The following is a 57,671-nucleotide window of genomic DNA, read 5'->3' as shown; positions in this document are numbered from 1 at the left end:
GCCATCAAACGCGCCCACCGTTAGTGCATCCATCGTTAGTGCGCCAACAAGTTGGCCTTCGACATACAAGCTAAAGCCCATGCAATCGTGAACATCAATGCATTGGTCTTCAGTTAATAGTGTGCCGTCGAAAGGATCCGGCAGTGAACAATCGGCATCGAAACGCACCGGTTCACGGCTATGAATAATGGCATCTAAGCGAGGGTGCGCCTTGGGGAAATAGCGACGACCTAAGACCGAGCTGGATAAGCCTTTTACCGCGACAGGAGTTAGAAAACCATCCTCATCGAAGATAAACAGGCAGCTCGCATCACATGGGAATACTTGCGCGACCCCATCAATGAGATTTTGATATTGCTGCTCGTGAGAGCGATTTGAGCTGAGGTTTAGCGCGATATTAAGGAGTACGTGGTCAACAGTCGGAGTCATAACAAGCCCAAAGTTATCTGGAATGGGCTCATGCTAGCAACTTGATGTCATTTGAACATCGAAAGGTGTGGGAGATTGATGTTCCATTGACGACGATCAAGTTTGATACGAAAAGAAACGCGCAAGTTAACAAGCCAGTGATGTAAGCTTGCGCGGGTTAGGTGTTTGAATTAAAGCAGGCCAAAGGTTTGGTTCGTCCGAATTAACGAGGAACGACTCTGGCGTCATTACCAGAAACATTGATTTGGACCGCTTGGCCTGGTTGGAAAATCATGTTTGGATTTGCTTCTTGAACAATAGAGATAATCTTTCCGTCCTCTAAACGAATGGTCAGATTCACGCCATTTCTTTTCGCGGTTGCTTCAGCCGCTTTGCTGCCTGCATAGCCACCCAATAGACCACCACCAATGGCAGCGATATCCGAGCCAGAACCGCCCCCAACTTTTGAGCCTAAGATCCCGCCCACGGCAGCACCAGCGATGGTGCCAATGGCATTGGATTGGGTAGAGGCATCAATGGTTACGGGTTCTACTTTTTCTACTGTGCCGTAGTAAACCTGCTGAACTTTGCGAGTGTCGGATGAGCCGTATGCATCTCCGTACGGGTTAGGTGAGCTACAGCCGCCAAGCACGAGCGCACAAGTAATGGTGAGCAACATGCCTAAATTGATCTGTTTTTTCATATAGCCTCCGAATGGTTTCTTCATTCAAAGAGTATATACCCCAATTTAACCTGCGTTTTGGTGCTTTATAAAACAGTGGCTTAGCGGCCTGTCCCTTAAGGAAACGCGATTGTCTAAGCAGTATTAATGATCGTTAAGCGTATGAAACCCTGAATAAATACGTGTAAAAGTGGTAAACCAGCATGCCGCGCCAAAGATATACGCGATGACGGCAAAGTGTTGCGGTAGCAAACAAAATAAAACCAAACAGCCAATGGTTTCTGTACCTTCGGTTAAGCCGCTCATGTAGTAAAGCGATTTGTTTTTATATACCGGATTATCGATGCCTTGTTTTCCTGCCATGATGGCAAAAGCTAAAAAGCTACTACCAGTGCCGATGAAGGAAAAAATCAAAAATGCGCCTGCAACGGCATTGTGCTCTGGGTTGGCAAGCACAAAGCCAAAAGGAATCAACGAATAGAACAAAAAATCTAAGCTGATATCAAGAAAACCACCCGCATCGGTAATGCCTTGAATCCTTGCCAGTGCACCGTCTAACCCATCACAGATTCTGTTCAGCAAAATAAACAGCAACGCCAACAAGTACTGTTCGGCGATCAAAGCAGGCAGGGCAAAACAGCCAAGCACAAAACCAAATACTGTCGTCTGATTTGCGGTGATGCCACATTTATCGATATATGTCGCACTGAGTGCCAGCGGTTTGCGGATGAGCTTTATACTCAGGCTATCAAGCATGATTTGTCTCCCACGGCCAGTTTAGGCAGCGGCTGCCATCAGGAATATCGTCTTCATCGTGCGTTACCATCAAAGTAGGGATGTTCGCTTGCTGCAATTGTTCGACCACCCAATTGCGAAATTGTACACGCAGGTCTTTATCCAGCTTGCTATAGGGCTCATCAAGTAGCGCAACTTTCGGCTTTGCTAGCAGCATACGAGTCAATGAAATACGGGCGCGTTGCCCTCCCGAAATTTGGTCAGGAAAGGACTCTGCTAGTTTGGTCAATGAAATGTTCTTCAGCGCTTGCATAGCGTGAGCTTTACGCTCTTCACCTTTGATTGAGTTTGGTAGCGCGAAGGCAAGGTTCTCCCACACCGTTAAATGAGGGAAGAGCAAATCTTCTTGGAATAGAATACCGACCTGACGCTTATGGGCAGGGAGGGCATCCAACTTTTCGTTATCAAGCGTAATGGATCCAGAGTAGTTGAACTCGGCGGATAGGTGCCCGGCAATGGCATCCAACAAAGTGGATTTACCACAACCACTTGGTCCCATCAGAGTAACAATTTCACCTTTCTCTACAGTCATGTTGAACGCTGAAAAAAGCGTGTCGCCATTGGCTTTACGGATGGCGAGGTTTTCGAGACAAAGACTCATTCAGTAGTAAACCTTTTATAGACAAGCGGCGATACTTCATGTGTAAGCGGCTTAGTAGTATCGCAAAAGAGAAGAACAAGAACGGCAAGAGTGCTTGCCAAATGGCGTAAATCGCGGTGACACGTCGGTCAAAACCACTGGATAGCGCAACGGCTTCGGTTGTGATGGTGCTAATGCGCCCAGCCCCTAGCACCAATGTCGGCAGGTATTGCGCCAGACTTACGCTAATACCGATAGCCCATGCGAATGCAATCGCAGGCAGGAGGATTGGTAGTTTCACTTTTAACCAAGCTTGCATCGGTGATTTACCCAAGCTGAGAGCGACACGAGTTAACCCATTGTCGAAGCTGCGCCACGGACCGTCTAGCGAGAGGTAAATAAATGGGAACGCAAAGAATACATGCGCCCAGCATACCCAAAAGAAATACGCGTTACTGTTTAAGTACAGTGTTACCACTTGCATACCGAATAGCACGGATAGCTGAGGAATCAGCATCGGGATGGCGATGATGTAACCGGGCACCTGCCAGCGATAACGGAGATGATACTCATGTGCTATTAAAGCAAGAACTAGCGCGACAGTCGCGCTGATTAGGGCGATTGACATACTTTGTTCTAGAGTCCCTAGAATACTGTGCCATTCGTATTCCCAAAAACGCAGGCTGTAACGGCTTGGGAGCAAATCTGGAAAGCGCCAACGTTGGGCAAAGCTCCACAGCACCATGAGTGGAATCATTAGAAGTGCAAGTAGAGCAATCAGTGAAAATAGGGTTTTACCGGGTAAACGAAACCCGTTTCGACCAGAGTACTGCCAGCGTTTGAAGCCTTTGGTAATACACCATTCCATTAAGCGTGCAAATCCAATCAAAACGCTAGCGATCGCAAACAGTATTACTGCGCCAGCGGCAGCTCTTGGTAGGAGCGATAAATCTGGATCGTTAAACCATTGCCATACCAAAACCGCGAACGTCGGTGGGTTGGTAGGGCCAATAATCAGGGCGACATCGACAACGGACAAACTGTAAGCCAATACCGCCAGCATTGGGAAACGAAGTTTTGCTAACCATTGCGGAAATACGCATTTCCACCACGTTTGCGCGGAACTGTAGCCCATCGAGTGACTGACTTTTTCAACCTTATCGACTTTCAATTGCTGAAGGATCGGAATACTCATCAACAATAAAAACGGCACTTCTTTAATCGCAAGCATGATGACCAAACCGAGTGCATGTGGGTCTTTAATCAGCAATGCTAAGTCATTCACCGTTTGTGCATTCGGGTCGTAACCAAACAGTTGGTTGAGAACACGAACGCCCATACCAGTTGGGGCAAACAAGAACGCAAAGCCAATTGCAAACGCGACGTGCGGCATAGCGAGAAGTGGGGAAAGGCTAACTTCAATTTTTCGCCAAAACTTGCTGCCCCAAGACGCCTGTAGAATGGCAAACGTGATGAAGCAAGCCAAGTAGCTACTGAAAATGGCGGAGTAGAAAGTAAGCCCGATGGATGTCCAAACACCTTCCCAATCAAAGACGGCATTGAAGCCATCAAAAGAAAAGTGGTGTAGACCGATAGGAGGTACATAACCGAGCGCAGAGACCACCACTCCAAGTAGTCCCGGAATGGTAGGCAAAATACAAACTGCGATAATGACTAAATACAGCGCTCTTAACATGGATTCTTACTAATTCCCGTAGCGTTTCAACCATTCTTTTTCTAACGCCGCTTGCCAACTTGGATGTGGCTCAGCGATAGATTTGAATTGTTGAGTGTTTTTGGCTGAACCAGTTAGGTATTGGTTGCTTAGTACCGAAGGGTCGCCCCAGATGTTTAGGTTACCTTTGCGAGACTGTGCTTCAGGGCTCAATAAAAAGTTTATCGCAACTTGTGCACCAGCACTGGCATTTGCGTTCCAAGGAATCGCTAAAAAGTGGATATTTGAGAGTGCTCCTGCGTCCATTGCGTACGCTTTGGTGCTCTCTGCAAGATTACCGCTCGACTGCGCAGAGAAAACCGCGTTCGGGTTAAAGGTAATCGCCAGGTCAGTCTGACCATCATCTAGTAGCTGAAGGGTTTCTGCTGTACCGCCTGGAAACTGCTTACCACCGCGCCAAGCGACTTTATGGAACTCATCTAGATAAGACCACAGCGGTTGAGTGACTTGCTCAAACGTGTCATCGGTAACTGGTTGTTGCAGCTCAGGGGCGTTGTTAGACAGTTCAATGAGTAATGCTTTGATAAAGCTTGTGCCATGAAACTCTGGTGGTCGAGGGTAAGTCAGGCGATTCGGGAACGCTTTTGCATAGCTCAGCATTTCTGCGAATGATTTTGGAGGGTTATGGAGGGTTTGCTCGTCATGGATAAACACTAATTGTCCTACTCCCCAAGGTGCTTCTAGACCTTCTGTTGGCTCGGAGAAGTCCACATCAATTGGTAGAGATTTATCCACATATTGCCAGCTTGGCAAACCTTCGACAAAAGGACCAAATAGCAATTGGTTATCCTTCATTGATTTGAAGTTTTCGCCATTGATCCAAACCATATCAACACTGCCACCGCTGTTTTTGCCTGCCGCTTTTTCTGCGATAAGTCGAGTAGTGGTCTCAGAAATATCAGTTACTTTAACGTGGTTTAGCGTCACGTTATAACGTGATTTTAGCTCTCTACTCGCCCACTGTATGTAGCGATTAATTTCTTGGCTTCCGCCCCAAGCATGAAAGTAGACGGATTGCCCGTCGGCTTGTTGTTCGATTTTTTGCCATTCGCTATTCACTGATGAATCGGCAAAAGAAGGTGTCGCAAAAGTCGTGGCTAAAATGCCAATGCTGCTGAGTAGCTTTTTCATATCTATTCCGTGTTATGTCTTTTGGTGCTTGCTTTCGTTTCTATTGACGTTTTCGCAAGTCGTTCCGCTCTGTTACAAGGATAGTAATTCATCTCTCTCTATTATCAATGCCAATCCCAAACGGAATCACTCATTGATTCAAAGAATTACTCTCAATGTGAAGCAAAACGAAGAAAGGACAAATTTGGTGTCATTTTAGGAGCGGACCGTTTGTTTGAGGATATTCTTTCAAGTAATTGAAAATTATTGTCCCCAGAGATATGAATAGGTTGTTTTACAGAGCAAAATTGATGTTTAAAGCATGGAATTGAGGGCGAAAAGAGAAAGAAAGTTGGCCATTTAAATGACTTTGGCATGCATGACTAACGATTCATCGATATAAAAAAAGCAGCCGTTTGGCTGCTTTAAGATACTATCTGGTTTACTTAGTTGGGATTAGTTTACCCAGTCACGTAGTGTAAACGTCAATTCGTGATCGGCACTTTTCAGAACAAGACCATCTGTAGTTAGCGTGATATCGCTCCAGTTAGATAGTGTTTGTGTCATTGCGTTTTCGATCTTCATTTGATCTTCCATACACATCTTCATGGTCATGCCCATTTTTTCGATGCGTAGTTGGTTGTTTTTCAGCTCGGCTTGACCGAAGAAGTTGTTACAACCTGCGTTGCCGTTTGCGGTTAGATTTTCACCGATTTCTAGGCGAGCCGCTTTTTGGTGTTCGTCTAGAACGATATTTTTGCCATCAACTTGAACAAGTTCCCAGTTGTGGTGCTGCAAATCTTGAGCCGTTATTTCTTTCACATCATCACCGTTGCTAGCACAAGCAGTCATAAGAACAGGGAGAGAGATTGCTGTAACTAACGTTTTTAGGCTAAGCTTCATTTTATAGACTCCGTTTTTATAAACGCGGTAAGTATAAGTAATAAAACACTGTTTTTGTCAGCATAAGGTTATGGTTTCGTATGTTTTTGACATAACGAAGCATATAGCAAGTTTTGTTGCTGACTAATCTTCTCATTATTTAAACTAGGCCAATACGCCCTAATATGGAAAGAGCGGTTTTAGTATGGAGCAACTGGAGTTTTTTACTGTCCCAAGCCCTTGTGTTGGAGTATGTACCTCCGATGAAAAAGGGTATTGCAAGGGGTGTATGAGAAAGAGAGAGGAAAGGTTTAATTGGCTTAACTTAACCCCCGCTCAGCAGTTGCACGTTATTAAGTTGTGTCGTCAAAGGTACAGAAGAAAGATGTTGGCAGGGAAGACGAAGCCAGAACAGCTTCAAGATGAGTCATCGCCTCAACAAGACTTATTCTAGAACTCTTGTTCAGTCTGTGGGGTTACGCCTTCGCTTTCGGTTCTGATTAGGCTTTTACATATTCCCGGTCCGGCAAGGTGTCCTTTAAGAACCGGGAATCTCCTATCTATTTTCCCTATAAAGCGGTAATTGGCGTTATTTCATCGACCAACGGTCGCTAACCCAGCCTCCCGCTTGTTCGTCGAAGTGATTTCCTGAAAATCGATGATTGAATTCAACATCTAATTTACTTGTTGGGCGTTCATCCATGAGTTGATGAATGTATCTCGCCATAGGATCCGTACAAGCTTCACGCTCTCTACGGGTAACTACTTCTTTGATCATTTGGAGTCTGTAGCTATTGCTGGCTCGTTTCATTTTTGACCTCCAGAACTCGATGGCAGCAGTTTGAACACATTGACGTCCAGATCGCTGCTCATTAGTGTGCGCGTGGAGGCACATCACCATCGTTTGAAGTCCAAAGACAAATTGTTTGAGAGCAGTGTTTGTAACGCCATTCACATCTTTCTCAGAATCATTGACTGTGCGATTGAAAATGTTTCGCGAAATTTAGCCGATGAACCTGCATATTTAAAAGACCTTATCAAACATAGAAGCCCAACACAGGGGCGTCAATAACACAAATGAACAATTTTTGAACATATTGTGAAGGTGGAGAGTTTTCAGTAATTTATCGAAAATAAAAAACCGAAGCACAAAGCTTCGGTTTTAAGGAAAGCCCTGACGAAATTGCTTGTAAAAGCTCTTAGCGCCAGGGGTAAGGTGTTGAGTATTAGCTACCAGTTGCAGGACAGCCTTTTACTGGTTGGCCATTACTGAAGTATTTGATGTTCTCTAAGTTCTTGTCGTAGTTATCCGCAGAGATTTGTGGGTTGTTTACGAAGAACTCGCGCAAAACGTATGCATCAGTTAGCTGTGTAGATTGAACATCGATGATTGGATAGTTATCGCCACCAGCAGCACTGAAGCTGATTACAGAGAATGTGTACGTTTCGTTTAGATCGAAGCCTTTATTGTTAATATCGGTAATGGTTACTGAGCCAGCATCACAATTTACATCTAAAGTGATGTTATCTAGTTGAGCGTAAGCACCAGAGCCTGCAGATTTCGTCGCAACCACATCTAAGTATTCTTTAACTTCTTTACCTGTCATAGTTGCTTTAGTCACGAAGTTACCAAATGGCTGAACCGTTAGTACGTCACGGTAAGTGATATCACCATCTTGGATTGAATCACGCACGCCGCCAGAGTTCATCACACCAAAGTCAGCATTTACCGTTTTGTAAGTACGGTATGCCTCGCCGAGTAGGTGACCTAGGTTAGTTTGTTGAGAGCGAACTACGTTACGATCACCTTCTAACTTACCCGTCGTATTAGAAATCTTCTCATCTAATAACTCTTGACCTTGTTGTTGGTATGGCAGTAGTAACGCTTTTACCGTTGCATCTTGTTGAATTCGTTCACCGATAACTTCATCGTTTTCGTCTAGAAGGTTTACAGGAATCAGTGCGTAATTCGCTAAGTGAAGCTTGCCGTCGTAGTATTCGAAGTCTGCACGACCCACATATTTACCCCACTCATGCGCTTGCATAATCCAAGTGCCTTTTTGTTGGTCTGGGGCACAATCATCCCCAGGTTTGAAATCAGCATACTCATTGGTACCTGGTTCCATACATACAGGGTTTTGCGAGTGACCACCGATGATAGCGTTTAGCTGTCCTTCTTCAAGAGAGCGAACGAGTTTCACGTCACCTGGTGCTTCACTACCGTTTTTACCATCTTCGTAGTGACCCATGTGCGTCGTTGCAAATACTAGGTCTACCTTTTCGTTCTCTTCGATTTCCTTCAGTACCTTTTTGATTTCTACTTGAGGGTCTTCGAAGTGGATGTTTGATACGTTGTCTGGATTGACTAGCTTCGCAGTGTCTTGCGTTGTTAGACCAATAACAGCGATCTTAAGGCCGTTGATAGTAAATACTTTGTAAGGGGCGAAGTAACGCTCGTTTGTATCTTTTTTATAGATATTCGCAGCCAGCATAGGGAAGTCAGCTAGCTCGGCTTGCATATCGAGAATATCTAGTGAGTTATCAAATTCGTGGTTACCGACAGCCATTGCATCGTAACCAAGTAGGTTCATCCCTACGAAGTCTGGAACCGCATCTTGCATGTCTGATTCTGGTACACCGGTATTAATATCACCGCCAGATAGCAGAATGGTTTCACCGCCTTTTGCTTCGACTTCTGCGCGGATAGATTCGATTAAAGTGTGACGCGCAGCCATGCCGTATTCGCCGTCGCTGTTATGCCAAAAGCGACCATGGTTATCGTTAGTGTGGAGAACGGTGAACTTAGTACAAGAATCTGCAGTCTCGCAGGTTACTGGAGAATTGTCGCTGTCTGAGCCGCATCCTGCTAGCGCAGCGCCCACTGCCACTACCAAAAGAGATTTGGAAAACTTCATAAGGGATCCTTTCTTTGTGATTTTGTTATTGTTACGGCGTGAAATATACGGAATTAATGTGAAACTTTAGTGATCTATCTCTTATTTATACTTCTATCGGAGAAATGAATTAATAAGCCTGCAAACTACGTCTATAAATAAACAGAATTGGTATTTAGTATTTATTTTATATCGCTAGCTCTATTTTTTGTGAGGTAGTTAATTGAATGTGTGTTGTTTGTGTGAATCAATGCGCATTTTTACGAAGTATTACGCTGATTTTTGGTGATTATTTTGCCAAGTTTATGTTTTTCCTAATAGGTATGACACAAATCGTTATAAATTTTCGCTCTAATGATGAGGGGCTCGGTTTGTATGCATAATGAACAGTACAGAGCTTAAACTCATTTGATCATGGCTTTATTCTGCCAAACTCTATCAAAAATTGTATTTATCTCTTTACTATAATTGCGATCGTTTAGAAACCTTATGCTTTAGGCATCGTTTATTTATCCTCATCCGATACCTTATCGTGCTTATTCCGAATTTGACACTCGAGTGTTTAAACAAATAGATTCAACCTAATGAGTCAAAATGAAAAGTAAATAATGGATCGTTCTTCTTCGAATATTATGATGTGAACTATCATTTAATTAATGAAAATGAAATAGATTAATGTAAAGCGTTGCGACTGTAGCCGTTATCTTTGAGCTTTGGTTTAAAGGGTAGGGTTAAAAGAATTTGTAAGTGGTGAACGCTAATAAAGGATGCTTATGAGATACACAGTAAGGGACGCACTCAAAAAGGAAGCAGCCCAAATCGCCAAGATACACGTTGATTCTTGACAGGTGGCGTATAAAGGATTAATGCCAAAGAGCTACATAGAGCAGTTTACGATTGAGCGTCGAGAAAGGATGTGGGCACGAGTGATGACGGAGCAACTGGCCCAATTGATCGTAGTTGAGAGGCAAGGAGAAATTGTTGGCTTTTTAAGTTACGAGTTACCTAACCACACCAGCGAAGATAAAACGGCATTAGTGACATGTTGCTACGTTACGCCGCTACATTATGGGCAAGGAGCAGGAAGTGCACTGTTAGATGAGTTAGAGACACGTTTGCTCTCTACGTCAGTTATGCAGATCAGTTTGAAAGCACTGGATACTAATCAACAGGGGCTTAACTTTTACAAGAAGTGTGGTTTTGTGCGTACTGGAGAGGAAGAGTCGGAAGTGATTGAGAGTATGACGCTGACCGATCTCACTTTAGTGAAGTATATTGCCCGCTCATAAATCAAATGCTATATGCCAAATATAGTAAAACCCCGGAGGTGGTAAGACTCCGGGGTTTTGAAATTTTTTAGATGTCTCGGTTGGTAAGTCCGATTATCTTTTATGCAAAAGGTTTGGATTTAATCCGATTAATTCCTTGGTAGGGAATTAGATACGGATGAAGTCCATGTGTTCAACTTTTGGCTTGAACGCGTGACGTTGAACGTCTTGTGGCTTAACTTTAACTTCTTTGCCATCGATAACTAGAACGATGCCTTCGTAGAATTCAGGCTTGTCCATTTGGTTTACGATGTCGTCGTGGTTAAGAACGATAGCTACTGCTGCTTCTTCACCGCCGTATACAACTGCAGGGAATTTTCCAGCGTGACGTAGGCGGCGGCTCGCACCTTTACCTAGTTCAGTACGTACTACTGCTTCGAATTTCATAGTATTTACTCTCAAATTAGTAAAAATCAAATGTTCACAATCAACAATGCGACCTTGTTGTTCGTGGTAAAGCTTGAAACAGGAACTGTTCAAGCGAGCGCGGATACTATCATTCCACTTATAAATGGGCAACCCAAATCGTATCCAAATCAACAAAAAGGTATGATTTAGCGGGGTGGAAGGCTATCCCTTTTAACGCTTTGCTTGGATTTTGTTCACATCGACTTCATTTTCATCGGTTTACTGATCATGGTCCGAAAAACAAAGTTTATGTGTTATATGCTTTATGTTCGGCTGAGATGTAAGACTAAAGATGCTTTTAATCCACCTAAAGCGCTTGTATCCAATGTTAATTGACCTCGGTAACTGTGTGCCATTTCACTGACTATGTTTAGACCAAGACCTGAGCCAGGGGTTGTTTCATCCAATCTAACTCCTCTCTTGATTACTTGACTCAGTTTCTCTTTAGGGATGCCTGGCCCATCATCTTCAATAATGATGTGTATATTTTCCTTATCCTGAGAGGAGTGCACACGAATCATGCTGTTGGCCCACTTATAGCCATTTTCTAGCAAGTTACCTAGCATTTCATCGAGATCGGTCTGCTCTACTGCTACATTCAGCTCTGAATCAAGTTCATTAATTAAGGTAATGCTTCGGCTCGCATACACTTTATCAAACGCCATTGAGATAGCGTCCACACGATCTGCTGGGTTCGACTTCACTGATAATATGTTCATCGATCCGGCCATACGGGCACGACCCAAATGGTAATCGATATGGTCTTGTATTTGATTGATTGGAGCTCGGAGACGGGATTGTGCCTCAGGTTCTAACGTCTGAACTTCATTTTTTAGAACAGAAAGTGGCGTTTTAAGTGCATGAGATAGGTTACCTGCGTGATTGCGAGCTCTCTCTAGTAATTCTTGGTAATGGAACAGCAGAGCATTGAGGTCGAAGATTAGAGGAGAAATCTCTTTTGGGTAGGTTTCTTCTAGACTCTTTTTATTACCAGACTTCAGCTCGGCTAATTCTTTTTGTAGCTTTGTAAGCGGACTCAATGACCAAGCAATTTGCAGTAAAATGACCGTAAGCACGCCCGCGAATAATAAACCCAAAATAAGCCAAAGTTGGCCGATTAACGTCTGAAGGGTATTTTTAATGGGCTCTTCGTCAATACCAATAATAATGTGAATAGGACCATCGTAATCAGGAAGATACAGCGCTTTTTCTAGCGTAATTAGTTTTTCGCCTCTTGCTCCATACGCATCTTTATCCAAACCTTTGTATTCGATTTTTTTGTCCCACAAAGAACGAGAACGTTCGAGGCTTGCCTCTGTAGAGGCACTCCAATACAAACCACTGTAAGGTCGGTTAAATCGAGGGTCTGATAGCTGAGCTGTGAGTGAAAGATGCCCGGTGTTATCGACTTCTAACTGTGCGGCGACTTCATCCATAAAAATGCTGAGCTGTGAGCGAGTGTCATCAACCATATAGTTGTAGACCTGCGTCGGTATCGTCACACCAGCGGCGAGGATCATTGCCGTTAACCAAACGATCGCCGCTAAAACGAGGCGACTTTTGATACTCAGTCGTTTTATTGCGTTTAACGGTAGCCTGTTTCTATTCGGCATTTAATTGGTATCCCAACCCTCGGACAGTTTTGATGATCTTTGGTGCGATTTTTTTACGAATTCGGCCGATAAAAACTTCGATTGTGTTGGAGTCACGATCAAAGTCTTGTTTGTAAATGTGCTCGACGAGTTCGGTTCGAGAAATCACTTTTTCCGGGTTATGCATAAAGTAAGCGACCACTTTATACTCTAGCGCCGTCAAGCTTACCGCTTGACCTTGCCACATGACTTTAGAAGTGCGTGTATCCAAGCTCAAGTCGCCAATTTGCATCACAGGAGAGGCATTACCAGAGGCTCTTCGCAGCTGTGCACGAATACGAGCGATAAGCTCAACCATTTCAAATGGTTTAGTTAGGTAATCGTCTGCACCTGCGTTTAAGCCTTCAACTCGCTGCGTTAGGGTGTCGCGAGCGCTTAAAATCACGACAGGAGTATTAATGTTTTCATCTCGGATGCCTTTTAGGACGGTAAGACCATCCAGTTTTGGCAAGCCGAGGTCGAGAACAATGGCGTCCCATTCTTCCGAAGTCGCGCGATACAGAGCGTCTATGCCATCTTGGGACAATTCTGGTACCCAGCCGGTACTTTCTAATGTTTCGATGATTTGCTCGCCTAAACGAGGATCATCTTCAACAACAAGTATTTTCATATTGATGATTCTTATTATGTTTGGATTTTTATCGAAGTAAGTTACGCATCGTGTCTGGATTACGCATTAGACAAGTTTAGTTGTTTTGCGGCTTTAACGCTTTGTTAAAGCTGCGACCTTTGATCTCAAGCATTTCCAGCGTGGCGGCGTCGTACTCAACTTTCAGGACGCTATTGTTGTACAGAATTTTCAATTCATACACCCAAGCATCATCATCTTCTTCAAGCTCGACCTTGATGATGCGGCCGTATAAGTCGTTTTCTACTGCGGCGTAAAGTTCCGAAAATGGTCGTATATATCCTTGTTGAACCGCGCGGTAGACCTCATCTTGATCTTCATCGAATTCGATGCGTGTTCCTGGCTTTTCGACATCTTGCACGATGGCGTGGCCATTTTGTGATGTGTACTCGTTGTCATGCTTGGCAAAACTTGGTGCACACATGAATGTCGCAATAAGGCCGAAAAGTAACGCAGAATGTAGAGAAGTCGTTGCTTTATACATAGTCAAACCTTTTCTGGAGCGTTAGCCGCAGTATATCGGATATAGATGAACAGAGAGTGAATCAGCTAATTAAGTTTTGCCATGTGTTGTGGATGTTATTTCAACTCATCTTCAAAAATTTTATCTCGCAGCTTCCAAAAGCGACCAGATTTTCTAGCAATAACAAACTGAGGCAAACGGAAACGATGTTGATTAGCGACAACGCGTGTCGGTGAAGCCTCTTCAAAAGGACGATGCTTGTCTGCTAAGTGGGGGCGTACGAACTGATCTTTAAACGTTTGTTTTTGTTTTTTGGTACTCAATGTCCAAAACTCATGAACTAACGCATTGCCTTCGCCTTGGTATGGTTCACCAGAATACGTCACCTTTAGCTGAGATTTACCATCACTGGACTTAAATACAGATAGGTCCATTTCTGTGCATTCAAAGATTAATGCATCTTTGAGATTAAGGGCTTCTTTTAGCTTTTTATCTGGGTCTACGAGCGTCGCATCACACTCATGACAAATTCGTGCAGCGATATCGTTGTCCGCACCACATTCACCGCAGTATTTGGCACGAAAACGGTAGCCACAGTGTTCACGTTCGCCTGTGTCTTCATCTTCAAAGTAACCTTGGCAACGTCTGCCAAAATGTTCAACCAAGAAACCGTTACTATCCAACTTACCCCAGAAGTTGTTATTGAATCCGCAAGCCGGGCAAGGAATCGTGATAATTTCACTGTCAGAGTCTGGTTTGGGATCACCGACTTCAGGTTGGTATAAATCGTAGCTGTTGCCTGCGTAATCAAGCACTAAACATTCTGATTTTCCGTCTGATAAGCGTAATCCTCGTCCTACTATCTGTTGGTACAGACTGACTGACTCTGTTGGTCGCAAAATCGCGATTAAATCGACATGCGGCGCATCAAACCCGGTTGTCAGTACCGAAACATTGACTAAGTATTTTATTTGACGATTCTTGAACGCTTGGATGATCGCATCGCGCTCCGGCGTAGGTGTATCACCAATGACGATTTCAGTTTCGCCTTCTGGCAATAAACTGTGTATCTCCTGTGCGTGTCGAACAGTTGCAGCGAAGATCATGACACCTTGACGCTCTTTCGCATATTGCATGATTTGCTCAACAATTTGTGGAGTCGCACGTTTGGCTTTATCGATCACCATGTCCATTTCTGCTTCTTTGTAGCGTCCGGTGTTAGCGGGCTTCAGCTGAGAGAAGTCGTAAGACAAAACGGGGGCATCCATCATGCGGGCTGGAGTGAGGAAGTTTTCGTCGAGCAAGTAACGGATCGGCAGTTCGAAAATACAATCGCGGAAGAATCGAGGCTCTTCGGTTCGCACTTGACCTCGGGTGTGATACTGATAAATCCAGCCCATTCCTAAACGATAGGGCGTTGCAGTTAGTCCCAGCACCTTAATGCCAGGGTTCAGTTCTCGTAAGTGAGTAATAACTTTTTGGTAGCTGCTGTTTTTGTCATCTGGCACACGATGGCACTCATCAATAACGAGCAGAGAAAACTGGTTTTTGAACGAATCTAAGTTACGTACGACCGATTGAACCGAAGCAAACACGACTTGCTGGTCAGTTTCTTTTCGTCCCAATCCTGCTGAGAAGATAGAACCTTTTAAACCATAACCTTCATACTTCGCGTGGTTTTGCTCGACCAGTTCTTTTACGTGGGCGAGGACTAACACTCGTCCTTTCGCAAGGCGAGCAAGTTCTGCGATCACCAAGCTTTTTCCTGCACCGGTTGGCAGCACGATCACTGCTGGTGTCGAGTGTTTACGAAAGTAATGAATAACGGCTTTAACCGAGTCGGCTTGATAAGGACGAAGTGTGTACATGAAAATATGTGAAATTGCTCAACTATTCGAACGAGGAACGCTATAATACCTGACTTTTATACCCAAGTGACCTTTAAACCAAGATTTAGAGATCACTTGGGTATAATTCAATGAGGTATTCATGCGTTTAGATAAATATTTGTGTGACGCTCTGGGTGCAACACGCAAACAGGCAACAAAGATCATCAAAAGTGGAGACATCACCGTTGACGGTGAGGTTCAAAAAAGTGGTGCATTTAAAGTACCTAAAGGTGCGGAAGTGATGTGGGAAGACCGTGTTATTGGTGCTCCTGGTCCTCGTTACATTATGTTGTATAAGCCTGCTGACTTTGTTTGTTCACATGAAGATGGCTACAACCAAACTGCATTCGCATTGCTTGATGAGCCTAAAATTGAAAACCTTCACTTTGCGGGCCGATTAGATGTCGACACAACTGGTTTAGTGTTGATTACGGATGATGGTAAGTGGTCTCACCGTATTACCTCACCTAAGCATAAGTGTGAGAAAACGTACCGTGTTTGGCTCGTCGATGCTATTCAGCCAGATTACGCGGAAAAGCTCGAACAAGGCATCATTTTGCGCAATGAATCAGAAGCAACATTGCCTGCTCGTTTGGAAATCGTGAACGAGGCCGAGAATGAAGTATTGTTAACTATCGTGGAAGGTAAGTATCACCAAGTGAAACGTATGTTCGCGGCGTTAGGAAATAAAGTTGAGTACTTACATCGTGAGCGTATTGGTTCTATCGAACTTGATGAGGCACTAGAACCAGGTGATTATCGCTACCTCACGCAAGAAGAAATTGATTCTATTTGGAATTAATTGTCGGCATGGGAAATTCTTTAGTTCCTAATAGGAACTAGTCTTTTGGTAGGAATTGGCTCAAAATAAATTTTCCTACCAAAATTAGTGCCTAGACAATTCCGGTGTGCTTACTCATCTCAGTGATATGCCTTTGCATTTAGCTGAGGCATGCATACTCTTATTGCAAAGCCTTCGGCTACGGTGAATGGAATGATGGTGTCAACGCCATCATTTTTACTGCATTGTGTTTGTTTCCCATAAACACATTTCGCTTTCACATGCTTTTCTATGTCGAGTTCGTCAAGGTCACACCTTGGTACATATTTGTCCTTATGATTCTCGAACGTTGGATAGAACAGGTTTTTGGCTTCTACATTCAGCGATATGAGAACTGTCCGTTATTTTCACTTTGTTCTGCAAGTATTGACGGTAGGGCTCCAACAAGAGGTAAAAGAATGACAGAAAAAGCTCAAAGTGCTCCGCAATCCCAAATCAGTTTTCTATTGTTTCTGGTACTAGGAGCGATTGGTGCTTTGACGCCTTTGGCGATCGATATGTATTTGCCTGCGATGCCGACAATTGCGAAAGATTTGGGGGTCGCGCCTGGCGCGGTTCAGATTACGTTGACGGCTTATACGGCGGGTTTTGCGATCGGCCAGTTAATTCACGGGCCGCTTGCCGATAGCTTTGGTCGCAGACCTGTGTTGATTTTAGGCGTACTTTTCTTCGGCTTGGCTGCTGTTGTGAGTGCGACAACAAATGGCATTGATGCGCTGACCTATGTACGTACGGCACAAGGTTTTGCTGGCGCGGCAGCGGCGGTCATTATCCAAGCTGTCGTGCGTGACATGTTTGACCGTGAAGACTTTGCACGCGCAATGTCCTTCGTTACTCTGGTCATTACTATTGCGCCGTTGGTGGCACCGATGATCGGTGGCCATCTCGCGATTTGGTTTGGTTGGCGTTCCATTTTTTGGGTACTAGCTATTTTCGCTGTAGTTGTGATTTTTCTCGTACTTTGGAAAATCCCTGAAACGTTACAGCCTGAAAATCGTCAGCCTCTTCGTTTCCGCACGACGCTGAGAAACTACGCCAGATTATGCTCCAATCCTGAAGCGATCGGTTTGATGCTCTCAGGTGCGTTTTCATTTTCCGGAATGTTTGCATTTTTGACGGCGGGTTCTTTTGTTTATATTGATTTATATGGTGTTCGACCAGACCACTTTGGTTACCTATTTGGTTTGAACATTGTGGCGATGATCATCATGACCAGTATTAATGGTCGCTTGGTGAAGAAAGTTGGTTCCCATGCCATGCTTCGTTTTGGGTTGTTCGTGCAACTTTTGGCGGGGATTGGTTTATTCGTAAGTTGGTTAATGGACTTCGGATTATGGGGCATTGTACCTTTTGTTGTGCTGTTTATCGGTACATTGTCGACGATAGGTAGTAACGCGATGGCGCTGCTTTTAAGTGGTTACCCATCAATGGCGGGTACGGCGTCGTCTCTAGCGGGGACATTAAGATTCGGTATCGGTTCATTGGTTGGTGCGCTGGTGGCATCACTGCCCGGGAATGTTGCTTGGCCGATGATCATCGTAATGTTTGCTTGTTCTGTGCTTTCAGCACTGTTTTATTGGACTTTAGGAAGAAAGGCGTAATGTCGAATTACACCAAAGAAATTCAAAACTTGGTTAACTCAGCACTTGAAGAGTTAGATCAAGAGCATCGCTCAGGTAAGTTAGCCAATGCCCCTGTTGCGAATAACCATTATTTAGTGCGTTGGGTAACAAAGGCGCTAAAATCACAACGTTTCGGACGTACGGTAGGCGATGACTTAACGCGTTGGCAAAAAGCAGGTCGCTCAAAGGGGAACGATGCTGGTTTGTTGTTTATCTTTAAACGTATTTCTTCTTTTTATGCGCAATTCTTCCCTGAAGGTGAAGACTCCAAAGTGTTCAAAGATTCAGATATTGAGTCTTTTCTTGATTTGATGGAGCAAGCAGGCTGGGAAGTCTCAACATCTGAGCAACTGATTGGGTGCGGCAAAGTACAAATCTTCACTGAAGGTCAAAACTCTTTAGCGTTATGTGCAGACCAATGCGAAAGCTGTTTTGATGGCGAGTTGCTCGTAAAGCCAATGAGTTGGTTTGTGCGTGGCAATCATGCTGAGTTTGTTGAGAAAGCAGCGCAAGCGGGCTTTATGGTTCATAAGGTAACAGACTACAAATCGATGGTGAAATACCATGGCGAGTACCTTATTTTTCCAGCAAACGAAGGCAACCAGTTAGCCGAAATTCCACTCTCGTTCAAAGCTGACTAAAGTGACATTTTGAGTGTTTAGAAGCCCCTGTTATTGGGGCTTTTTGTTTTCTAAACGGTTTGCTTCTTTCGCGATGGCTTTGACCATGCCTTTAAATATGAAAAGATGGGCTGGCATCATTGCAAACCAATAAAGCAGCCCAAGAAACCCTTGCGGGTGCCACCAGGCGGTAATATCCAGCTCTCGTTCGTCACCGAGATCTTTGATGGTAATTTCTAAACGCCCAAGGCCTGGGCCTTTCATACCAAAAAACAGTGAAAGAAACTGATTATTATCGCAGCGAATCACTTTCCAAGAGTCAATAAAATCACCGACTTTAAGCTCTGGTCCAGGAGGAGAAACGCGAATCGGTTTTCCGCCACCAAAAAAGATATCGAGCCATTCACGTGTACGCCACAAGATGTTGGCAAAGTAATAGCCTTTTTCGCGACTCCCGATCTTTTGCGCCACTTTCCATAATGCCGCAGCGGAGGCATGAGTTTTAATGCTCGCTCCAGCTTGTTTTGGGTAATAGCCATATCCTGGTTGCCATCGACGAAGCGCTGCGGGTTCAAACCCCCAGACATTACTGCGTACAAATGTGCCTTCATCTTGAATGGTATCAGTTACCGCTTGCTCGTAGCTGATCAGCGTTTGAGGAAATCGTTCTTCAATCGCTTTGGAGTTTGCAATGTAGTCGTGCTCTAAGCCCGCAAGTAATGCTTTACCGATACTAGTTGGCACTGAGGTAACTAAACCTAGCCAGTACGATGCCATTTTCGGAGTAAGTAGCGGGGTCGACCACAGTCGATACGGCTTGTTCGTGATTCGGCAAATGACTTTGAACTGTTCGCGGTAGCTAAGTGTATCTGGCCCACCAACTTCATAAATTTGACTTTCTTCTGGAGAGGGGGCTTCTGCTAACTTCAACAAATAGTGGTTGAGATTGGGCAAGGCAATAGGGTTCGCTTTTGAGTCGACCCATTTAGGCGCGATCAAAATAGGTAAGTTGTAGACAAAGTCACGCATGATTTCGAAAGCGGCAGAGCCGGGACCGATGATAACGCCAGCACGCAATTCAGTTACTGGAACACCAGACTGTCGAATTATTTTTCCCGTGGCTTTACGAGCGGCTAAATGGCGAGAGTTTCCGGTTTGAGGTTGAATGGCACTCAAATATACAACATGCTCGACGGAGCTTTGTTCCAACGCATATTTGAAGTTCAAAGCAAGGTTTAGTTCGTACTCAACAAAGTCATCACCTTGAGCCATCCCGTGCACGAGAAAAAAGACTAAATCAAAATCGTTCACTACAGCCTTCGTGGTCTCTGCGTCAGCCAAGTCGAGATACCTTAACGTTAAATTAGGGTGAGGCTGAGTTCTTGACTCTAAATAATCAATATGTCGCGCCGCTGCTGTGACGGCGTAACCTTTATCTAAAAGTAACGGAAGAAGTTGAGAGCCAATGTAACCCGAGGCGCCCAGCACCAACACCTTTTTCATTATCTGTCCTTTTATCGTTGGTGGAATAAACACCACAGAGTATAATCATGAGACACTTTCCCCATTCTATCAATAAGTTGTCGTTGGAGCGCTTGTGACTTTTCTTTCTCAACTCTCAATACACGCAGATAAAGCATTCTTACGTCGTTTATTTGCAATCGCGTTACCAATTACACTGCAAAGCATGATGTTTTCTAGCAGAAGCCTCGTCGATGTTCTTATGCTTGGTCAACTTGGTGAAGCTGAAATTGCCGCTGTTGGAGTTGCTGCGCGCGCGACTTTCGTCACCACCATCATGTTAGTTGGGGTGACAACGGGCGGTGCGTTGTTAACCGCTCAATATTGGGGGGCTGGCGATAAAGTTGGGGTGCGTCGCAGCACCGCTTTAACATGGATGATCGCAATGATGTTTGCTGCGATTGCTGTTGCTTTGTTTGTTGTTTTTCCACAGCCCATCATGAGTTTGACTACCGATTCACAAGAAGTGATTGAATTAGGGGCCAGCTATCTCATTATTTCGTCGGTTAGCATGTTTGCTGTTGCATGTGTGGCCAGTATGTCGGTGGGCCTAAGGGCGATGCACCAACCAGGCCTAAGCACTTTTTTTAGTGGTATAGGCATTTTATCTAATGTTTTTCTTAACTGGGTTTTAATTTTTGGTCAATTAGGCTTTCCTGCTCTGGGTATTACGGGAGCAGCGATCGCAACGGTAATCAGTGGCGCGATCGAAGTAGGTTGCTTGTTTGGTTATCTATGGTTGAAAAAACACATAATCGCATTTGGTTGGGATGATATACGCGCAGGATTGGTCTTAGATAAAATTACGCGTTTCTTGAGCCTCTCTTTGCCAACCACATTTAACTTCTTGGCGTGGGCTGGTGGGCTGTTTGCTTATCACGCCATCATGGGGCAAGCAGGCGTACAAGGTTTGGCGGCACTTTCCGTAATGACACCTGTTGAGTCGATCGCATTGGCGATGATGATTGGCTTATCGAATGCGGCTGCAGTTCTAGTCGGGAACCAGCTCGGCGCTCGTAATTTTGAACCCGTTTATTATCAAGCATGGGCTACGGTCATTTTGAATGTGCTTATCGCATTTGTGGTCGCCATCTTGTTGATAGTGTCAAATCAATGGATCCTTAATGCGTTTAGTGCACTGACAACAGACACTCGCGAGCTAGCTGAACAGTTTATGGTGATTCTAGCGTTGGGTGTCGTGTTACGCTCGGTGCCGATGATGGCGATTGTTGGTGTATTACGCGCGGGCGGTGATGTTAAGTTTTGTTTGTATCAAGACATCTTGGCGCAGTGGGTGATCGGGATTCCACTCGCAGCATTTGCAGCGATTTATCTCAATTGGGACCCACAATGGGTTTACTTACTCTTTTTGACGGAAGAAGTTGTGAAGTGGGCGATTTGCTTGCCAAGAATGGTTAGCCGAAAATGGATGAAAAACCTGATTGGCCAGTAAGGAGGAACAGAGTTTATTTTGGCTGCAAAAATCTGCTCAAAACGTCAACAAAATTAGCAACAGAAAGTGAATCGAGTTGCATTTGTACTTCCATAGTGTGATCAAGCATTCAAAATACTTTCTACTAACAGGATTTTAGTGTAGATTCTGATCCCAATTTTTAAACACCATCCGAGCGGCATAATCAATGTTAAAACTGTCAGACCTATGTAAAGGCTATGTAGACGGGGGAGAGTTTCACCCTGTATTACAAGGGGCAGAATTAACATTGCAGCAAGGCGACCAAGTTGCTCTGATGGGAGAAAGTGGTTCGGGTAAAAGTACTCTGCTGAATTTAATCGCCGGATTAGATACTGCTGACTCTGGTGAAGTGCAGTTTCCAAATTTTGCTATGCATGAAGCACCGGAGCATTTAAGAACCCTTTATCGCCGCAACAATATTGGGAATATCTTCCAACAATTCAACCTGCTTCCTACACTTAATATTGCCGACAATATTCGTTTTTGTCGTCAGTTAAAAGGTCTGCCGGAAGATAAAGAGTTGTGGCGTCAAATTCTTTCTGCTTTGGACTTAATGCCATTGCTAGGACGTTATCCGGAAGAGGCGTCTGGTGGTCAGCAACAACGTGCGGCGATTGCTCGTGCACTCTATATGGAGCCAAAAATCCTGCTTGCTGATGAGCCAACTGGTAGCCTAGACGAGCGAAACGCAGAAGCCGTAATGCGCTTACTAACGAGTCTCGCTCGCCAACTGGAGTGTACTTTGCTGTTAGTGACGCACAGTGAAAAAGTGGCCGCCCATATGGAAGGAAAGATTCGACTTCAAGGAGGGCAGCTACATGTTATGGCCCGTAGTTAAGGCACTACTCGGTCATTACCGTCGTTACCCTCTACAAATTATTCTTGTCTGGCTGGGATTAACTTTAGGCGTGTCCCTCCTTGTTGGTGTTACTTCTATCAACCAGCATGCAAAACAAAGTTATGCTACTGGGGAAAAGCTTTTCTCCAATCCTTTGCCATACCGAATCCGAACGAAGCACTCTGCCAATAAAATTCCTCAAGGTTTCTATATTCAGTTACGTCGAGCTGGGTTCAACCAATGTGCACCGTTTGACGTGCTTCATCTAGATGCCAAGACCGATATGAGCCTGATGTTGGTGGGGATAGATCCTGTCGCGATGATCCCACTACAACAAGGAAAATCGCTAGGTGAGATGCCTGTTTTATCTCTAATGAAGCCTCCTTATCCTATTCTTGTTAGTCAAGATTTGGCCGCTTACATGAGTTGGCAGGATGGGGACTTCATTGAGATGAATGACGGAAGCCGTCTTGGGCCTATTCAAGTAGATAAGGACAAGATGCTTTCGGGTACTCGGCTGGTTACTGATATATCGTTGTTGCGTATGCTCAAGCGGAGCTCAGGTTTGTCTGCGATTTCTTGTGGTGAAATGCCAGAGGAAAAGCTAATAGCACTGAAAAACATGCTGCCAAACGGAATGACGCTCGTTAGGAATACGCGTACAGAGCTTGAGTCGCTAACTAACGCATTCCATATGAATCTCACCGCGATGGGAATGCTGTCGTTTTTGGTCGGGTTGTTTATTTTTTATCAAGCGATGTCTCTGTCTTTCATCCAGCGACAACGTTTGGTAGGTATTTTGAGACAGACTGGTGTTAACGGAACACAGTTAGCGCAAGCTTTATTACTAGAGTTGTCTTTGCTCGTCTTTATTGCGTGGGCGTGTGGTAACTTTTTTGGCTTGATCTTAGCAAATGAACTTATCCCAGCAGTGTCTTCGAGCCTGAGTGATTTGTATGATGCCAACGTAGGCTTAACCATAGGATGGTCATGGCAATCTAGCTTATACAGTCTAATCATGGCAGCGATGGGTGCGTTGATATCGTGTCTGTGGCCATTAATCCGTTTGTTGAAGTCACAACCAATCCGCCTTTCTTCTCGACTGTCGCTAATGCGATTTGCTGGAAGAGAGTTCTCTTGGCAGGCGCTTGCGGCATGTGCGTTTTGTGTCGCTGCAATAGCGGTATATCAGGCGCCGAAAACACAAGAAACCGGCTTTGCTATTATTGCGCTGATGTTGGTTAGTGTGGCGTTGTTTATGCCATTTATTATGTGGCATATGTTCCAAAGTTTTTCTTATACCATGCGATGGGTTCGTGTCCGTTGGTTTTTTGCTGATGCAGCAGCCAGCATGAGCTATCGCGGTGTGGCTACGATGGCGTTTATGTTAGCGCTGGCGGCAAACATTGGTGTAGAAACAATGGTCGGAAGCTTTCGAGATACAACCGATAAGTGGCTAAATCAGCGATTAGCCGCTGATGTGTACATCTATCCGACCAACAATTCAGCCGCTAGGATGAGCGCATGGCTCCAGAATCAACCTGAGGTGAACTCGGTTTGGTGGCGCTGGGAAAAAGATATGCCGACCGAGCATGGTGCTCTGCAAGTTGTGAGTACGGGCTCTTCTGAAGGTGAGCTAGACTCACTTACCGTCAAGTTAGGTGTCCCAAATTACTGGTATCAACTGCACGCTACCAAGAGCTTAATGGTCAGCGAGTCGATGGCCTTGAAGCTGGATATCCGCCCTGGCGATTTCATTAACTTGCAAGAACCGCTTGGTGGTGATTGGCAAGTCGTAGGCGTTTACTACGATTATGGAAACCCATATAACCAGGTGATGATGTCGCACCGGAATTGGCTGTATGCATTTGCAGGTACGGGTAATGTTGGTCTTGGCGTAGTATTAAAAGATAACGTCAATGGAGAAGGGCTGAAAAATCGCTTAGAGAATGTATTCCGTCTCCCGCAAGATCGTGTGTTTGATAACGGCAATATTTATAGCCAAGCAATGAGAGTGTTTGATCATACCTTTGCGATAGCGGGAACCTTGGGCAATATCACGCTGATTATTGCCGTGTTTGGTTTATTCTTTGCGACGTTGGCAGGAGAGCTTTCACGGCAGCGGCATTTTTCCTTATTAAGGTGCATGGGTGTGTCCGGAAAAGAACTTGTCGTATTAGGTGGTTTGCAGCTATTCGTCTTCGGAGCCATTTCTGCGATTATTGCAGTGCCGCTCGGCTTGGCGCTCGCACATTTGATCGTTGATATTATCATTAAGCAATCATTTGGCTGGTCTCTAGAGCTTCAAACGATTCCATGGGAGTATGCTCAAACCATTGCTTGGGCGATGCTTGCCATCATGGTTGCTGGCGCATTGCCAGTTATTAGAATGATCAAAAGTACACCGATGAAGTCATTAAGGGACGCGTTGTAATGAAAAAAATGGGCTCTAAAAAACGCTTGTTGGTTTCAACGCTCATTGTTGTTACGTTCGCTTTTCTGACTGGGGCTGCTTTTTACTCAACTTTTTGGTTAGAGGCGACAGCAACACGAGAAAGCGAACTTGATTCTATCTTAACGCGTGAAAATCAAACGATTTTCGAGCCTGTACTACCTAATGAGCATGTCTCTTTACCCTCAGACTTTCGCTTTCATCCCGAGTATCAGCATGAATGGTGGCACTACTTTGCGAAACTAAAAGATGAGCAAGGCAAGATCTACAATGTTCAATGGAGCTATTTCAGGGTTGCGACGGACGAGCGAGAAACCAGCGGTTGGCAGAACCCTCAATTGTACATTTCACATGTTGTCGTCAGTCATGGCTCGCATGTATGGAAAGAGCAACGGGTAGCTAGAGGTGGGATAGGCCAAGCTGGTATGATCAATCGTCCTTTCAGGTTATGGATTGATAATTGGACTTGGCGATCACTCGGTGCGACGCCTTTCCCGGGTAACTTGAATGTGAATACTGATACGTTTGGACTTGAGCTCAATACCATGACAAACGGCCCCTTTGTCGTGAATGGAGACAAAGGTTTCCAAGTTAAACATGCGTTGCAATCTGTTGCTTCTTTCAGCTTCAGTGCTCCATTTTTAAAAGTAAAAGGCAGCTTAAGCTTAAATGGTAAGCGATTCTTAGTGACGGGTTCTGCTTGGGCGCAAAAAGAGTGGGGCAGCGGCTTAATTGGTGAGGGGCAACAAGGCTGGGATTGGTTTGTTTTCAATTTAGATGATGGTCGAGCATTAACTGTTAGCCGTTATCGTCACCATGGGCAAACACCGCACGTGTTTGGCACGTTGTCGACACGCTCAGGTAAAGTCATCAACCTCTCAGACGATGATATCAGTATTAAACCAATGCAAGTGACCAGTTTATCCAATGGAAAAAGGTTACCTTTGCAATGGATTATCAATATTCCGAAGCATCAAATTAATTTGACTACCCGCATTATCAAGTCAGATATGTGGCTACCCTTTGTAATACCTTACTGGGAAGGGCCTACTTTAGCTTCCGGCTCCAATGAGGCTTGGGGCTTTATGCAGCTGACAGGCTATTGAGTTGTGAAGAAAACCACCCCCTACGGGTGGTTTTTTAGTGCGCGAAGCTTCCTAGCTTTTTCTCAAAAGTACGGGGTTATCATGATGGTACAAGCCGTGTTATGCTGATTTTCTCATCATCTTGATAAATATTTGGTGCGACAAGTACAAATACGATCTCCGATCAAAATTGAGTGTCATGTTGGAAAATACGATGTATAGTAAACTTAACATCGAAAAAACCGAAGTTTATACTCTGAAGAAGCGATTATTCTAAAGTTTTCGACAGCTATACACTCTTATCACTCTTTGTTAATCGTTTATTAAGATAATAAATATAAGGACGAAACCATGAACGATGTCATTCGTGACTTTTTCAAAATGGAATCAGCAGGTGGTATTCTTCTCGTAATTGCAGCGGCAATTGCGATGACTATTGCTAACTCACCGCTGGGCGAAACTTATCAATCTGTACTGCATACTTATGTATTCGGTATGTCAGTTTCTCACTGGATTAATGATGGCCTAATGGCTGTTTTCTTCTTACTTATTGGCCTTGAAGTGAAGCGAGAGCTACTTGAAGGAGCGCTAAAATCAAAAGAAACCGCAATTTTCCCTGCGATTGCAGCGGTTGGTGGTATGTTAGCCCCTGCTCTTATTTACGTTGCGTTTAATGCTAACGACCCAGAGGCGGTTTCTGGCTGGGCCATTCCAGCTGCGACGGATATTGCATTTGCTCTAGGTATCATGGCGCTACTAGGTAAGCGCGTACCAGTAAGCCTTAAAGTGTTTTTGTTAGCTCTCGCTATCATCGACGATTTAGGCGTGGTTGTTATTATTGCACTGTTTTACACAGGTGATCTTTCTAGCATGGCGCTGCTTGTTGGCTTCATCATGACTGGTGTCCTGTTCATGTTGAATGCGAAGGAAGTAACGAAACTGACGCCATACATGATAGTCGGCGCGATCTTATGGTTTGCGGTACTTAAATCTGGTGTTCACGCAACACTTGCAGGCGTAGTGATCGGCTTTGCTATTCCTCTTAAGGGTAAACAGGGCGAACATTCCCCACTTAAGCACATGGAGCATGCACTTCATCCATACGTGGCATTTGGTATCTTACCTCTATTCGCATTTGCAAATGCGGGGATTTCGCTAGAAGGCGTATCGATGTCAGGCCTAACTTCAATGCTGCCATTAGGTATTGCTTTGGGGCTACTGGTTGGTAAGCCTCTAGGTATCTTCACCTTTAGTTGGGCTGCTGTGAAAATGGGTGTAGCTAAGCTACCGGAAGGCATTAACTTCAAGCATATCTTTGCGGTATCTGTGTTGTGTGGTATCGGTTTTACAATGTCTATATTCATTTCCTCTTTAGCGTTTGGAAATGTAAGCCCTGAGTTTGATACCTATGCTCGACTAGGTATCTTAATGGGCTCGACGACAGCCGCGTTACTTGGCTACGCGTTACTGCACTTTTCTTTGCCTAAGAAAGCGCAAGCGTAAGATACACACTGTTTAGTAAAGCCTCCCATTCGGGAGGCTTTTTTATGTCTGCAGATTGGCACATCAACTACTTCAGGGTGGTTACTTTTGTGACCAACTAAGGTCTAGCTTATGGAGTCGGGGCAAATCATCGAAAGGGGCGTTTGGTAAATCTATAGGCGAAAAAAAGCCCAGCCGAAAATTTGACTGGGCGGATACAAACATAGGAGTTAATAAGAAAAAAGCAGCAACGTAACAATTAGATGGAAACAAGTTTGACGGCCAGTGAAACTTCAAATGCCCTAACTGTTACGTATATTCAGACCGAGCCTTTTCCAAACAGTTCCATTTTTTTTCAAAAAATTTCTACTTAATGCTTTCTAGCTTCTTACACACCCGAAAGTAATAGAAAAATCGAGATGGATTACCAACTTGGCGAAGTTACTAACTTCTGTGTTTCTCATTTTATCTCCCCTAGAACCGAAGATGTATTTCATACTCTCGTCGCTCACTCCAAGCCGCCAAGGCTATTGTTAGCATTTCAATTGCGATGGACTGAGAAGTTTGATCGTTTTCTTCTGACAAGCTTCACTGGAGTATTCGATTGAATTTCAAAAGATTAGATCACACCTTTTATTGTCTGGTCAGACCAATTGGTTAAAGTGTGATGTTAATCATTTGTTAATCTGAAGTTTCGGGAGTATATTTTCAAACAGTTGTTTAATACGAGTGATTAAAATGGCCCCGAGAACATCAACAAAAGAAAAAATACTCGATGTCGCAGAAGGACTCTTTGCTGAACATGGCTTTAATGATACTTCGCTAAGAACGATAACAGGTAAAGCTAACGTTAACTTAGCATCGGTAAACTATCACTTTGGCGATAAAAAAACGCTGGTTAGAGCGGTTTTAGATAGGTATTTAGAAGCACTAATGCCGAGCATTAAGACTTCATTAATTGAGTTAAACACGCACGATAGCTACAACATGGACGATGTCTTTGAGTCATTGCGATTACCTTTACGTACATTAAACGATGTACGCCCAAATGGTACTGCGCTATTTATGTTGTTAATTGGCCGCGGTTATACAGACGTTCAAGGTCATCTACGCTGGTTCATTACCACCAGATACGAAGAGGTACTGAACCTTTTCACTTTCTCGATAATGAAGGCGAACCCGGAACTATGTGAAGAACAGTTGTTTTGGCGATTGCACTTCACGTTAGGAACCTGTGTATTTACGATGGCTTCAAGCCAGGCTCTTTCGGAGCTGGCAGAAAGTAAGTTTGAAAAGGAAGTCGATGTGAAATCTGTCGTCGATTTACTGATTCCATATTTGTCAGCAGGAATGTCAGCAAAGCAGTTGGCATAAGACAAATAAGAAAGTTAAACCAATAATAAGATTATACCCCGAGCGGTTACGTGAACAAAAGGATCTGAACTATGAGCTCTCTACGAAGAAAATGGATTAGTGACCCGGCTTTTAAAGTGTTCAAAAAAGTATTGCCACCTCTGTCTAGCACCGAGAAAGAGGCGATGGAAGCGGGTAGTGTATGGTGGGATGCCGAACTATTCTCAGGCAAGCCAAACTTCACAACATTGCATCATTATCCAACGCCTACACTGACGGCAGAAGAGCAGTCATTTATGGATAATGAGCTTGAAACCCTGCTAGAAATGCTTGATGACCAGAAGATTGTCAAAGAAGACAGGGATTTACCGCCTGAAGTATGGGAGTACCTACGTAAAGAGCGATTTTTCTCTTTGATCATCTCGAAAGCATATGGTGGTCGTGAATTTTCCGCTTTGGCGAACTCAACCATTGTTTCTCGTATTGCGACTCGAAGTATCAGTACCGCGGTATCGGTAATGGTACCGAACTCTCTTGGCCCTGGTGAGCTGCTATCGCACTATGGTACGCAAGAGCAAAAAGATTACTGGTTGCCTCGTTTAGCTGATGGTACAGACATCCCTTGTTTCGCCCTAACTGGCCCTGAAGCGGGTTCTGATGCAGGTGGCATACCTGATCAAGGCGTGGTTTGTTACGGCACCCATGAAGGCAAAGAAGTGCTTGGCGTGCGAGTTAGTTGGAATAAACGCTACATCACGCTTGCGCCAGTTGCGACAGTGCTCGGGTTAGCATTTAAACTGCAGGATCCTGAAGGGCTACTTGGAGACAAGAAAGAGGTTGGCATTACATGTGCGTTGATTCCCGCTGACCATGAAGGTGTCGAGATAGGCGAGCGCCATGATCCTCTGGGGTCTGCGTTCATGAATGGCCCAACTCGTGGTGAAGATGTCTTCATCCCTATGGACTGGTTGATCGGTGGCGCTGATTACGCAGGTAAAGGTTGGCGTATGCTGGTTGAGTGTCTTTCTGCTGGTCGTGGTATCTCTCTTCCAGCGCTTGGCACAGCGATTGGTCACCTTACTACACGTACAACAGGTGCTTATGCTTACGTGCGTAAACAGTTTGGAATGTCGATCGGTAAGTTTGAAGGTGTTGCAGAAGCAATGGGGCGCATTGGTGGTCTTACTTACCTACTAGAAGCGACGCGTACGCTAACGACGACTTCTCTCGATATGAAAGAAAAACCTGGGATTGTAACCGCGATTGCCAAGTACCACATGACGGAAATCGCGCGTACCATTCTAAATGATTCGTTTGATATCCATGCGGGTCGTGCGATTCAAGATGGCCCAATGAACTATCTTGCTAAACATTACCTTGGTATCCCGGTTGCTATCACCGTTGAAGGCGCGAATATTCTGACTCGTAACCTGATGATTTTTGGTCAAGGTGCGACTCGATGTCACCCATATGTTCTAAAAGAAATGGAAGCAGCGGCGAATCCAGATTCTGAACAAGGTGCGAAAGAATTTGACAACTTACTCTTTAAACACATCAAGCACGCGCTCGGTAATACATTCGGTGCATTTGGTGCAGCACTAACTGGTTCTCGATTTGTTAACGCGCACATGAGTGGCCCAACGCAGCAATACTACAAAGACATTACTCGTCTCAGTCGTGCACTTGCAGTAAGTGCAGACTTTGCGATGTTAACCTTAGGTGGAGACTTGAAGCGTAAAGAAATGATCTCCGCACGTTTGGGTGATGGATTAAGCTATCTATACATGGCATCTGCTGCCTTGAAAAAGTATGAAGATGAAGGCCGTCAACAAGGCGATCTAGACTTCGTTCATTACGCTGTTCAACACTGTTTGTATAACGCTTCTAAGTCATTAAATGAGGCTTACACCAACTTCCCTGTGAAATACGTTGGCGGTGTGCTTAAGGGGCTATTGTTCCCGCTTGGTAATCATTTCAATAAGCCAAGTGATGAGCTGTGTGTGAATTTGGCTGAAGCGATGATGACGCCAGGCGCGCAACGTGATCGCCTCACGCATCTGTGCTACATCGGAAAATCAGAGGATGACAGCGTAGGCTTAATGGAGAATGCATTCCTTGCAATGTACGACATTAAACCTTTGGAGCGTAAACTTATGAAGGCTGCGAAGGATGGTAAAGTGGCTCGTAAAGGTCTGCTACATGATCGTTTGCAGCAAGCATTTGAAGCAGGCGTGTTAACTGAACAAGAAATTGATCAAATCATGGCTGCAGATAAATTGCGCTACAAGGCGATTCAAGTTGACCACTTTAGTCATGACTTTTCTGAAGTGCGAACTCATAGCCCAAAAAAGTCGCAGTTGAATCCGGCGGCATAATAGACAACTAATGTTAAGAAAAGCACCTCAATGAGGTGCTTTTTTGTATTCTTGGGGAGTGGATGGTGGGATAGTGCTCCAACCACTTGCCTTTTAAGAGCATTTTTACAGAAATTAGATGCGAAATCCCAACGAAACTTTTATCCTAACAAGGTTTTTTAAAGGAAGTTGAATATGATCATCAAACCTAGAATTCGTGGATTTATCTGTACTACAACGCACCCTGTTGGTTGTGAAGCTAACGTAAAAGAACAAATTGCGTACACCAAAGCGCAAGGTCCAATCAAAAACGCACCTAAGCGTGTTCTTGTTGTTGGTGCATCAAGTGGCTACGGTCTATCTTCTCGTATCGCTGCGGCATTTGGTGGCGGTGCATCAACTATCGGTGTTTTCTTCGAAAAAGAAGGTACTGAGAAGAAGCCAGGTACAGCAGGTTTTTACAATGCCGCTGCTTTTGAAAAGCTAGCGCGTGAAGAAGGTCTGTACGCAAAAAGCTTAAACGGCGACGCTTTCTCAAATGAAGCGAAACAGAAAACTATCGAGCTGATCAAAGAAGACTTAGGTCAAATCGATATGGTGGTTTACTCACTGGCATCTCCAGTACGTAAAATGCCAGAAACTGGTGAATTAGTTCGTTCATCTCTTAAACCTATCGGTGAAACTTACACATCAACGGCTGTTGATACCAACAAAGATGTGATCATCGAAGCTAGCGTTGAGCCTGCAACAGAAGAAGAAATCAAAGACACTGTCACTGTAATGGGCGGTGAAGATTGGGAACTTTGGATCAATGCGTTGTCTGATGCTGGTGTTCTTGCTGAAGGTTGTAAGACCGTCGCGTACAGCTACATTGGTACTGAGCTAACTTGGCCAATTTATTGGGATGGTGCACTAGGTAAAGCAAAAATGGACCTAGACCGTGCAGCGAAAGCGCTAAACGACAAGTTAGCAGCAACAGGTGGTAGTGCCAATGTTGCGGTACTTAAATCTGTTGTAACTCAGGCGAGTTCTGCAATTCCTGTTATGCCACTGTACATCGCAATGGTATTCAAGAAAATGCGCGAAGAAGGTGTACACGAAGGCTGTATGGAACAAATCTACCGTATGTTCAGCCAACGTCTATACAAAGAAGACGGTAGCGCGGCAGAAGTTGATGAGATGAACCGCCTACGTCTGGATGACTGGGAACTTCGTGACGACATTCAGCAGCACTGTCGTGAGCTATGGCCTCAAATTACGACTGAGAACCTAAAAGAGCTGACTGACTACGTTGAGTACAAAGAAGAGTTCTTGAAACTATTTGGTTTCGGCGTTGAAGGCGTAGATTACGAAGCGGATGTGAATCCAGCAGTTGAAGCAGACTTCATTCAAATCTAATCGAATCACAGACTAGATAACCAATAAACAAAAGGCGCTCATTGGGCGCCTTTTTGTATTTCATAGTCAAAGTGAGTATTAACTTAGTATTATCAGAATCGTACCAGCTAGCGTCATTAAAATATTCGCAATCGCATAGGTACCCGCATAACCAAGGGCAGGGATGGTGGACTTAGCGTAGTCGTTAACGACATCCATAGCTGGAGCGCAAGTACGGGCGCCAATAATGGCTCCGAAGAGCAGGGCACGGTTCATCTTGAGTACGTGTGCGCCAACTAAGTAAGCCAGAACTACAGGTACAACACTGACAATAAATGCCAAACCAATGACTTTTGGTCCTACTTGCGTTAGGTGCTCGAACATCTTTCCACCTGCACTTAGACCAATTCCCACCATAAAGAACATTAACCCTAGATCTTTGACCATATTCAGCGCCCCTTGTGGGACATAACCGAAAGTAGGGTGATTTGCTCGTAAGAAACCAAGCGTAATACCGGACAACAGAAGACCCACCGCATTACCCAAACTGAAAGACACCTGACCGAACGTCATTGTGATGAGGCCAAACAGAATACCCAAAATAAAGAAGCTACAAAAAGCGAGCAAATCGGCCATTTGACTGTGGATCGAGATGAAACCGATTTTTTCCGCCAGTCCATGTACTCGGCTTTTCTCGCCGCTCACTTGAAGGACGTCCCCTTTAGCGAGCACAATGTCTAAGTCCATAGGCATTTCAATCTGAGCGCGAACTACGCGGTTTAAGAAACAGCCAAACTCAGACAAATTCAAATCCGATAAACGCTTACCAGCGATAGCGTCACTTTTTACGACGATTTCTTCTTCAACGATGCGCAAATCAAGCAAGTTACGGTCGAATACTTCTTTACCATTACGGAAGCTAGGGTCTAAGCGAGCATGGCTGTCAGGGAAGCCAACCAGTGCAATTTCATCTCCCTCTTGCAAGATAGCATCACCATCTGGGTGGGCGAGAATACCATTGCGACGGATTCGTTCAATGTAACAGCCAGTTTGACGATAAATCCCCAGTTCTCGTAAGTTTTTACCATCAGTCCAGTCAATTAGCTCTGGGCCCACTCGGTAAGCTCGAATAATGGGTAAATACACTTTTCTCTGGCTTGAATTTCCAAGGCCACGTTCTTGTGCGATTTGCTGCGCGGAATCAGAAAGGTTTTGTTTTTGCAGTTTTGGCAACAATTTAGCAAACATGATCATGCTAATTAAGCCGACCAGATAAGCCATCGCGTAGCCTACGGATAGATTTTCTAATACCAGAGAAAATTCCATATTCCGCGGTATAGTCGCAAGGCCAGAGTTAAGAGCATCTTGTGCACCAACCAGTACTGGCGTTGCGGTCAATGCGCCTGCCATCATACCGGCGGATAAGCCAAAATCGAGGCCGAAATAGTGACTCAAGCCATACGTTAAGCTGACCGCAGACACGAGAACGGTCATGCTTAAAATAAAATAATGCTTACCATCTCTGAAGAATATACCAAAAAAGTTTGGTCCAGCTTCAATGCCAACGCAGTAGATAAACAGCATAAAGCCAATGGTTAAAGCTTCTGCATTAAATGAGAAACCAAGGTGGCCCATTACCAAAGAGGTAATAAGAACGCCAATAGAGTTGCCTAGTTGTAATTTGCCAAATCGAATTTTTCCGATGGCAAGGCCAATGGCTAATACGACGAAGATTAGAAGGATAGGGTTTTGCTCGAGAAGGTATACGACGTCTATGTTCACTGTGTGGCTCGGTAGAGTGTGTGCCAAAAAAGATTAAGAACTGTGAATTGTAACTAAATATAGCAAAAAGATAAGTGAATTTTTTTAGGTTTTACCATTAGTTGACTTAACGTAATAACCAGCTGAAAAATAATAAAAAAGCCGCATGAAGCGGCTTTTTTGAAAACAGTCTTTATTACTCGTCAAATAGACCTAGGTGCTCTTTCGCGTATGCTTCGAACTCGTCGCAGCCACCGATGTGCTCTTGGTCGATAAAGATCTGAGGAACGGTTTCAACTGGTTTACCAACAGTTTTCTCAAGATCTGCTTTAGAAATACCTTCAGCGTGAATATCAACGTAACGGTAGTTGAAGTCATCACGTTTTGCTTTTAGCGTTTCTGCGTGCTCTTTTGCACGAACACAGAAAGGACATGCAGGGCGACCAAAGATAACAACGAACATAATCTTATTTCTCCTAAATCTATTCTTTTTTGAAAGCGTACAAAACATAGCGGCTGAGTGCGCTTTCTTTTGTTGGAGTAACTATGCCCGATCCAGATACGGAAATAAAGCGGCAATTACCTCTTGGTTCTATAGGTGAAATCTATCGAATAAAAACTAAACGCGCGTTCTTATTTTACGGCTCTGAAGTATGTGAAGTGACGCATAAAAAACATACATTCTAAAGGGTTAATGATGGCAAGGTGGAATTGGTCAATTTTTTTTGTTTAAAAAAATAGCAATCTATTTTGGCTATACGCAAATAACTTCAACTCTTACATAAGTGTTAAATCAGAGGGCGAGAGGTTATTTGGGTATATTCTTTTGGGAGGGTGTGTATGTTTCAGTTTATGACTGCAACAAGGATTATATTTGGTGAAGGTGCACTTCAATCTTCATTGTCCGTTATTAACCAATTTGGCTACAGTGTTTTGCTGGTTACTGGGCAGGATACCCAACGAGCCGCCCCCATTATCCAATATCTTAAAGCTCAAAATATGCGTTACCAGCACGTAGCTATCGTTGGTGAACCATACATCACGATGGTAGAAGAGACCGCAGTGCTCGGTAGAAAATTCCAACCTGATATGGTGGTTGCGATAGGTGGTGGCAGCGTCATCGATATGGGCAAAGCCTTAGCTGCCATTATTCCCAATCAAGGCAATGTTTACGATTACGTAGAAGTGGTAGGAAGAAGCGTCCCTTTAAAAGCAAAGCCTCTTCATTTTATTGCAATTCCTACGACAGCAAGCACCGGTTCAGAAGTGACCAGAAATGCTGTGCTGAAATCTGGACAAGATAAAGTGAAAGTGAGTCTTCGAAGCCCTGATATGCTCGCAGACGTTGCCATTGTAGACCCGACACTTACTTACGGGACCGACCAATACACATCTGGACGTGGCGCAATGGATGCGTTCACTCATTTAATGGAAGCGTATGTGTGTGGTGAGCCAAACCCTCTTACTGATATGGTCTGCGAAGAGGGGCTACGCCGTTTAAGCCGTTCAGTGGTTGCCGCTTGTAAGCAAGATAATCATAAGGCGCGCTCTGATTTATCGTTCGCTGCATTGCTTGGTGGTATGGCGATTACTAATGCCAAATTAGGTGCCGCTCATGGGTTAGCATCGGCGTTAGGAGGCAAGTTAGACGCCCCCCATAGCATTATTACGGCTCGCCTAGCTCCACACGTGATGCAGGAGAACATTAACGCCGCTAAACTCGCGGGTAGGAATGATGTGATAAGTCGTTATCGCAAGCTGGCCCAATTAGTCACTGAGCGAGTAAACGCGAACGAACACGATGGAATTCTTTGGGTCAATATGGTGCTAGATAAGCTAGCGTTACCGCTACTGGCTCAATTTGGAGTATGCCAAACCTCTTTTGAGCAAGTGGCGAACGATGCGCTTAAATCAATGGCAATCAAAGGGAATCCTTTACCCCTGAATCAGGAACGTTTGATTTACATATTGCAGCAAGTCTGTGATTGTAGCGGAGAGTGCGCAGCTGAGAGTGCACAACATGTCAGTTCTGTTGAAGTACTGGAATCAAGAACGGACTTATCGAGTGTCAACGACTTAGGGTGATTGCTCCCTTAGCAGCATTAAAACAAAAGGGGAGCCTTGAGTTCCCCTAGATAAAGTATTGACTAAGCTTTAGTGCTTAGTACTGGCTTAGTTTGTCATAGCGACTGTCTTTCAACGCATCTTTTACGCGTTTTAGGTTCTCACGGAAACCTGTACCACGGCGAAGAGTGAAGCCAGTTGCTAGCACATCAATCACTGTCATTTGTACAACTCGGCTTGCCATTGGCATGTAAACGTCGGTATCTTCTGGAATATCGAGCGTGATGGCCAGCGAGCTTGCCTTTTCTAGAGGAGAATCCTTCGCTGTAATCGCAATAACCGTTGCGCCATTTTCACGAGCAAGGTTCGCTATTTCTACCTGACTCTTTGTTCGACCGGTATGAGAAATAAGAACCACAACATCATTATCACTGCAGTTGATACAACTCATGCGCTGCATAACAATATCTTCAAAACAAGTAATTGGAATATTAAAGCGAATAAACTTGTTTTGTGCGTCTCGGGCAACAGAAGATGATGCACCAAGGCCAAAGAATGAAATGCGCTTCGCTTGCGTTAGCAAATCGACCGCACGGTTCACTTGCATTGGATCTAGGCTATTTTTAGCGACATCTAAACACGCCATCGTCGATTCGAAAATCTTATGGGTGTACGCGTCTGGGCCATCGTCTTCTTCCACATTACGGTTAACGTAAGGGGTGCCGTTGGCTAGGCTCTGTGCCAAGTGAAGCTTAAAATCTGGAAAGCCCTTGGTGTCCAGACGACGACAGAAGCGGTTTACAGTGGGCTCACTAACGTCGGCCATTTTAGCCAGCGTTGCAATGCTTGAATGAATTGCAGTTTGTGGAGACGCCATAATTACTTCCGCAACTTTGCGCTCTGACTTACTGAAATTCTCCAGGTTTTTTTGAATTTTTTCTAATGTATTCATAGTGTTCACGAGGGTATAGAGAACAACTCGCTGGCTCTGCTAACGAAAGGAAACACGAAGATTCCGGAGTAGAGTGGGGCGTTAACGAAAACAACCAGCGCCATAGAATCAGTATAAACCTGATCTTCAATCAGTCTAAACCAATAACGGGTACTATTTAGTGAGAATTTGACAGGCCTCAAACAAAATGTTGTAAAAACTACAGAATTGGATGTGTAAACGAAGTTTTGTTGCGCTAGTCGTACGATAATGATGTTTGAGTTACATCAAAACGAAAAAAAATTTCAAATTGATGTAACTCGATCTGGCCGTTAAGACGATTGAATATCAACAACCAGCTGTTGAATTCTTTTCATCAAATTTGGTGCTTGCTTGGCGATTTCGCGTTGTTCATCAAGCACTGAGCTCAAAATTTCTTTTGTGGTCAGTGGATTTGCCAAAACCACTCGAAACACTATCGTATTCATGCGCTGCCATTGGTCTGGGTTCAGTCTTGTACGTGAAACGAACGATTTGCCCGTTTCGCGCTGACGCTTTTGAATAAACTGTGTTAACTCATTGATCAGCTCATTCAGTTGTTCTTTTTGTGAGCCTTCTGCTTGTGCTAATACTTCACGGATGAATGGCGGCAAATAACGGTATGTGAGCAGACAAAGCTCTGGTTCAGAAACTAACTCGAAATCATCTTGCTGTTTGATTAAATCCGCAAAGTATCGAGCTTTTTCAATGCTTTGGTCAATCAGAAGCTCGTAACCTGGGCGACTTATGATGTGCATTGCGGCGTAGACCAACATCGCCATGCCCGAACGTGAGCCTTCTAGTGTATGGCTGCCTAGGTCTTTTGAACCTTTGCGCAATATATATTGAGCGTGATGCTCTATGGATTTCATTGCGTCAGGGTCTTTGAACAGAACCATACCAGCGCCCATCGGGATGTAGAGCTGCTTGTGCGCATCAATAGTTACTGAGTCTGCCATTTCCACACCTTTAAGAAGGTGACGGTGATGGTTAGACATAAGTGTTGCGCCACCCCATGCGGCATCCACATGGAAGTGACAGCTGTGAGCTTGGCAGACTTCAGCGATTTCAGGCAATGGATCAACATTACCTGTCTCTGTTGTGCCAGCCACACCAATAACAGCAATAGGCTTGATGTTTTGTTTTTCGAGCTCAACAATTTTCGCTTTCAGGTCGTCGATAACAATGCGGTTGTTGGTATCGGTTTTAACCGCAACCAAACCCTCCTGGCCTAGCCCTAATACATCGGCTGCTTTCTTAAGGGAGTAGTGACCACGCTCAGACACTAGCACCGCTAAGCCATCATAGCCATAGTGCTTCATGGCTTTAAAAAGGCCTTCCTTTTCCACGCCTTTAAATGAGCCATTGGCTCTTAACGCTTTGTTACGTGCTACCCAAAGCGCAGTGATATTGGCAATGGTGCCGCCGGAACAAAATGCGCCTAATGAGTGGTTTGCACTGTGCATCCACTGATTGTAAAACGTATCATTCTGACCATATATCAAGCGATGCAGCATACCCAAAACTTGACGCTCAAGTGGCGTAAAGGCTTTGGAAGTCTCTATTTTTACCAGGTTTTGGTTTAAGGCGATCATGATCTTTGACAGTGGCATCAAGAAATAAGGCAGTGCCGATGTCATATGACCAATGAAGCTTGGTGAAGATGTGTGAACTGAGTGCGACACCAAAGTGTCGAGTAAGTGCTCTGTATGATCTGACACGAACTCTGGCTGCTCAGGAATCTGAGCAGAAGAAAAGTCTTTTTCGATTTCGCGTAAAGGCTTTTCTTCTGCCACGATGTGTTCACGAAGAAATTGATTTAGATTTCGCGAGAGGCTCTCGTCAATTTTAGTTAACGTTGAGTCCGGACCTTCTGGGACAGTGAAGATCTTTAGCAAGCTCTCAAAGCTAACATCAGCGGTTTTTTGTTCCTTAACCATAGCAAAGAATCTTTGTAGTTATTTTGGTAATGCGAGCGGCACAATCTAAACTAAAACGGGCGCAAAGTCCCGTTTTAATTGTTGAAACCCAAGTTGTAGAAATGAAAATTTTAGGTGAAGGTTACGATATTCACATTAAAAAATTCTAGATTGAGTACGTTAAAACATTCTAGTGTTTTCGAATGCTAATCAACGACTAATGCGAGCAATCTTAGTCACATTTCTGCTTTTCAATCTTTTCTATTGACTGATTGTACTTATTAAGTGCGGTATCAATTTGTTGGGGATGACTAAGCAGATCAGCGAATGCTGAACGAAGTTCGTAGTTTTTTGGGTGGTTAGTTGATTGACGGTCGCTAAATGTCTGTTTTGCAACTTCACCTAACTTATCGCTTCGGGTCGCTAACTGCTTAACGTCATGTTGCTCTAGTTTTAACCATGCTTCGATTGGCTGTTCCGTCGCAACGCGGCTAGGGTCGTTCTCTAGAAAGTAGTGAACCGCTTCGCGGTTTAATTCAAAGTGATGTTTACGTCCATCCAAGAACCATTGACTAACTTCTTTCAGATCTGGATATTGGGTAACCGTCAAATCAACAAGATCTTGATACCACTGTAGTGAGGCATCGACGTAGCCATCGTATTTGCTAGCAAGACATTGTTGATCTGCGGCAATCGTAAAAGTTGAGCTTGTAGCGAGGAGCGCTGCAACGACAAAGCGTTTCATTCTTCTTCCTTCTGGTTGTTATCCCTTTATTAACGCAATGCACATCAGTTGATGTTTATCCCTTCTTTCTATTTGGTCGTGACAAATCGTTGGGCTGAATGACGAAAAGAAAGAGGGGTCTTGCCAAAAAATATTGACCACTTTGACGTTAACTGGGTATTTAAATTTTTGCCGTATTGTAATGGATGTTAAAGCGAAAACCTGAGATCTAGCTAGCAAGTGATACAAAGAAAAGCATCATAACTGGTACCAATAAACTCAAAATAAAGCCGCTAACGATAGCAACAGGAACACAACGCACACCACCGGTGGTTTGAATAACGGGTAGGGTGAAGTCCATTGCTGTTGCACCGGCATAACCAATTGCGGTGCACGGATAGCTACGAATAAAGAGAGGAATGGCAACCAGTGCGACTAGCTCTCTCATCAATTCAATCAAGAACGACGCGCCACCAAATACCGGACCAAAAGCGTCACCCATTAAAATACCTGCGAGTGAATACCAGCCAAAACCTGAAGCCATTGCGAGTGCTTGATAAAGAGGAAGATCCAAAAACACCGCTGCAAGAACGCCACCAAGCATACACGTTGCGATGACCACGGCTGCAATGGCCATTCCTTGTTTATTTAATAGGATTTGACGCAGAGTAAGCCCACTATTGCGCAGCTGAATACCAATAAAAAATAGAAGTAGAAAGAGTATCCATTCGCTTGCTGTATCTACCCAACTCAAATCAATGGGTAACAGCAGGCCAACCACTAACCCTCCGCCAACGACCACGATAAGCTTAACTGACTCTAAAGCCATCGAAGATAACGGTAGCTTCTTTTGATTCTGATTGGTCTGGAGTGGAATAATTTTATCAATAATAGGCAGAGCCAACAGGTTGCAGGCACTTAGACACAAAAAAAACGTACTCGCATAGAGGAGAATACTTTGTAAGTTGCTGCTTAAATTATCGAGCGCCGCCAAACTAAGACCCATCAACGACAAAATGACGTAAATAAGGTAGGACGTTGACTGATTGATCTTCTCCAATAACGAAGATCGAGATATAGGAATTAGATACCCCACCACAAGCGGAGCGAAAATAAATAGCATCCCTGAAAACATAAAGCTCAATGATTCCTTTTTGAGATAACATCAACACGCATAAATCAAATTATCTATCGGTTGAAATTAAAGACATTTCACCACACACAGCTCAGCCTTGAGCGAATCGTTTTATCACGGATAAGGTATTATCAGAAAGCGATAAATTACAAACCGCTAGCATTGAGTACAGCTCGGATTTGATCATTGAAGTCAGTATCACTCATGTTACTAAGTTCATACAAGACTTCTGCACCAGTTAAGTTGAATTCAACTTCATGTTCGTCAATGCGTTCATCGTGATTGCGGAACATCAATAAATGATGCGCAATTCTAGCGATGTCGAGATAACTCACTTCTGGTCGCGTTAATTCGTATTTTTCGTTTGAGGATACTTCTCTGAAGTCGTTGTCAAACCCCCAACGCTCAAGTACCAGTTTACTTGTGGCAGAACAACGTGTTTGGAAGATCTGCAATGCAATATCTGGGTCTAAGTAATTGCCCCTATCTAAGTACAAGTGGTACTCATTAATTAGGCAAAATAACCCAATATCGGCTAATAGACCGACCAATAACGCCTTTTCTTGCTCTAGATGGCCATAAGTGCCTGGCTCGTGGCTACGAAACGATTGAACCAACATCACCATGACGGCACCGAGCTCACGCGATATCGCGGCACTCTTCACCAAGATAGCATTGCATTCTTTAGTGAGATTAACTGAGTGTTTAAGTTGCTCAATCGCTTGTGCGGTAACAATATCACGTACACGAAGTATTCCGAGACGAGATACCGCGGTAGTTAAGTCGTTGCAGGTGATATTTCTGCGATTGAAAATCACAGAGTTAGCGACTCGTAAAACGACCGCTGCTAATCCGGGATCTTCCAATAAACAGTTAGCAACATCGGCAATCGTGGTGTGTTCTTCGACACATAACTGCTGAATTTTAAGCACGACATCAGGAATAGGAGGTAACGAAATCTTACCCGTGGAGATGGACTGTTCTACCAGCTGAGCAAACTCGGATTCCAGTGCGTTTATAAGCTTATCTTTATTATTTGGCAGCCAAAAAAATGATAAATGTTCCATTGTGACGCTGTACTTGAGATCTTTCGTACAGTGTACCCTTACAGCGTATTCTTTATCAATTAAATGCGTATTATGTGCCCGTAATTGCCAGCGAGATCATAATGATGGCGCGTTTTAGGCATGCTATGCGTCAAAAAAATATCACCACACGAACAATAAGTGTGAAACTAATCACGTATGCAGAATTTATACTTTTTTATATGTGACCTATGTCCTAACTTATTTTTCAACGTTAAGTATGATTAAGCAAGTTGGTGAGCACAACTCACAAAAATATCGCCAACAAATCGACATTTATAATTCGCTATAAGCTGCTGTTTATCTGGTGACATCGCTAATCGGGGTAATTTATTCAGATTAAAGAGGTCAATGGACATGACAGACCAAGCTTTTTTTAAATATGTACGCACCTTCAGTGAGTACCAAAAACGTTCTATGTTCGGTGGTATTGGTTTATTCACCGATGATGCTATGTTTGCGCTTGTCAGCAATGATTGCTGCTACTTACGTGGTGGTAATGGGCTAGATGAAGTGTTTACTCAACTGAGCTGTGAGAAGTATAAGCACGTCAAAAAACAGACGACGGCAACCGTAAATTATTATGATGTAACCGATTTATTCGAATCCGGATATGTAGGGCTTGATGAACTGGTACAGAAATCAATTGAATACTCAATTAAGGAACGGAAATATCAAAAGTCCTCTGCCAGTAGACGCTTAAGAGACTTACCCAACATGCAACTAACCCTTGAACGTATGGTCAAGAAAGCCGGTGTTGATGACGTAGAAACCTTTTTAGAACTTGGACCTGTAAAAGTCTTCAACAAAGTTAAAACGGCTTACGGTAATGATGTTGATGTAAAGCTACTGTGGAAATTTGCTGGTGCAACTGATGGCGTACATTGGAAACTGATCCAAGAGCCGCGTAAAAAACAGTTATTGGCACTGTGTGACTAAGCGAAGCTGATCGCACAATGATTGACTCGTTTCGATGGAGTTAGCGGGTCGTAAAGGCAAGTGTGAAAAGCGGAAAAAGGACGTTGAAGTTTTTTACCACTTCATTGAGTTAGTCATTAAATTAGACAAAAAAACCGAGGCAGAGACCTCGGTTTTTGTTTTTGAATTTGCTCTTTTCTTACAGTACAAATCTTAAAACTTAAAACGCGTAGTGAACATTACCTGATCACCGTAAAAATCGTTGATACGTGCTTCAGCACCCAAAGAGAAAAGCTCTGTTGAGTGGAATCGAGCGTAGGCAGAGCCAGTCCAATCGTCATCGTTATCGATAGAAACGTAGCCGACTTTGCCGCCTACTTCTAATTGAGGGCCCAACCATTGGCGAACACCTAAGTTCAGCTCCATACCAACATCTGTGCTGCTCTCATTCGAAGGTTGCACAACGCGCATTAGCATTTCACCAGTAAGATCTGCCCAGTTGTTTAGCGGAGAATGGAAGCCAAAGCCTGCAGCTGAGTCAAAATCACTTTCAAACTCAGAGTCAATACGAGCAATAACATGCGCGTTCGGGTGAATTGATTTGCTGAATCCAGCACCAAATGTCACAGGACTTGCGCCAATACGTGCTTCGAAATAGTCGTAGCTAAAGTTGCTCATAGTTGCTGGCGCATTGCGATCGTTTGCAGCTAGGGCATGGCTTGATGCCACTAGTAAGGCAGCGGCTAATAGTGTTTTACGCATAACTAACGATAAACCTTGTTCATTATTTCCATGGATTCAAGCAACCACTTGAACCGTAATCTGATTTGTCCGACATCATAATAAAAAGGAAGGTCGACGACCAACAAAAATGTGTCGATGTTTTGTCAATTAACTTAATAGTTCCTTGGTTTAAGCAAAAACTACGCCATATACGTAGTGTCCGAGAATTTCACTCGGACAAGTAACGATGTTTTTCTAACCTCATTCGACTATGCGAGGTTAGGTGGTGCAATGAGCATCGTTGAGTTCAAGTTAGAACCAAACACTTTATTACTCGCCAAAGCTTGCTCTTCTTTCTGCCATGGCGTTGAGGATTGCCTCAGAATCAAGGATTTGAGTCCAGGATAGCAGGTTATCATCATTCTCAATCACAAACGCGGTAAGCTGAGACACGATTGCTTTTCTCAATGCTTCGCCTTTCCAAGGTTTGGCAATGTAATAATCGAGACTCGCGTTATTTACGGCTTCTACGGTGTCTTCCAAACCAGCTTGTCCTGTGAGTAAAACTTTGCGCGCTGCTTTTGTGTCACCATTTTGACTGAGTTCGATTAAGAAGCTGATCCCAGTTTGTTCCGGCATAATGTGGTCACATAAAATGAGCGCAAGCTGAACTTCTTCTTCCGCCATCTCCTCAATCACCTGCCGAGCTTCAGTCACCGATTCCGCTCCTTCGACGACAAAGTTCTCCTCGAAGGGAGCAAGATCTTGGAGCACGCTATCCAAGACTTCTCGTTCGTCATCGACACATAAAATTAGATACTTGGTCATGTTTCATCTCCTTTTTCGATGACTGGTAACCAGACGGTCATTCGTGTGAACTGGCCGATCTCTGATTCGACGTCAATCCACCCTCTGTGTGCTGTTACGATTTGCTGGCAGATGGACAGCCCGATGCCTAAGCCAAAGTTACCTTCTTTTTTTGTGGTGAAGTTCAGCTCGAAAATGGCGTCTCTTTGCGACTCAGGAATGCCACATCCATTATCTTCAAATGAGATAACGGCATAATGTGTATGCTCTTTTTCTACAAGGCGTGTTTGTATGTTTAACACACCTTTCTCAGGAAATGCGTCAATGGCGTTAGAGACCAAGTTCGTCCACACCTGTTGGAGTGCGATCGGTTGACAAAGGATGGAAGGCAAGTTTGCATAGTCGGTTGAAACTTGGTGCATTTTTAATTTGTTCTCGAAAATCACCAAGGTGTCTTCAATACCTTCATGAATATCAGCATAGTGCAGGGTTTCATCATCTGACCGAGCATATCCTTTCAGGCTTTTTACCATATCAGCAATTCGTGCTGCACAGACATTAATTGAGCGAAGTGTAGAACCTGCTTTGTGGTATTGCTCAAGTGTATTGAGGGCATGATAAGACGCTTGCTGCTTTCTCGTTAGTTGGGTAAGTAGCTCTTGATCGGACTCTAATCCAAGGCTCACCACTTTTTTTGCCAATGCTCGGTCTGGAAGAGTATGGCTAAGCGCTTTTACGCGTGATCTGAGCTCAGCGGTTGAAGCGGGTTTTGAGGTTTGCGCTTTGCTCAGTAATTCAATGCCTTTGCTTTGTATATCGGAACTGGGCGCATCGTTAAGTAATCGTTCTAGCGTATGCGTTAAATTCTCTACGCCCCTTAATATCGCGGCTACTGGATTGTTTAGTTCGTGTGCCACTCCCGCAACCAATTGGCCAAGCATCGCCATTTTTTCTCTTTCAATGAGCTGCTGGTGGGCTGATTCTAAAGATTCGAGCGTTTTTTGAAGTTGCAGTTTGGTGTTGATGCTTCTTTGCAATCGGCGGTTGAAGTGGCGTAAGAGCAAGTTTGTAAAAAGAGGCAGTAAGTTTGAGTCGCTTTGCATCACTTTATTGAATACGTTGCGATCGAGTTTGATAACTTCTGTTTTGGTTAGTGTCAGAGCTGTCGAGAAAGAACATTCCCCAGTAACAAACGACATGCCTCCGACAATATTCCCTTTGTTATGGCGTACAACCTCTCGCTGCATGCCTTGCTCATCGCGCTTGTACAGAGCCACTTCACCTTCGGTGATAAACCACAAAAAGCTATTTGGCTCGCCTTCCACGGTTAACAAGTGTTCAGGTGAGTATGTACGGCACGCTCTTGTTTCGTCATTATCTTTGAAAAATTGTTGGAGAGCGGAGATCACTTGCTCGGCTAACTCGGCATCAGACATCGAGTGGTAGTCGTGTAAGAATCCGGCTTGATAATGGCTCATCTGGTTATTGATGTGCGCTCGCAACAAGCTGTGATGATCCAATATCTGACTGTAACTTAGCAGGTCTTCTTTGCCATTTCGCAAGATAAATTGGGTCAGCTCTTTTTGCACTGTGTTAAATAAGACGTGATCTGGCAAAGGTTTAGTGAGGCAGTGGTCGAGCCTGCCCTCATTAACGGCAGTGAGAATTGCCTCTATATCAGACGAGCAGCTAATAAGAATTTTTCTTGCTTGCTCGGTATGTGGCATCCGGTCTAAACCAATAAGAAAATCCACGCCGTTAAAATGAGCGTGATGGCTCGCTATAACTAAAGCAACAGTCTGTTCTCTTTCTTCTAGATACTCTAAAGCGCTTTGAGCCTCTTCTATCGATTCGACAGAAAAAATATCAAACTTACTTGAGAAGGCAGACAGCTCCAATCGAAACTGTTCAGCACTGATTGGGTTGTTGTCGAGACACAACACAGCATAACGATTCACAGATGTTTTAGCTCCGGTTAAAACTTCGCCACGCAAACTTTAACAATAAAAGGACATGATGAGTGGGAGCCAAGTATGATTCCTGATTAATGGACTAGAATAAGCATCAATAGTCTGATTTGTCTCAATGTTTTCTCCACAGGTGGTTTGGGGTAGACTGACCGAAAATATCTAATAAGTGACGTTATGCAAAATCTTAAAAAAATCGGCGCCATTGGTGGTGCTATCTCATTAGCACTGTGTTGGCCATTGGCTGTCGGACAAATTGGTCAGTCCATCATTGAAGATGGTATTACCAATATGAATGATGAAATGATTAAAGGCGAAGTGGTCGAGTATCAGCGTGGCTATTTGTCTTCAGTCGTGCTGACTCGTTATTCAGTTGTTGATCCTGAGCTTAAAACGCAGTTAGAGCGTGATGGTATGCCAACGACGTTTGACGTAACCAGTGATGTTAGCCACGGTCTAACAAGCCTAACAGCAGATTCAAAATTGGTGGACAATGACTTTTTGCCTCTCACGATGCATAGCCAGACTCAACTAAATGGCAATACAGCATTTATCCTCGACCTAGACAGTTGGCATTATCGTAACGAAGCGCAAGGTGTTTCTGTTTCTACAAGCCCTGCAAAAGTAACAGGTGATGTGACGGTATTGGGTGATCTCAATTACCAAGTTTCCGTTCCTTCTGTTCAAGTGGATTTTGAAAACGGTGAAGAGCTTCATCTGAATGCATTGACAGGGCAAGGTAAAGGAAAGCAAGCAAAAGGCTACTGGTTAGGCGAGCAATCTTTCTCTCTAGAGAAGCTAGATGTGGTTGATGCGAACTTGACGCCTGTCTTTTTGATTGAAAATGCGAGCTACCGTGGTAACACTACGATGAGTGAGTCTGGTGATAAGCTGAACAGTCAATTAAACCTAGATGCTAAGAAACTACGTTTAACTGATGGGACGGATGTCGATAACTTTAAGTTGGATTTCTCAATTGCAGATGTGGATAGCCAGTCTTTTGATCAAATTATGTCTATCTATCAAGGCTCTCCTATGTTAGATGAGCAGGAAATTGCGAATTTATTGCCGCATGTCGATACGCTGTTTAGCAAAGGTTTTGATTTATCCGTGAACGAGCTTTCACTCGCATTCGGTGACGGCAAGTTCCACAACGAGTGGCAACTATCCATCCCTGAAGGTACTGAGCATATTACTCAAGATCCAATGAAGTTGGTGACGGCCACTACTGGTGAACTTAGCACTTACTTCTCTGATGAATTAGTAACGCATTACCCATTTATTCAAGAAGGGATTGATGAGCTCCTTATAATGGAGTTGATCGAAAAAGTAGAGGGCGGTTATCAATTAAAAGCAGAAATTGGTGAAGGCAAATTGAAGTTCGAAAATGGGCATGAGTTCCCATTGGTGGCTCTACTTATGCCTGCTTTGATGCAACAACAGTAATTCGTGTTGTTGCGAATTTGTTCCAATTCAACGCTTAGTCTTTAAAAAGAGGTCGTAAGACCTCTTTTCTTGTTTTTATCACTGCGAAAACGTGATATTAATTTCTTAATATTTACATAGCAGGAGCAATGAGCATCATGGAACAAAATACGGACAACGTATTTAACTTCAGTGCAGGGCCAGCAGGTCTGCCTAAAGCAGTTATGCAGCAAGCACAACAGGAACTAATCGATTGGCAAGGCCTTGGTACTTCGGTCATGGAAATCAGCCACCGAAGCAAAGAGTTCATCAAAGTTGCAGAAGAAGCCGAGCAGGATTTACGTGATCTTCTGAATATTCCGGACAACTATAAAGTACTGTTCTGCCAAGGTGGTGCTCGTGCTCAGTTTGCTGCTGTTCCTCTAAACTTACTTGGTGATGCCGATACGGCAACTTACATCGATGGTGGTTATTGGGCTGAAAGCGCGGTAGCTGAAGCGAAAAAATACTGCGAACCAGACGTGTTTGATGCAAAAACAGAAATCAACGGGAAAGTCGCGGTTCTACCTGCAAGTGAATGGAAAATTGCTCCAGAAGCGGCTTACGTTCACTTCTGTCCAAATGAGACCATTGATGGTATTGAGATTAACGATCTTCCTATCACCGACAAACCGATTGTTGCTGACATGTCTTCGACAATTCTTTCTCGTGAAATCGATGTGTCTAAATACGGTGTGATTTACGCGGGCGCTCAGAAAAATATTGGTCCTTCCGGCATTGCTATTGCTATCGTGCGCGATGATTTATTAGGTATGGCGAAGCAGGTTCTACCAAGTATCTTGGATTACACTGTTTTGGCAGAAAAAGAATCAATGTTCAACACGCCACCAACCTTTGCATGGTACCTGTCTGGTCTTGTTTTCAAATGGCTGAAGGCACAGGGCGGAGTAAAAGCGATTGAGCAAGTGAACCGCGCTAAAGCCGCGCTACTGTATGATTACATCGATCAGTCTGATTTCTACCGTAATGGCGTGCACTCAGCGAACCGTTCTTTGATGAACGTGCCATTTCAACTTGCTAAGCCTGAACTGGATGCAACCTTCCTTGAGTTAGCAGACTCTAAAGGGCTGAAAGCGCTAAAAGGTCACCGAGCAGTTGGTGGTATGCGAGCATCCATTTATAACGCAATGCCGCTAGAAGGCGTTCAAGCGTTAGTAGACTTCATGCAAGAGTTTGAGAAAAACTACGCGTAAGCTCAAACTGATAGTTGTTCTCCAAAGCGTCGCTATTGCGGCGCTTTTGTTTATCTCAACTCACATCATTCCAGGAAGGTAAAATGACCAAGGCAAATATTGAAGCGCTGACTAAGCAGTTCCCACTCTTGGCTGCACTTATTGATCTTGAAGAGGTTTGTTGGTTCAACCCCCATATCACTTCCTTGGAGGAAGGCTTACCTCATGTCGGGTTAGATGAAAAAGATATTCAAGCGGCGAGTGAACGGCTAACACGATTTGCGCCTTATTTGATGAAAGCGTTTCCCGAAACGGAAACGTCGCGTGGCGTTATTGAGTCCGCAGTGGTGGATATTCCCAATATGAAAGTGCGTTTGGAGCAGCAATACGACACGCCAATATTGGGCCATTTAATGCTCAAAAAAGACAGTCATTTGCCAATTTCTGGTTCGATCAAAGCGAGAGGTGGTATTTATGAAGTGCTCACTCATGCAGAAAAGTTGGCGTTTGATGCCGGCTTGCTCTGTGAAAGCGATGATTACAGCAAATTGTTCAGCAATGAGTTTCGGCAGTTTTTTAAGCAGTACAGTATTGCGGTTGGCTCAACCGGCAATCTTGGTATGTCCATCGGCATCATGAGTGCGAAGCTGGGTTTTTCAGTTTCAGTCCACATGTCTGCGGATGCGCGGGAATGGAAGAAAAATAAGCTCCGGTCACATGGTGTTAATGTCGTAGAGCACCAAGAAGATTATGGTATTGCTGTCGAGCAAGGTCGTAAAGAGGCAGAAAAAGATCCCAACTGTTTCTTTATCGATGATGAAAACTCACGGACGCTGTTTCTAGGTTACTCTGTTGCGGGTGAGCGTCTTAAGCAGCAATTTGATGACTTGGGAATCGTGGTTGATGAGCATCATCCATTGTTTGTTTATCTTCCTTGTGGTGTTGGCGGTGGACCTGGTGGGGTGGCATTTGGCTTGAAGGTAGCATTTGGCGAGCATGTCCACTGTATTTTCGCAGAGCCAACGCACTCACCGTGCATGCTGTTGGGCGTACATACAGGCTTGCATGACGATATTTCGGTACAAGATTTGGGTATCGATAACATCACCGCCGCTGATGGTTTGGCAGTCGGGCGTGCCTCGGGATTTGTCGGAAGAGCGATGGAAAGGCTACTTGATGGTTTTTACACCATTGATGACGCTCGTATGTATCACCACTTGGGTGAGTTAAGTGAACTGGAAGGTATTAATCTAGAGCCTTCTGCATTAGCCGGTATGATTGGGGCAGTGCACGTCTCGAATAACCATGCTTATCAGTCTCAAATGAAATTTGACGAAGAAAAACTCAAAAACGCAACACATCTTGTTTGGGCAACTGGTGGGGGCATGGTTCCGGAAGATGAAATGGCGGCTTATCTCAAAAAATCTGGTCGGTAAATCAGCACTGTATACGTGCTTAATTAGGTAACTAATTAATACAGGAATAACAAAAGGGCTCATCGTTTGATGAGCCCTTCTCGTCACTGAAAATCGAATTATAGAGATTGTAATAGCTGGTAGTAACGACCTTTTTGAGCGAGTAGCGTTGGATGGTCGCCTTGTTCGATGATCTCACCTTGTTCCATCAAACAGATGCTATCCATACTTTCTAACTCTATCAGTCGGTGTGTAATGAATACTACTGTCTTATTAGCAAAGTGTTCATTGAAAAGCGCCATCACTTTTTGTTCCGTACGCTTATCGAGGCCTTCAGTCGGTTCATCTAAGAGTAGGATTGGGGCATCACGTAGCAATGCTCGAGCAATACCGATTCGGCGTTTCTCACCACCAGATAACTGACGACCGCCGTCGCCTAACCAAGCGTCTAAACCCGGCTCTTCAAGAAGTCCGCCAAGCTCGACTTTTTGTAAAATAGTAGACAGTTGCTCATCACTTGCGTCCGGAGCGGCCATGAGTAAGTTGTCACGTAGTGTCCCGTTTAGTACATCTACGCGTTGACTGACCACAGTCATTGCTGTTCGCAGGTCAGACTCGCTCCAATCTTGCAGTTTTGCACCACCGATTCGAACTTCACCTTGGTTAACATCCCAGTAGCGGCAAAGAAGCTGAATCAGTGTTGATTTACCTGAACCTGTTTGACCTACAATTGCAGTTTTAGTGCCCAACGGTAGTGAGAGTGACAAGTCTTTCAGTACCTTTTGCTGACCGTCAGGGTAAGTAAAATCTATGTTGTCGAATTCAATGTCTAACGTTGTGTCTTTATGTTTCGACTGCTCAGGGAAGACAACGTCAGGTTCAGCCAAAATTACTTCATTTAAACGACGAGCAGAGGTCAACGTTTGACCGAGATACTGGAATGCGCCCGCGATAGGCATCAGAATCTCAAAGCTCGCCATGGTTGCAAACGCAAACAGCGCAATCCAAGGATCAGGAGCACGACCACCTACGCCGTCTGCAGCAAACCAAAGCATCACAACCAGTGTAAGGCCGTTCACCAGCATAAGCAGGCCTGAAGCCATGCCCGTTAAATTCGCGTTCACAAATTGGTTAGACAGCAACTGCTTCTGCTTCTCTAGAATGAGATTACGATAACGTTCTTCTGCTCCAAAGATACTCAGTTCACTGTAGCCTTGAAGCCAGTCCAGTGTCGCCACTCGAAATTGCGCTTTATGATGAGTGAGATTCTCGCCATTGTTTTTACCCAGTTTATAGAACAGTACTGGCCATACAAACAACATGACGGTAAGAATCGAGCCAAGCAGTAGGGCGAGATGCCAATCAAAGAACGCCAGGATAGCCGTTAAACTCAATATGCCAAAAATACCAATCACGACAGGGCTGATAAGTCGAAGGTAAACGTGATCCATCGCATCTACGTCCGCTACTAGGCGGTTGAGCAGATCGGCATCACGCATCGTAGAAACACGACCCGGAATCAGTGGTGCAAGTTTCTTAAAGAAGAAGATACGTAGATCGGTAAGCAGCTTGAACGTTGCATTGTGGCTAACGACACGTTCTCCCCATCGACCTGCGGTTCGAGCCATTGCAGCGCCGCGTACCCCGGCACCTGGTAACATGTAGTTGAAGGTCTCACGAGCAACCGTCAAGCCTGCCACCGCTGCGGCTGAAATAAACCAACCTGATAGCGTTAATAAGCCAATAGATGCCGCTAAGGTCAGAAATGCCAGTAGCATACCTAGCGAAAGACCAAACCAGTGTTTCTTATAGAGTTTTAGATAAGGGAGTAAATCACGCATCTAAGTTCCCCTTGTCTGTTTCACGTTGTGCGAGGTTCGCTTCCAACATGTCTTTAAATAAGCCATCTTCTGTCGACAGTGTGGCGTAATCACCACGTTGAACAATCCGGCCGTCCTGCATAACAAGAATTTGCGATACGTTTTGTAAAGGCGCAAGTTGGTGAGTAATCATCAAATTCGTTGTGGCATGCGCATACTTGTTAATGCCTTCCATCACGAGTTTTTCACTGCGAGCATCTAAGCTTGCGGTTGGTTCATCTAATAACCAAAAACGACCATTTTGTAGCATGGCGCGAGCCAGTGCTAAACGCTGCGCTTGGCCGACAGATAAACCACCAGAACGATCAGATATCGGATAATCCAACCCATGCATTTCAACAAATTCAGCAGCGTGAGAGTCATTCAACACAGAATGTACGTCTGCATCCTGAATATTGTGCTTACCTAGTGTGATGTTATCTCGAATGCTACCGTGTAATAGCATCGGGTTTTGACCAATCCAGCTTACTGCCTCTCGCCATGTGGCTAGATCCAGTTGCGACAATTCACAACCATTAATCTTCAAGCTACCTTGATAAGGCATGAAACCGAGGATGGTGTTTACCAAGCTTGTTTTACCTGCGCCACTTGGTCCAACTAAAGCCGTACTTTTGTTGGCTTCAAGAGAGAAGGATAGGGGACCTGCGAGCTGCTTACCTTCCGGACTAAAAATGGTTAACTGGTCCGCTTCAATATGGATAGGGCTGTTTTTATCTAACGCTTGGGTACCATCTTTGATTTGATCGACTTCCAAATCCAGAAACTCGACAATGCTTTCTGCTGCGCCAACCGCTTGCTGTTTCGCATGATAGAACGTGCCCAAATCACGTAATGGCTGATAAAACTCTGGCGCAAGAATCAGAATGAACAAACCAGCAAAGAGCGTAACACCCGTGCCGTAGTAGCCGAAGTCCAGCTCCCCGATATAACTAAAGCCAAAGTAGACAGCGGTAATTGCGATAGAAATAGAAGTGAAAAACTCTAACACCGCAGAAGACAGAAACGCGATTTTCAGAACGTCCATGGTACGAGTACGAAAGACTTCTGAAGCACCCTTTAGCGTCTCAGTTTCAGATTTTGTTCTATCGAATAAGCGAATGGTCGTCATTGCTTGCAAGCGGTCATAAAAGTGACCCGACAAACGCTGCATCGCTTTAAAGTTTTTACGGTTTGCTTCTGCGGCTTTCATCCCAACCAGTGCCATGAAAATAGGCACTAGTGGTGCAGTGACCAGGAAGATCAAGCCTGCTGCCCAGTTTACTGGGAATACGACAACCAAAATGATGAAAGGCACTAGTACCGATAATGACATTTGAGGCAAGTAGCGTGAGAAGAAATCTTGCATATCTTCTACCTGCTCTAAGATGAGCGTTGCCCAACTGCCAGCAGGTTTGCCTTTGATATAAGCTGGCCCAAGTTTATGAACTTTATCTAAAATGAGTTGGCGAATATAAACTCGAATTTGCTCCCCGCAACGGTAACCGGCAAGCTCTCGACCCCAGGTACAAGCAGCTCGACCGATAACCGTGCCACCGAGCCCAACAAAATGCCAAATGAGGTCGGCTTTGTCGACTTGGTCAATGATTAACTGGTGCAGAATGGAGGCGAGCAGGGCTGCTTGAGCCAATAAAAACACGCTTGAAAGTACGCCTAGGCCTATCGCAATCATAAGCCAGCGCTTGGCTAACTTACTTTGTTGCTTCAGCCACTTATTCAAGCTGCTTTGCTTTTTCTTATCCATCGTGAAGGCTTAATGATAATTGTTTTAATGAGGCGGTAGTATACAAAAGAAAACCCAGCGGGAATACCGCTGGGCTTTAAGGATATGACACAAATGTGAAAAGTTATTTGTCACCAAGTGAGTCTAAGAAACGTTCAGCATCTAATGCAGCCATACAACCTGTACCTGCAGAGGTGATCGCTTGACGGTAGTTGTGGTCCATTACGTCGCCAGCTGCAAATACACCTTCGATACTAGTTTGTGTTGCGTTGCCTTCAAGACCTGATTGAACGATGATGTAGCCATCTTTCATGTCTACTTGGCCTTCAAAGATTTGTGTGTTTGGCTGGTGGCCAATTGCGATGAATGCACCCATTACATCGATATCTTCTGTCGCACCGCTGTTCACGTCTTTAATGCGGACGCCCGTTACGCCCATATCGTCGCCCAGTACTTCATCGAGAGTGCGATCGGTATGAAGAACGATATTACCGCTTTCAACTTTATCCATCAGACGTTTCACAAGGATCTTCTCTGCGCGGAATGAATCGCGGCGGTGGATCAGGTGAACTTCTGACGCAATGTTAGATAGGTATAGCGCTTCTTCAACAGCCGTGTTACCACCGCCCACAACTGCAACTTTCTGATTACGGTAGAAGAAACCGTCACAGGTTGCACAAGCAGAAACGCCGCGACCTTTAAATGCTTCTTCAGACTCAAGGCCAAGGTATTTTGCTGATGCGCCGGTAGATATGATTAAGGCATCACAAGTGTACTCACCTGAGTCGCCTTTTAAACGAAATGGGCGTTGTGATAGCTCTACTTCATTGATGTGATCAAATACGATTTCAGTTTCAAAACGCTCGGCGTGTTCTTTCATGCGATCCATCAATGCTGGACCTGTCAGTCCCTCAGCATCGCCTGGCCAGTTTTCAACTTCAGTTGTGGTGGTTAGCTGACCACCTTGTTGCATTCCCGTCACAAGCACAGGGTTTAAGTTTGCACGCGCTGCGTAGACGGCAGCTGTGTATCCTGCAGGACCAGAACCAAGAATTAATAATTTACAGTGTTTTACGTCGCTCATTATGGCTCCAAAAAGGGCGTAACATTTCCCTCGATTGTATGGAAATTCTTAGTGCTTTAAAAGCATAAACAACGATTGTGATCGAATAATTGGTTATAGATTAGAACCCACTAAATATTGATAGAGAACGTTGACTTCTAGCATAAAATTCTATTCGTAGTAGAGAAGTCTAGTTTCAAATATTGTCAAAGCGTAAAACTGAAACATGGCTCTGTTTTTGTGGTTTGATTTGGTTTGTTATGTTGTTTTCGTCGTTTTGTTGAAGCTATCAACGTTAAAAGCTGGTAATTGCAGAATATTTGCGTAACCTAGTGTGTAAATTAAATGTTAATTAATGTGCCTCATTAAAGGAGCAAATGATGTTACATTCACGTGAGAATACTCTACATTTAACACAGCTCAGCATGGCAGCAATTGAGCAGCTTTCCCCATCGTTTGAAGAACTGCCTCGTACCGAACATGCAGATGGTCAGTATCGACTACGACGTTATTCTGTGGTTGGTTTTGATAACGGCAAAGTCATCGACTTAAATAAAAATAGCTTTGTTCAATCCTCTGATATCAACCGATTTCAAGGTGATGTTGTAAGACAATTCGAGCCAATTGAGAAGGATATTCTTACCAGCGATGGATTTCGAGAAATGTGTGAATTGTTTGTCAATGCGAATCATCTGCCAAACGGTCAAGAAATAGAAATTCACCAAATCCGTATCAGGGCACTGGAAGAAGAAACCCAAGTAGCACCTGAAGGTGTGCACCAAGACGGTTTTGATCACATTGCAATGGTTGGTGTGGGACGCCATAACATCATAGGTGGCGACATCATGCTGTACAGCAGCCATAACCAAGCCCCATTTTTCCGTAAAGTGCTAGAAACCGGAGAGGTCGCAATCTTGGCTGATAGCAAGCTGTGGCATAACGCGTGCCCAATCCGCTCTGTTATTGATGACGAAGCGGGCCATATGGATGTATTTGTACTCACGGCTACGGATAAGCGTAATGAACTTCAATCTTAATCAGATCAGAGAGCAATTTCCGGCGTTGGCTCAATACCACAACGACAAGCCCGTGACTTTTTTTGATGGTCCAGGTGGCTCACAAGTGCCTCAATTAGTACTAGACAGCATGGTAGGGTATTTAGGTCGTTTCAACGCTAACTTAGGCGGGCATTATTTTTCTAGCCAAGTGACCGTTGACGTAATGCAAAATGCGCGTGAGTCGGCTCAGGCTCTACTTAATGCCCCTTCATCTGGCAATATTGTCTTCGGTGCCAATATGACCTCACTAACCTTTCAGCTTAGTCGCGCGATTAGTCGAGATTGGCAAGTAGGAGATGAGATCATTGTTTCCGCTTTGGATCACTATTCAAATGTATCCAGCTGGCAGCAAGCGGCAGAAGATAAAGGCGTTACGGTTCATCAAGTTCGTATCAACGAAGAAGATTGTACGCTGGATATGGAGCATTTAAGCCGCCTTCTTTCTGATAAAACGCGCCTTGTCGCTGTGACTTATGCATCGAACACGACGGGCTCTATTGTGGATGTACAGCAAGTAGTCAGCATGGCGCACAATGTTGGGGCACAAGTTTATGTGGATGCCGTCCATTATGCGCCTCATCATTTGGTTGATGTTCAAGCGTTAGGTTGTGACTTTTTAGCTTGCTCAGCTTACAAGTTTTTCGGACCGCACGTTGGTATTGCTTACATAGCCGATCAGTGGCTCCACAGTATTCGCCCTTACAAAGTCGAGCCTGCCACTAATATAGGTCCAGGTCGATTTGAAACAGGAACGCAAAGTTTTGAAGGTCTTGCTGGTGTCGTTTCTGCGGTTGAGTATCTGGCTCAATTTGGTGAAGTCGGTTTACCTCTTCGCCAACGGTTGGAGCAAAGCTACCAACTGTATGAACAACATGAGCAGCGCTTGAGTGAGCGTTTCTTACAGCGTTTGAATGCATTAGATGGTGTCAATCTATTCGGTATCGCAAAGGAAGATAGCCAACTCCGCACGCCAACTTTTGCGCTAACGTTTGACCGATATTCTCCAGAATTCATCGCGAAAACACTGGGTGAACATAACATTTGTGTATGGAATGGTCACTTTTATGCGTTGGGCTTAGTTCGTCAACTTGGTTTAGAAGAATCGGGTGGTGTAGTGCGAATTGGTTGTATGCATTACAACACAATAGAAGAAGTCGATATGTTATTCGATGTGCTAGAAAGCATCCTTGACGCATAACTAACGATTTCTTCCTAATAGAAAAACAAAAGCTCGAGTCAAACTCGAGCTTTTTTCGTTTTCAGCCCTAAACCACCTACTTCAGTAGGTGGTTATCATCCGTTTCGGCTTTGCCTGTAAAACTACTCATGCTA

Annotated in this window: 48 protein-coding genes (1 of these 48 running past the window's edge); 20 read left to right on the top strand and 28 right to left on the bottom strand. The window is 44.3% G+C overall.

Annotation, left to right across the window (positions count from 1 at the left end):
* The 7 genes from norR to R8O70_RS08625 form a co-directional block, all read right to left on the bottom strand.
* On the bottom strand, positions 1-429 hold the start of the coding sequence (gene norR, locus R8O70_RS08655) for a nitric oxide reductase transcriptional regulator NorR (RefSeq protein WP_053349518.1). Its footprint begins 1,101 nt before the window's first position; 429 of the gene's 1,530 nt are visible here — the first part of the coding sequence; its start codon is at positions 427-429; the stop codon falls past the left edge of the window.
* A gap of 202 nt (positions 430-631) precedes the next feature.
* Entirely contained in the window at positions 632-1,111 is a 480-nt protein-coding gene (locus R8O70_RS08650) for a glycine zipper 2TM domain-containing protein (RefSeq protein ID WP_005386695.1), read from the bottom strand.
* Positions 1,112-1,234: 123 nt separating this feature from the next.
* Entirely contained in the window at positions 1,235-1,846 is a 612-nt protein-coding gene (locus R8O70_RS08645) for a CDP-alcohol phosphatidyltransferase family protein (RefSeq protein ID WP_005386693.1), read from the bottom strand.
* Positions 1,839-2,486 (bottom strand): ATP-binding cassette domain-containing protein, encoded by a 648-nt coding sequence (locus tag R8O70_RS08640; RefSeq protein ID WP_053307432.1) that lies wholly within the window; start codon positions 2,484-2,486, stop codon positions 1,839-1,841. Before R8O70_RS08640 ends, R8O70_RS08645 begins: the two co-directional genes overlap by 8 nt.
* Positions 2,452-4,161: a thiamine ABC transporter permease gene (locus R8O70_RS08635; protein ID WP_318184143.1), complete on the bottom strand. Its 1,710-nt coding sequence runs from the start codon at positions 4,159-4,161 to the stop codon at positions 2,452-2,454. The genes R8O70_RS08640 and R8O70_RS08635 overlap by 35 nt, the downstream gene beginning before the upstream one ends.
* A 9-nt stretch (positions 4,162-4,170) precedes the next feature.
* Entirely contained in the window at positions 4,171-5,331 is a 1,161-nt protein-coding gene (locus R8O70_RS08630) for an ABC transporter substrate-binding protein (RefSeq protein ID WP_042522009.1), read from the bottom strand.
* A 435-nt stretch (positions 5,332-5,766) separates the two neighbouring features.
* On the bottom strand, positions 5,767-6,213 hold the full coding sequence (locus R8O70_RS08625; RefSeq protein ID WP_042522007.1) for an META domain-containing protein: 447 nt from the start codon (positions 6,211-6,213) through the stop codon (positions 5,767-5,769).
* A gap of 184 nt (positions 6,214-6,397) precedes the next feature.
* Between R8O70_RS08625 and R8O70_RS08620 the strand changes: the two genes are divergently transcribed.
* Positions 6,398-6,646, top strand: coding sequence for a DUF1289 domain-containing protein (locus R8O70_RS08620; RefSeq protein ID WP_005378062.1), 249 nt, complete (start codon positions 6,398-6,400; stop codon positions 6,644-6,646).
* A 135-nt stretch (positions 6,647-6,781) separates the two neighbouring features.
* Here the strand turns inward: R8O70_RS08620 and R8O70_RS08615 are convergent, their stop codons facing one another.
* On the bottom strand, positions 6,782-7,003 hold the full coding sequence (locus R8O70_RS08615; protein WP_005386686.1) for a hypothetical protein: 222 nt from the start codon (positions 7,001-7,003) through the stop codon (positions 6,782-6,784).
* Positions 7,004-7,418: 415 nt separating this feature from the next.
* Positions 7,419-9,107 (bottom strand): bifunctional UDP-sugar hydrolase/5'-nucleotidase UshA, encoded by a 1,689-nt coding sequence (gene ushA / locus R8O70_RS08610; RefSeq protein ID WP_258623560.1) that lies wholly within the window; start codon positions 9,105-9,107, stop codon positions 7,419-7,421.
* Positions 9,108-9,952: 845 nt separating this feature from the next.
* On the opposite strand from ushA, the gene R8O70_RS08605 reads away from it, so the two are divergent.
* Complete coding sequence (locus R8O70_RS08605; protein WP_021033829.1) at positions 9,953-10,375, top strand: GNAT family N-acetyltransferase; 423 nt, start codon at positions 9,953-9,955, stop codon at positions 10,373-10,375.
* A 147-nt stretch (positions 10,376-10,522) separates the two neighbouring features.
* On the opposite strand, the gene rplY is transcribed toward R8O70_RS08605, so the two are convergent.
* The 5 genes from rplY to R8O70_RS08580 all read right to left on the bottom strand — a co-directional run bounded on the left by rplY (position 10,523) and on the right by R8O70_RS08580 (position 15,433).
* On the bottom strand, positions 10,523-10,801 hold the full coding sequence (gene rplY, locus R8O70_RS08600) for a 50S ribosomal protein L25 (RefSeq protein WP_005378066.1): 279 nt from the start codon (positions 10,799-10,801) through the stop codon (positions 10,523-10,525).
* A gap of 284 nt (positions 10,802-11,085) precedes the next feature.
* Positions 11,086-12,435, bottom strand: coding sequence for an ATP-binding protein (locus tag R8O70_RS08595; protein ID WP_025766856.1), 1,350 nt, complete (start codon positions 12,433-12,435; stop codon positions 11,086-11,088).
* Positions 12,425-13,084: a response regulator transcription factor gene (locus R8O70_RS08590; protein ID WP_005378073.1), complete on the bottom strand. Its 660-nt coding sequence runs from the start codon at positions 13,082-13,084 to the stop codon at positions 12,425-12,427. The genes R8O70_RS08595 and R8O70_RS08590 overlap by 11 nt, the downstream gene beginning before the upstream one ends.
* Before the next feature lie 76 nt (positions 13,085-13,160).
* Positions 13,161-13,526 carry a PepSY domain-containing protein gene (locus R8O70_RS08585; protein ID WP_372036143.1) on the bottom strand — a complete coding sequence of 122 codons (366 nt, stop codon included), beginning with the start codon at positions 13,524-13,526 and terminating at the stop codon, positions 13,161-13,163.
* Positions 13,527-13,681: 155 nt separating this feature from the next.
* The gene (locus R8O70_RS08580) at positions 13,682-15,433 is read right to left on the bottom strand and encodes a DEAD/DEAH box helicase (RefSeq protein WP_054729964.1); all 1,752 of its coding nucleotides are present in this window, start codon (positions 15,431-15,433) and stop codon (positions 13,682-13,684) included.
* A gap of 121 nt (positions 15,434-15,554) precedes the next feature.
* Between R8O70_RS08580 and rsuA the strand changes: the two genes are divergently transcribed.
* From rsuA to R8O70_RS08565, 3 genes are all read left to right on the top strand, one after another.
* Positions 15,555-16,256, top strand: a complete 702-nt coding sequence (gene rsuA, locus R8O70_RS08575; protein ID WP_005388670.1) for a 16S rRNA pseudouridine(516) synthase RsuA — start codon at positions 15,555-15,557, stop codon at positions 16,254-16,256.
* Between the two features lie 437 nt (positions 16,257-16,693).
* The gene (locus R8O70_RS08570) at positions 16,694-17,896 is read left to right on the top strand and encodes a Bcr/CflA family multidrug efflux MFS transporter (RefSeq protein ID WP_017820848.1); all 1,203 of its coding nucleotides are present in this window, start codon (positions 16,694-16,696) and stop codon (positions 17,894-17,896) included.
* On the top strand, positions 17,896-18,558 hold the full coding sequence (locus R8O70_RS08565; RefSeq protein WP_017820847.1) for a DUF2913 family protein: 663 nt from the start codon (positions 17,896-17,898) through the stop codon (positions 18,556-18,558). The genes R8O70_RS08570 and R8O70_RS08565 overlap by 1 nt, the downstream gene beginning before the upstream one ends.
* Positions 18,559-18,588: 30 nt before the next feature.
* Here R8O70_RS08565 and R8O70_RS08560 read toward each other — a convergent pair whose 3' ends face one another.
* Positions 18,589-20,040 (bottom strand): DUF2867 domain-containing protein, encoded by a 1,452-nt coding sequence (locus tag R8O70_RS08560; RefSeq protein WP_017634881.1) that lies wholly within the window; start codon positions 20,038-20,040, stop codon positions 18,589-18,591.
* Positions 20,041-20,134: 94 nt separating this feature from the next.
* Between R8O70_RS08560 and R8O70_RS08555 the strand changes: the two genes are divergently transcribed.
* The 8 genes from R8O70_RS08555 to fabV all read left to right on the top strand — a co-directional run bounded on the left by R8O70_RS08555 (position 20,135) and on the right by fabV (position 32,494).
* Entirely contained in the window at positions 20,135-21,511 is a 1,377-nt protein-coding gene (locus R8O70_RS08555; RefSeq protein WP_104979009.1) for an MATE family efflux transporter, read from the top strand.
* Positions 21,512-21,698: 187 nt separating this feature from the next.
* Complete coding sequence (locus tag R8O70_RS08550; RefSeq protein ID WP_005378040.1) at positions 21,699-22,370, top strand: ABC transporter ATP-binding protein; 672 nt, start codon at positions 21,699-21,701, stop codon at positions 22,368-22,370.
* Entirely contained in the window at positions 22,351-24,804 is a 2,454-nt protein-coding gene (locus R8O70_RS08545) for an ABC transporter permease (protein ID WP_005378038.1), read from the top strand. The genes R8O70_RS08550 and R8O70_RS08545 overlap by 20 nt, the downstream gene beginning before the upstream one ends.
* Positions 24,804-25,928, top strand: a complete 1,125-nt coding sequence (locus R8O70_RS08540; protein WP_318184142.1) for a lipocalin-like domain-containing protein — start codon at positions 24,804-24,806, stop codon at positions 25,926-25,928. The genes R8O70_RS08545 and R8O70_RS08540 overlap by 1 nt, the downstream gene beginning before the upstream one ends.
* 330 nt (positions 25,929-26,258) lie before the next feature.
* Positions 26,259-27,410, top strand: coding sequence for a Na+/H+ antiporter NhaA (gene nhaA, locus R8O70_RS08535; protein ID WP_005378034.1), 1,152 nt, complete (start codon positions 26,259-26,261; stop codon positions 27,408-27,410).
* A 717-nt stretch (positions 27,411-28,127) separates the two neighbouring features.
* Entirely contained in the window at positions 28,128-28,763 is a 636-nt protein-coding gene (locus R8O70_RS08530; RefSeq protein WP_258623542.1) for a TetR/AcrR family transcriptional regulator, read from the top strand.
* 71 nt (positions 28,764-28,834) lie between these two features.
* Complete coding sequence (locus R8O70_RS08525; RefSeq protein WP_017634878.1) at positions 28,835-31,117, top strand: acyl-CoA dehydrogenase; 2,283 nt, start codon at positions 28,835-28,837, stop codon at positions 31,115-31,117.
* 174 nt (positions 31,118-31,291) lie between these two features.
* Positions 31,292-32,494 carry an enoyl-ACP reductase FabV gene (gene fabV, locus R8O70_RS08520; protein ID WP_005388648.1) on the top strand — a complete coding sequence of 401 codons (1,203 nt, stop codon included), beginning with the start codon at positions 31,292-31,294 and terminating at the stop codon, positions 32,492-32,494.
* A gap of 78 nt (positions 32,495-32,572) precedes the next feature.
* Here the strand turns inward: fabV and R8O70_RS08515 are convergent, their stop codons facing one another.
* Both R8O70_RS08515 and R8O70_RS08510 read right to left on the bottom strand, forming a co-directional pair.
* A complete protein-coding gene (locus R8O70_RS08515) occupies positions 32,573-34,255 on the bottom strand; it encodes an aspartate:alanine antiporter (RefSeq protein WP_005378028.1) in 1,683 nt (560 codons plus the stop codon).
* 175 nt (positions 34,256-34,430) lie between these two features.
* Positions 34,431-34,697, bottom strand: coding sequence for a GrxA family glutaredoxin (locus R8O70_RS08510; RefSeq protein ID WP_005378026.1), 267 nt, complete (start codon positions 34,695-34,697; stop codon positions 34,431-34,433).
* 377 nt (positions 34,698-35,074) lie between these two features.
* Here R8O70_RS08510 and R8O70_RS08505 point away from each other — a divergent pair, with 377 nt between their 5' ends.
* On the top strand, positions 35,075-36,319 hold the full coding sequence (locus R8O70_RS08505) for an iron-containing alcohol dehydrogenase (RefSeq protein ID WP_104975245.1): 1,245 nt from the start codon (positions 35,075-35,077) through the stop codon (positions 36,317-36,319).
* 76 nt (positions 36,320-36,395) lie between these two features.
* Here the strand turns inward: R8O70_RS08505 and R8O70_RS08500 are convergent, their stop codons facing one another.
* From R8O70_RS08500 to R8O70_RS08480, 5 genes are all read right to left on the bottom strand, one after another.
* Positions 36,396-37,250, bottom strand: coding sequence for a MurR/RpiR family transcriptional regulator (locus R8O70_RS08500; protein WP_005378021.1), 855 nt, complete (start codon positions 37,248-37,250; stop codon positions 36,396-36,398).
* Between the two features lie 311 nt (positions 37,251-37,561).
* Positions 37,562-39,208 (bottom strand): pyridoxal-dependent aspartate 1-decarboxylase PanP, encoded by a 1,647-nt coding sequence (gene panP / locus R8O70_RS08495; RefSeq protein WP_213871580.1) that lies wholly within the window; start codon positions 39,206-39,208, stop codon positions 37,562-37,564.
* A gap of 211 nt (positions 39,209-39,419) precedes the next feature.
* Entirely contained in the window at positions 39,420-39,932 is a 513-nt protein-coding gene (locus tag R8O70_RS08490; RefSeq protein WP_025766848.1) for a hypothetical protein, read from the bottom strand.
* A 208-nt stretch (positions 39,933-40,140) separates the two neighbouring features.
* A complete protein-coding gene (locus R8O70_RS08485; protein ID WP_025766847.1) occupies positions 40,141-41,046 on the bottom strand; it encodes a lysine exporter LysO family protein in 906 nt (301 codons plus the stop codon).
* 146 nt (positions 41,047-41,192) lie between these two features.
* Positions 41,193-42,113: an HDOD domain-containing protein gene (locus R8O70_RS08480; protein WP_025766846.1), complete on the bottom strand. Its 921-nt coding sequence runs from the start codon at positions 42,111-42,113 to the stop codon at positions 41,193-41,195.
* A 369-nt stretch (positions 42,114-42,482) separates the two neighbouring features.
* Between R8O70_RS08480 and R8O70_RS08475 the strand changes: the two genes are divergently transcribed.
* Complete coding sequence (locus tag R8O70_RS08475) at positions 42,483-43,070, top strand: TfoX/Sxy family DNA transformation protein (protein WP_005378007.1); 588 nt, start codon at positions 42,483-42,485, stop codon at positions 43,068-43,070.
* A gap of 192 nt (positions 43,071-43,262) precedes the next feature.
* On the opposite strand, the gene R8O70_RS08470 is transcribed toward R8O70_RS08475, so the two are convergent.
* From R8O70_RS08470 to R8O70_RS08460, 3 genes are all read right to left on the bottom strand, one after another.
* Entirely contained in the window at positions 43,263-43,811 is a 549-nt protein-coding gene (locus R8O70_RS08470) for a hypothetical protein (protein ID WP_005378006.1), read from the bottom strand.
* A gap of 291 nt (positions 43,812-44,102) precedes the next feature.
* The gene (locus R8O70_RS08465) at positions 44,103-44,600 is read right to left on the bottom strand and encodes a response regulator (protein WP_005378005.1); all 498 of its coding nucleotides are present in this window, start codon (positions 44,598-44,600) and stop codon (positions 44,103-44,105) included.
* A complete protein-coding gene (locus R8O70_RS08460; protein ID WP_104975248.1) occupies positions 44,597-46,537 on the bottom strand; it encodes an ATP-binding protein in 1,941 nt (646 codons plus the stop codon). The genes R8O70_RS08465 and R8O70_RS08460 overlap by 4 nt, the downstream gene beginning before the upstream one ends.
* Before the next feature lie 186 nt (positions 46,538-46,723).
* Here R8O70_RS08460 and R8O70_RS08455 point away from each other — a divergent pair, with 186 nt between their 5' ends.
* The 3 genes from R8O70_RS08455 (at position 46,724) to R8O70_RS08445 (ending at position 50,639) form a co-directional block, all read left to right on the top strand.
* On the top strand, positions 46,724-47,992 hold the full coding sequence (locus R8O70_RS08455; RefSeq protein WP_064368075.1) for a DUF945 family protein: 1,269 nt from the start codon (positions 46,724-46,726) through the stop codon (positions 47,990-47,992).
* Between the two features lie 137 nt (positions 47,993-48,129).
* Positions 48,130-49,224, top strand: a complete 1,095-nt coding sequence (serC, locus tag R8O70_RS08450) for a 3-phosphoserine/phosphohydroxythreonine transaminase (RefSeq protein ID WP_005378000.1) — start codon at positions 48,130-48,132, stop codon at positions 49,222-49,224.
* Positions 49,225-49,307: 83 nt separating this feature from the next.
* Complete coding sequence (locus R8O70_RS08445) at positions 49,308-50,639, top strand: D-serine ammonia-lyase (RefSeq protein ID WP_213893761.1); 1,332 nt, start codon at positions 49,308-49,310, stop codon at positions 50,637-50,639.
* Positions 50,640-50,737: 98 nt separating this feature from the next.
* Here R8O70_RS08445 and cydC read toward each other — a convergent pair whose 3' ends face one another.
* The 3 genes from cydC to trxB form a co-directional block, all read right to left on the bottom strand.
* A complete protein-coding gene (gene cydC, locus R8O70_RS08440; RefSeq protein ID WP_065274397.1) occupies positions 50,738-52,459 on the bottom strand; it encodes a heme ABC transporter ATP-binding protein/permease CydC in 1,722 nt (573 codons plus the stop codon).
* On the bottom strand, positions 52,452-54,239 hold the full coding sequence (gene cydD, locus R8O70_RS08435) for a heme ABC transporter permease/ATP-binding protein CydD (RefSeq protein ID WP_065274398.1): 1,788 nt from the start codon (positions 54,237-54,239) through the stop codon (positions 52,452-52,454). Before cydD ends, cydC begins: the two co-directional genes overlap by 8 nt.
* Positions 54,240-54,342: 103 nt before the next feature.
* Positions 54,343-55,302, bottom strand: coding sequence for a thioredoxin-disulfide reductase (gene trxB, locus R8O70_RS08430; RefSeq protein ID WP_005377991.1), 960 nt, complete (start codon positions 55,300-55,302; stop codon positions 54,343-54,345).
* Between the two features lie 359 nt (positions 55,303-55,661).
* Here trxB and R8O70_RS08425 point away from each other — a divergent pair, with 359 nt between their 5' ends.
* Positions 55,662-56,318: a 2OG-Fe dioxygenase family protein gene (locus R8O70_RS08425; protein ID WP_005377989.1), complete on the top strand. Its 657-nt coding sequence runs from the start codon at positions 55,662-55,664 to the stop codon at positions 56,316-56,318.
* A complete protein-coding gene (locus R8O70_RS08420) occupies positions 56,302-57,537 on the top strand; it encodes a cysteine desulfurase-like protein (protein ID WP_065274399.1) in 1,236 nt (411 codons plus the stop codon). The genes R8O70_RS08425 and R8O70_RS08420 overlap by 17 nt, the downstream gene beginning before the upstream one ends.
* Positions 57,538-57,671 lie beyond the last annotated feature (134 nt).

The organism is Vibrio sp. 779(2023) (genome assembly GCF_033344285.1).
GTDB lineage: Bacteria > Pseudomonadota > Gammaproteobacteria > Enterobacterales > Vibrionaceae > Vibrio > Vibrio alginolyticus.
Note: the sequence above shows the minus strand (reverse complement) of the source record. Positions and strands in the feature narration are given on the sequence as shown.

Excerpts from the sequence above, each read along its gene's own strand:
- R8O70_RS08500 (WP_005378021.1), bottom strand. The coding sequence starts at position 37,250 with ATGAATACATTAGAAAAAATTCAAAAAAACCTGGAGAATTTCAGTAAG.
- R8O70_RS08615 (WP_005386686.1), bottom strand. The coding sequence starts at position 7,003 with ATGAAACGAGCCAGCAATAGCTACAGACTCCAAATGATCAAAGAAGTA.
- R8O70_RS08425 (WP_005377989.1), top strand. The coding sequence starts at position 55,662 with ATGTTACATTCACGTGAGAATACTCTACATTTAACACAGCTCAGCATG.
- R8O70_RS08590 (WP_005378073.1), bottom strand. The coding sequence starts at position 13,084 with ATGAAAATACTTGTTGTTGAAGATGATCCTCGTTTAGGCGAGCAAATC.
- R8O70_RS08485 (WP_025766847.1), bottom strand. The coding sequence starts at position 41,046 with ATGTTTTCAGGGATGCTATTTATTTTCGCTCCGCTTGTGGTGGGGTAT.
- R8O70_RS08455 (WP_064368075.1), top strand. The coding sequence starts at position 46,724 with ATGCAAAATCTTAAAAAAATCGGCGCCATTGGTGGTGCTATCTCATTA.
- R8O70_RS08510 (WP_005378026.1), bottom strand. The coding sequence starts at position 34,697 with ATGTTCGTTGTTATCTTTGGTCGCCCTGCATGTCCTTTCTGTGTTCGT.
- R8O70_RS08605 (WP_021033829.1), top strand. The coding sequence starts at position 9,953 with ATGCCAAAGAGCTACATAGAGCAGTTTACGATTGAGCGTCGAGAAAGG.
- serC (WP_005378000.1), top strand. The coding sequence starts at position 48,130 with ATGGAACAAAATACGGACAACGTATTTAACTTCAGTGCAGGGCCAGCA.
- R8O70_RS08620 (WP_005378062.1), top strand. The coding sequence starts at position 6,398 with ATGGAGCAACTGGAGTTTTTTACTGTCCCAAGCCCTTGTGTTGGAGTA.
- R8O70_RS08525 (WP_017634878.1), top strand. The coding sequence starts at position 28,835 with ATGAGCTCTCTACGAAGAAAATGGATTAGTGACCCGGCTTTTAAAGTG.
- trxB (WP_005377991.1), bottom strand. The coding sequence starts at position 55,302 with ATGAGCGACGTAAAACACTGTAAATTATTAATTCTTGGTTCTGGTCCT.
- R8O70_RS08560 (WP_017634881.1), bottom strand. The coding sequence starts at position 20,040 with ATGAAAAAGGTGTTGGTGCTGGGCGCCTCGGGTTACATTGGCTCTCAA.
- R8O70_RS08630 (WP_042522009.1), bottom strand. The coding sequence starts at position 5,331 with ATGAAAAAGCTACTCAGCAGCATTGGCATTTTAGCCACGACTTTTGCG.
- R8O70_RS08505 (WP_104975245.1), top strand. The coding sequence starts at position 35,075 with ATGTTTCAGTTTATGACTGCAACAAGGATTATATTTGGTGAAGGTGCA.
- R8O70_RS08595 (WP_025766856.1), bottom strand. The coding sequence starts at position 12,435 with ATGCCGAATAGAAACAGGCTACCGTTAAACGCAATAAAACGACTGAGT.
- R8O70_RS08645 (WP_005386693.1), bottom strand. The coding sequence starts at position 1,846 with ATGCTTGATAGCCTGAGTATAAAGCTCATCCGCAAACCGCTGGCACTC.
- R8O70_RS08490 (WP_025766848.1), bottom strand. The coding sequence starts at position 39,932 with ATGAAACGCTTTGTCGTTGCAGCGCTCCTCGCTACAAGCTCAACTTTT.
- R8O70_RS08445 (WP_213893761.1), top strand. The coding sequence starts at position 49,308 with ATGACCAAGGCAAATATTGAAGCGCTGACTAAGCAGTTCCCACTCTTG.
- R8O70_RS08465 (WP_005378005.1), bottom strand. The coding sequence starts at position 44,600 with ATGACCAAGTATCTAATTTTATGTGTCGATGACGAACGAGAAGTCTTG.
- rsuA (WP_005388670.1), top strand. The coding sequence starts at position 15,555 with ATGCGTTTAGATAAATATTTGTGTGACGCTCTGGGTGCAACACGCAAA.
- R8O70_RS08650 (WP_005386695.1), bottom strand. The coding sequence starts at position 1,111 with ATGAAAAAACAGATCAATTTAGGCATGTTGCTCACCATTACTTGTGCG.
- R8O70_RS08530 (WP_258623542.1), top strand. The coding sequence starts at position 28,128 with ATGGCCCCGAGAACATCAACAAAAGAAAAAATACTCGATGTCGCAGAA.
- R8O70_RS08470 (WP_005378006.1), bottom strand. The coding sequence starts at position 43,811 with ATGCGTAAAACACTATTAGCCGCTGCCTTACTAGTGGCATCAAGCCAT.
- R8O70_RS08420 (WP_065274399.1), top strand. The coding sequence starts at position 56,302 with ATGAACTTCAATCTTAATCAGATCAGAGAGCAATTTCCGGCGTTGGCT.
- R8O70_RS08550 (WP_005378040.1), top strand. The coding sequence starts at position 21,699 with ATGTTAAAACTGTCAGACCTATGTAAAGGCTATGTAGACGGGGGAGAG.
- R8O70_RS08625 (WP_042522007.1), bottom strand. The coding sequence starts at position 6,213 with ATGAAGCTTAGCCTAAAAACGTTAGTTACAGCAATCTCTCTCCCTGTT.
- R8O70_RS08635 (WP_318184143.1), bottom strand. The coding sequence starts at position 4,161 with ATGTTAAGAGCGCTGTATTTAGTCATTATCGCAGTTTGTATTTTGCCT.
- ushA (WP_258623560.1), bottom strand. The coding sequence starts at position 9,107 with ATGAAGTTTTCCAAATCTCTTTTGGTAGTGGCAGTGGGCGCTGCGCTA.
- R8O70_RS08540 (WP_318184142.1), top strand. The coding sequence starts at position 24,804 with ATGAAAAAAATGGGCTCTAAAAAACGCTTGTTGGTTTCAACGCTCATT.
- R8O70_RS08475 (WP_005378007.1), top strand. The coding sequence starts at position 42,483 with ATGGACATGACAGACCAAGCTTTTTTTAAATATGTACGCACCTTCAGT.
- R8O70_RS08565 (WP_017820847.1), top strand. The coding sequence starts at position 17,896 with ATGTCGAATTACACCAAAGAAATTCAAAACTTGGTTAACTCAGCACTT.
- R8O70_RS08480 (WP_025766846.1), bottom strand. The coding sequence starts at position 42,113 with ATGGAACATTTATCATTTTTTTGGCTGCCAAATAATAAAGATAAGCTT.
- panP (WP_213871580.1), bottom strand. The coding sequence starts at position 39,208 with ATGGTTAAGGAACAAAAAACCGCTGATGTTAGCTTTGAGAGCTTGCTA.
- cydC (WP_065274397.1), bottom strand. The coding sequence starts at position 52,459 with ATGCGTGATTTACTCCCTTATCTAAAACTCTATAAGAAACACTGGTTT.
- rplY (WP_005378066.1), bottom strand. The coding sequence starts at position 10,801 with ATGAAATTCGAAGCAGTAGTACGTACTGAACTAGGTAAAGGTGCGAGC.
- R8O70_RS08585 (WP_372036143.1), bottom strand. The coding sequence starts at position 13,526 with ATGTGTGCACCAAGTTTTGCCAAGCATGACAACGAGTACACATCACAA.
- R8O70_RS08545 (WP_005378038.1), top strand. The coding sequence starts at position 22,351 with ATGTTATGGCCCGTAGTTAAGGCACTACTCGGTCATTACCGTCGTTAC.
- fabV (WP_005388648.1), top strand. The coding sequence starts at position 31,292 with ATGATCATCAAACCTAGAATTCGTGGATTTATCTGTACTACAACGCAC.
- nhaA (WP_005378034.1), top strand. The coding sequence starts at position 26,259 with ATGAACGATGTCATTCGTGACTTTTTCAAAATGGAATCAGCAGGTGGT.
- R8O70_RS08570 (WP_017820848.1), top strand. The coding sequence starts at position 16,694 with ATGACAGAAAAAGCTCAAAGTGCTCCGCAATCCCAAATCAGTTTTCTA.
- R8O70_RS08640 (WP_053307432.1), bottom strand. The coding sequence starts at position 2,486 with ATGAGTCTTTGTCTCGAAAACCTCGCCATCCGTAAAGCCAATGGCGAC.
- R8O70_RS08580 (WP_054729964.1), bottom strand. The coding sequence starts at position 15,433 with ATGTACACACTTCGTCCTTATCAAGCCGACTCGGTTAAAGCCGTTATT.
- cydD (WP_065274398.1), bottom strand. The coding sequence starts at position 54,239 with ATGGATAAGAAAAAGCAAAGCAGCTTGAATAAGTGGCTGAAGCAACAA.